General features: G+C 73.7%; 45 protein-coding genes and 1 pseudogene. 22 read left to right on the forward strand and 24 right to left on the reverse strand.

Features of this window, described 5'->3' with window-relative positions; translation table 11 throughout:
* Positions 1-307: 307 nt before the first annotated feature.
* Complete coding sequence (locus KBX63_RS32060; protein WP_210917812.1) at positions 308-1,333, reverse strand: adenosine deaminase; 1,026 nt, start codon at positions 1,331-1,333, stop codon at positions 308-310.
* Complete coding sequence (locus tag KBX63_RS32065) at positions 1,330-2,124, reverse strand: trans-aconitate 2-methyltransferase (RefSeq protein WP_210917814.1); 795 nt, start codon at positions 2,122-2,124, stop codon at positions 1,330-1,332. The genes KBX63_RS32060 and KBX63_RS32065 overlap by 4 nt, the downstream gene beginning before the upstream one ends.
* Before the next feature lie 83 nt (positions 2,125-2,207).
* Between KBX63_RS32065 and KBX63_RS32070 the strand changes: the two genes are divergently transcribed.
* Together KBX63_RS32070 and KBX63_RS32075 are read left to right on the forward strand one after the other, a co-directional pair.
* A complete protein-coding gene (locus tag KBX63_RS32070) occupies positions 2,208-3,191 on the forward strand; it encodes an aldo/keto reductase (protein ID WP_210917817.1) in 984 nt (327 codons plus the stop codon).
* A gap of 94 nt (positions 3,192-3,285) precedes the next feature.
* Complete coding sequence (locus KBX63_RS32075; RefSeq protein ID WP_210917819.1) at positions 3,286-3,480, forward strand: hypothetical protein; 195 nt, start codon at positions 3,286-3,288, stop codon at positions 3,478-3,480.
* Between the two features lie 150 nt (positions 3,481-3,630).
* Here the strand turns inward: KBX63_RS32075 and KBX63_RS32080 are convergent, their stop codons facing one another.
* The 7 genes and pseudogenes from KBX63_RS32080 to KBX63_RS32110 form a co-directional block, all read right to left on the reverse strand.
* A complete protein-coding gene (locus KBX63_RS32080; protein WP_007075740.1) occupies positions 3,631-3,834 on the reverse strand; it encodes a cold-shock protein in 204 nt (67 codons plus the stop codon).
* Between the two features lie 285 nt (positions 3,835-4,119).
* Complete coding sequence (locus tag KBX63_RS32085; RefSeq protein ID WP_210917821.1) at positions 4,120-4,392, reverse strand: DUF4235 domain-containing protein; 273 nt, start codon at positions 4,390-4,392, stop codon at positions 4,120-4,122.
* 245 nt (positions 4,393-4,637) lie between these two features.
* A pseudogene (locus KBX63_RS36940) lies at positions 4,638-4,829 on the reverse strand (DUF3618 domain-containing protein); the annotation flags it as partial.
* Positions 4,826-5,260 (reverse strand): phage holin family protein, encoded by a 435-nt coding sequence (locus tag KBX63_RS32095; RefSeq protein WP_210917826.1) that lies wholly within the window; start codon positions 5,258-5,260, stop codon positions 4,826-4,828. The gene KBX63_RS32095 and the pseudogene KBX63_RS36940, both read right to left, overlap by 4 nt.
* Before the next feature lie 366 nt (positions 5,261-5,626).
* Positions 5,627-6,823 carry a mechanosensitive ion channel family protein gene (locus KBX63_RS32100; RefSeq protein WP_210917827.1) on the reverse strand — a complete coding sequence of 399 codons (1,197 nt, stop codon included), beginning with the start codon at positions 6,821-6,823 and terminating at the stop codon, positions 5,627-5,629.
* An 82-nt stretch (positions 6,824-6,905) separates the two neighbouring features.
* Positions 6,906-7,727, reverse strand: coding sequence for a DUF1206 domain-containing protein (locus KBX63_RS32105; RefSeq protein ID WP_210917828.1), 822 nt, complete (start codon positions 7,725-7,727; stop codon positions 6,906-6,908).
* Positions 7,728-7,786: 59 nt separating this feature from the next.
* On the reverse strand, positions 7,787-8,146 hold the full coding sequence (locus KBX63_RS32110) for a hypothetical protein (protein WP_210917829.1): 360 nt from the start codon (positions 8,144-8,146) through the stop codon (positions 7,787-7,789).
* A gap of 107 nt (positions 8,147-8,253) precedes the next feature.
* Between KBX63_RS32110 and KBX63_RS32115 the strand changes: the two genes are divergently transcribed.
* Together KBX63_RS32115 and KBX63_RS32120 are read left to right on the forward strand one after the other, a co-directional pair.
* Entirely contained in the window at positions 8,254-9,480 is a 1,227-nt protein-coding gene (locus KBX63_RS32115; protein WP_210917830.1) for a cysteine desulfurase-like protein, read from the forward strand.
* A complete protein-coding gene (locus KBX63_RS32120; RefSeq protein ID WP_210917832.1) occupies positions 9,477-9,764 on the forward strand; it encodes a GNAT family N-acetyltransferase in 288 nt (95 codons plus the stop codon). Before KBX63_RS32115 ends, KBX63_RS32120 begins: the two co-directional genes overlap by 4 nt.
* A gap of 12 nt (positions 9,765-9,776) precedes the next feature.
* Here the strand turns inward: KBX63_RS32120 and KBX63_RS32125 are convergent, their stop codons facing one another.
* Positions 9,777-11,267 carry a glycoside hydrolase family 3 protein gene (locus KBX63_RS32125; protein ID WP_210917835.1) on the reverse strand — a complete coding sequence of 497 codons (1,491 nt, stop codon included), beginning with the start codon at positions 11,265-11,267 and terminating at the stop codon, positions 9,777-9,779.
* 217 nt (positions 11,268-11,484) lie between these two features.
* Between KBX63_RS32125 and KBX63_RS36150 the strand changes: the two genes are divergently transcribed.
* From KBX63_RS36150 to KBX63_RS32140, 4 genes are all read left to right on the forward strand, one after another.
* Positions 11,485-11,610 (forward strand): hypothetical protein, encoded by a 126-nt coding sequence (locus KBX63_RS36150; protein ID WP_255421242.1) that lies wholly within the window; start codon positions 11,485-11,487, stop codon positions 11,608-11,610.
* A gap of 93 nt (positions 11,611-11,703) precedes the next feature.
* Positions 11,704-12,654 carry a TIGR03557 family F420-dependent LLM class oxidoreductase gene (locus KBX63_RS32130; protein ID WP_210917837.1) on the forward strand — a complete coding sequence of 317 codons (951 nt, stop codon included), beginning with the start codon at positions 11,704-11,706 and terminating at the stop codon, positions 12,652-12,654.
* A 74-nt stretch (positions 12,655-12,728) separates the two neighbouring features.
* Positions 12,729-14,360, forward strand: a complete 1,632-nt coding sequence (locus tag KBX63_RS32135; protein WP_210917840.1) for an ATP-dependent DNA helicase RecQ — start codon at positions 12,729-12,731, stop codon at positions 14,358-14,360.
* Positions 14,361-14,427: 67 nt separating this feature from the next.
* Positions 14,428-14,931, forward strand: coding sequence for a hypothetical protein (locus KBX63_RS32140; protein ID WP_210917842.1), 504 nt, complete (start codon positions 14,428-14,430; stop codon positions 14,929-14,931).
* Here KBX63_RS32140 and KBX63_RS32145 read toward each other — a convergent pair.
* Positions 14,921-16,516 carry an MFS transporter gene (locus KBX63_RS32145; protein ID WP_210917845.1) on the reverse strand — a complete coding sequence of 532 codons (1,596 nt, stop codon included), beginning with the start codon at positions 16,514-16,516 and terminating at the stop codon, positions 14,921-14,923. The genes KBX63_RS32140 and KBX63_RS32145 overlap by 11 nt on opposite strands.
* Before the next feature lie 80 nt (positions 16,517-16,596).
* On the opposite strand from KBX63_RS32145, the gene KBX63_RS32150 reads away from it, so the two are divergent.
* Positions 16,597-17,358, forward strand: a complete 762-nt coding sequence (locus KBX63_RS32150; RefSeq protein ID WP_210917847.1) for a TetR/AcrR family transcriptional regulator — start codon at positions 16,597-16,599, stop codon at positions 17,356-17,358.
* A 9-nt stretch (positions 17,359-17,367) separates the two neighbouring features.
* Positions 17,368-18,402, forward strand: coding sequence for a helix-turn-helix domain-containing protein (locus KBX63_RS32155; protein ID WP_210917850.1), 1,035 nt, complete (start codon positions 17,368-17,370; stop codon positions 18,400-18,402).
* 173 nt (positions 18,403-18,575) lie between these two features.
* Here the strand turns inward: KBX63_RS32155 and KBX63_RS32160 are convergent, their stop codons facing one another.
* From KBX63_RS32160 to KBX63_RS32195, 8 genes are read right to left on the reverse strand one after another with little or no spacing between them, the layout of a single operon-like run.
* Positions 18,576-19,559 carry a DNA topoisomerase IB gene (locus tag KBX63_RS32160; protein ID WP_210917852.1) on the reverse strand — a complete coding sequence of 328 codons (984 nt, stop codon included), beginning with the start codon at positions 19,557-19,559 and terminating at the stop codon, positions 18,576-18,578.
* Complete coding sequence (locus KBX63_RS32165) at positions 19,543-20,496, reverse strand: glycosyltransferase family 9 protein (RefSeq protein WP_210917853.1); 954 nt, start codon at positions 20,494-20,496, stop codon at positions 19,543-19,545. Before KBX63_RS32165 ends, KBX63_RS32160 begins: the two co-directional genes overlap by 17 nt.
* A complete protein-coding gene (locus KBX63_RS32170) occupies positions 20,493-21,194 on the reverse strand; it encodes an SDR family oxidoreductase (protein WP_210917854.1) in 702 nt (233 codons plus the stop codon). Before KBX63_RS32170 ends, KBX63_RS32165 begins: the two co-directional genes overlap by 4 nt.
* Positions 21,191-22,759 (reverse strand): PfkB family carbohydrate kinase, encoded by a 1,569-nt coding sequence (locus tag KBX63_RS32175; RefSeq protein ID WP_210917855.1) that lies wholly within the window; start codon positions 22,757-22,759, stop codon positions 21,191-21,193. Before KBX63_RS32175 ends, KBX63_RS32170 begins: the two co-directional genes overlap by 4 nt.
* Before the next feature lie 16 nt (positions 22,760-22,775).
* Complete coding sequence (locus KBX63_RS32180) at positions 22,776-23,477, reverse strand: SIS domain-containing protein (RefSeq protein WP_210917894.1); 702 nt, start codon at positions 23,475-23,477, stop codon at positions 22,776-22,778.
* Positions 23,474-24,691: a glycosyltransferase gene (locus tag KBX63_RS32185; RefSeq protein WP_210917856.1), complete on the reverse strand. Its 1,218-nt coding sequence runs from the start codon at positions 24,689-24,691 to the stop codon at positions 23,474-23,476. Before KBX63_RS32185 ends, KBX63_RS32180 begins: the two co-directional genes overlap by 4 nt.
* Positions 24,676-25,650 carry a glycosyltransferase gene (locus KBX63_RS32190; protein ID WP_210917857.1) on the reverse strand — a complete coding sequence of 325 codons (975 nt, stop codon included), beginning with the start codon at positions 25,648-25,650 and terminating at the stop codon, positions 24,676-24,678. Before KBX63_RS32190 ends, KBX63_RS32185 begins: the two co-directional genes overlap by 16 nt.
* Positions 25,647-27,326, reverse strand: coding sequence for an HAD-IIIA family hydrolase (locus KBX63_RS32195; protein WP_374102290.1), 1,680 nt, complete (start codon positions 27,324-27,326; stop codon positions 25,647-25,649). Before KBX63_RS32195 ends, KBX63_RS32190 begins: the two co-directional genes overlap by 4 nt.
* A 173-nt stretch (positions 27,327-27,499) precedes the next feature.
* On the opposite strand from KBX63_RS32195, the gene KBX63_RS32200 reads away from it, so the two are divergent.
* From KBX63_RS32200 to KBX63_RS32210, 3 genes are all read left to right on the forward strand, one after another.
* Positions 27,500-27,928, forward strand: a complete 429-nt coding sequence (locus KBX63_RS32200; protein ID WP_307871917.1) for an SRPBCC family protein — start codon at positions 27,500-27,502, stop codon at positions 27,926-27,928.
* A complete protein-coding gene (locus KBX63_RS32205) occupies positions 27,925-28,926 on the forward strand; it encodes an SDR family oxidoreductase (protein ID WP_210917863.1) in 1,002 nt (333 codons plus the stop codon). Before KBX63_RS32200 ends, KBX63_RS32205 begins: the two co-directional genes overlap by 4 nt.
* Before the next feature lie 142 nt (positions 28,927-29,068).
* Positions 29,069-29,836: a polyprenol monophosphomannose synthase gene (locus tag KBX63_RS32210; protein ID WP_210917866.1), complete on the forward strand. Its 768-nt coding sequence runs from the start codon at positions 29,069-29,071 to the stop codon at positions 29,834-29,836.
* Positions 29,837-29,887: 51 nt separating this feature from the next.
* On the opposite strand, the gene KBX63_RS32215 is transcribed toward KBX63_RS32210, so the two are convergent.
* Entirely contained in the window at positions 29,888-31,495 is a 1,608-nt protein-coding gene (locus KBX63_RS32215) for an NAD(P)/FAD-dependent oxidoreductase (protein WP_210917867.1), read from the reverse strand.
* A gap of 72 nt (positions 31,496-31,567) precedes the next feature.
* Between KBX63_RS32215 and KBX63_RS32220 the strand changes: the two genes are divergently transcribed.
* On the forward strand, positions 31,568-33,001 hold the full coding sequence (locus KBX63_RS32220; RefSeq protein ID WP_210917868.1) for an aldehyde dehydrogenase: 1,434 nt from the start codon (positions 31,568-31,570) through the stop codon (positions 32,999-33,001).
* Between the two features lie 88 nt (positions 33,002-33,089).
* On the opposite strand, the gene KBX63_RS32225 is transcribed toward KBX63_RS32220, so the two are convergent.
* Positions 33,090-33,491, reverse strand: a complete 402-nt coding sequence (locus KBX63_RS32225; protein WP_121652734.1) for a ChaB family protein — start codon at positions 33,489-33,491, stop codon at positions 33,090-33,092.
* Between the two features lie 178 nt (positions 33,492-33,669).
* Between KBX63_RS32225 and KBX63_RS32230 the strand changes: the two genes are divergently transcribed.
* The 4 genes from KBX63_RS32230 (at position 33,670) to KBX63_RS32245 (ending at position 36,047) form a co-directional block, all read left to right on the forward strand.
* A complete protein-coding gene (locus tag KBX63_RS32230) occupies positions 33,670-34,650 on the forward strand; it encodes a YihY/virulence factor BrkB family protein (protein WP_210917869.1) in 981 nt (326 codons plus the stop codon).
* 101 nt (positions 34,651-34,751) lie between these two features.
* A complete protein-coding gene (locus tag KBX63_RS32235) occupies positions 34,752-35,168 on the forward strand; it encodes a DUF2795 domain-containing protein (RefSeq protein ID WP_210917870.1) in 417 nt (138 codons plus the stop codon).
* A 49-nt stretch (positions 35,169-35,217) separates the two neighbouring features.
* Positions 35,218-35,679: an SRPBCC family protein gene (locus KBX63_RS32240; RefSeq protein WP_210917872.1), complete on the forward strand. Its 462-nt coding sequence runs from the start codon at positions 35,218-35,220 to the stop codon at positions 35,677-35,679.
* Positions 35,680-35,786: 107 nt separating this feature from the next.
* Entirely contained in the window at positions 35,787-36,047 is a 261-nt protein-coding gene (locus tag KBX63_RS32245) for a hypothetical protein (RefSeq protein ID WP_210917874.1), read from the forward strand.
* Here KBX63_RS32245 and KBX63_RS32250 read toward each other — a convergent pair.
* On the reverse strand, positions 36,002-37,327 hold the full coding sequence (locus KBX63_RS32250) for a sugar MFS transporter (RefSeq protein ID WP_210917876.1): 1,326 nt from the start codon (positions 37,325-37,327) through the stop codon (positions 36,002-36,004). The genes KBX63_RS32245 and KBX63_RS32250 overlap by 46 nt on opposite strands.
* A gap of 158 nt (positions 37,328-37,485) precedes the next feature.
* On the opposite strand from KBX63_RS32250, the gene KBX63_RS32255 reads away from it, so the two are divergent.
* The gene (locus KBX63_RS32255) at positions 37,486-37,695 is read left to right on the forward strand and encodes a hypothetical protein (RefSeq protein ID WP_210917879.1); all 210 of its coding nucleotides are present in this window, start codon (positions 37,486-37,488) and stop codon (positions 37,693-37,695) included.
* Here KBX63_RS32255 and KBX63_RS32260 read toward each other — a convergent pair.
* Entirely contained in the window at positions 37,692-38,141 is a 450-nt protein-coding gene (locus KBX63_RS32260; protein ID WP_210917882.1) for a hypothetical protein, read from the reverse strand. The genes KBX63_RS32255 and KBX63_RS32260 overlap by 4 nt on opposite strands.
* Positions 38,142-38,302: 161 nt before the next feature.
* Here KBX63_RS32260 and KBX63_RS32265 point away from each other — a divergent pair, with 161 nt between their 5' ends.
* Entirely contained in the window at positions 38,303-38,656 is a 354-nt protein-coding gene (locus KBX63_RS32265; RefSeq protein WP_210917885.1) for a DUF6401 family natural product biosynthesis protein, read from the forward strand.
* Between the two features lie 116 nt (positions 38,657-38,772).
* Here the strand turns inward: KBX63_RS32265 and KBX63_RS32270 are convergent, their stop codons facing one another.
* A complete protein-coding gene (locus KBX63_RS32270) occupies positions 38,773-39,585 on the reverse strand; it encodes a hypothetical protein (RefSeq protein ID WP_210917888.1) in 813 nt (270 codons plus the stop codon).
* Between the two features lie 198 nt (positions 39,586-39,783).
* Here KBX63_RS32270 and KBX63_RS32275 point away from each other — a divergent pair, with 198 nt between their 5' ends.
* Positions 39,784-41,928: a SpoIIE family protein phosphatase gene (locus KBX63_RS32275; RefSeq protein ID WP_210917890.1), complete on the forward strand. Its 2,145-nt coding sequence runs from the start codon at positions 39,784-39,786 to the stop codon at positions 41,926-41,928.
* A gap of 63 nt (positions 41,929-41,991) precedes the next feature.
* Positions 41,992-42,669, forward strand: a complete 678-nt coding sequence (locus KBX63_RS32280; RefSeq protein ID WP_210917892.1) for an HAD family hydrolase — start codon at positions 41,992-41,994, stop codon at positions 42,667-42,669.
* The last annotated feature ends 160 nt before the right edge of the window (positions 42,670-42,829 follow it).

Consider the following 42,829-nt stretch of genomic DNA (forward strand, 5'->3'; position numbering starts at 1 on the left):
TCCGCGATGAAACGGAACGCCGCCCGCTTCCCCTCCGATGGATGCATCGCCATGGATCAGGCAAATCGTGCGAACAGTGCAGCAGACTAAACCGAAAAGTCGGGCACGACGTCATCGAATGCCCTCTTAGATCGCGGTTAACGACCGCGGCGAAGCGGCCACGGGCTGTCAGGATCAGGGCACGAACCCACCAGTTCCACCGGCCAGCGCACCACGCAGCCACGGCCGGTGGAGCCGCGCGCGCGGCGGGAGTCCAGGTCCCCCCACACCCACGCTCCCGCCGCGCGCCCTGCTCCACCGGAACGGCTCAGCCGGAGACGGTGGCGAGGTGGGCGTCGATCTCGGCGGTGATCCGCTGCTTGCCGGCCGTGTCGAGGAAGGACGCGGCCACCCCGTTGCGGGCCAGCCCGGCCAGCCCCTGCGGGCCCACCCCGAGCAGCCGGGCCGCCACCGCGTACTCGTCGTTGAGGGTGGTGCCGAACATCGGCGGGTCATCGGAGTTGATGGTGACCAGCAGCCCGGCCTCGACCAACCGGGGCAGCGGATGCTCGTCGAGGCTGGCCACCGCCCGGGTCCGCACGTTGGACGTCGGGCAGATCTCCATCCCGATCTGCCGCTCGGCCAGGTACGCGAGCAGCTCCGGGTCCTGTGCGGCGGAGATGCCGTGCCCGATCCGCTCGGCGCCCAGCTCGTTCAGCGCGTCCCAGATGGTCTGCGGGCCGGTGGTCTCCCCCGCGTGCGGCACCGACCGCAGCCCGGCCGCACGGGCCCGGTCGAAGTAGGGCCGGAACTGCGGCCGGGGTACGCCGATCTCCGGGCCGCCCAGGCCGAAGCTGATCAGCCCGTCCGGGCGTTCCTCCAGCGCGATGCGCAGCGTCTCCTCGGCCGCCGGCAGGCCCGCCTCGCCGGGGATGTCGAAGCACCAGCGCAGGTCGAGGCCGAAGTCGACCGAGGCGCGCTTGCGGGCGTCCTCGATCGCCTCGCAGAACGCCGGCGCGGGGATGCCCCGTCGCACGTGCGAGTACGGGGTGATGGTCAGCTCCGCGTACCGGACCTGCTGGCGGGCCAGCTCCCGGGCCACCTCGTGGGTGAGGATCCAGACGTCCTCGGGGTCGCGGATGAGGTCCACCACGCTCAGGTACACCTCGATGAAGTGCGCGAAGTCGCGGAACTCGAAGTAGTCGGCGAGCGCTTCCGGGTCGGCGGGCACCGGGGTGCGTCCCTCGTGCCGGGCGGCCAGCTCGGCGACGATGCGGGGCGAGGCGGAGCCGACGTGGTGCACGTGCAGCTCCACCTTGGGCAGTCCGGCGATGAAGGTGGGCAGGTCGGTCACAGGTTCTCCTCGGCACGGTCGCCGGTGCGGGCGACGACGAAGACGCGGCGGAACGGGAAGTACACCTGACCCTGCCGCACCGGGTACGCGGCGGCGAGTCGTACCCCCAGCTCGGCCCGGAAGGCGGACCAGCCGGCGGCGTCCAGGGCCGCCCGGACCGGGCGCAGCGCGGTGCCCTCCATCCAGGCCAGCACCGGGTGGTCGGCGGTGGGCCGGACCGGCAGCAGGTGCACGTAGGTAGTCTCCCAGGCGTCCACGGCGCAGCCCGCACCGGTCAGCAGCTCGGCGTAGTCGGCCGGGTCGGCGACCGGGTCGGCGCGCAGCAGCGGGACCAGCTCGGCATGCCAGGCGGGCCGGCCGGCGACCTCGCGCAGCGCCCGGTGTGAGGGGGCGGCGAAGTTGCCCGGGACCTGCATGGCGAGCCAGGCGCCGGTGGGCAGCTCGACGGCCCAGCGTCGCAGCAGCTCCTGGTGGCCCGGGACCCACTGGAGCGCGGCGTTGGTGATCACCACGTCCTCGTCGCCGGCCGGCCGCCAGTCACGCAGGTCGGCGACGGCGAAGTCGACCGGGGCGTCCAGCGCTGCGGCCCGGTCGATCATCTCCGGCGAGGAGTCGAGGCCGATCACCCGGCTCGCGGGCCAGCGCTCGGCGAGGGTGGCGGTGAGCTGGCCGGGGCCGCAGCCGAGGTCGACCACCGTGCGGGGCCGTTCGGCGGGGATCCGGGCGACCAGGTCGTGGAACGGCCGGGACCGCTCGTCGCCGTAGCGCAGGTACGTCGTCGGATCCCACATTGTCGCCTCCCAAACCGTACGTCCGTCTTGTTTACGGTACGGCTCGCGTGGCAGGCCGGCAACCCGATCACTAGGCTCGGGGCATGGAACAGCGCAGCTTCAACCGGCTCGGCCGGACCGTCGGAATGGTTGGCCTGGGCGCCTGGCAGCTCGGCGCGGACTGGGGCACCGTCAGCGAGGACGACGCGATGGCCGTGCTGGCCGCCGCCGTGGACGCCGGGGTCACCTTCCTGGACACCGCCGACGTGTACGGCGACGGCCGCAGCGAGCAGCTGATCGGCCGCTTCCTGCGCTCCCGGCCCGACGCCGGGCTGACCGTCGCCACCAAGATGGGTCGCCGGGTTGAGCAGCAGCCGGAGGCGTACACCCTGGCCAACTTCCGGCAGTGGACCGACCGGTCCCGGGCCAACCTGGGGATGGACACCCTGGACCTGGTCCAGCTGCACTGCCCGCCCACGGCCGTCTTCGCCGACGACGCGGTCTTCGACGCCCTGGACACCCTCGCCGCGGAGAAGGCCATCGCCGGGTACGGGGTCAGCGTGGAGACCTGCGACCAGGCGCTCACCACGATCGCCCGGCCCGGGGTGGCCAGCGTCCAGATCATCCTCAACGCGGTACGACACAAGCCGCTGGAGCAGGTGCTGCCCGCCGCGGCGGCGGCCGGGGTCGGCATCATCGCCCGGGTGCCGCTGGCCAGCGGTCTGCTCTCCGGCCGCTACGACGAGCACACCGAGTTCCCGGCCGACGACCACCGCAACTACAACCGGCACGGCGAGGCGTTCGACGTCGGCGAGACGTTCTCCGGCGTCGACTTCGAGCGGGGGTTGGCCGCCGTACGCCGGCTGGCGCCGCTGGTCGACGCGGACCGCACGATGGCGCAGTTCGCACTGCGGTGGGTGCTGGACCAGGCGGGCGTCACCGTCGTCATTCCCGGCGCCCGCGACGCCGATCAGGCCCGGCGCAACGCGGCCGCGGCCGACCTGCCGCCGCTTTCGCCCGGCCAGCTGGCCGGCGTGCGCGAGGTCTACGACGAGCTGATCCGCCCGCAGGTACACGACCGGTGGTGACCCGCGCGCCCTGGGTGCTCGCACCGCGTGCCCCGGCCGGCGATGCTGGGAGTGCGGGGCGGCGCGCCGCACGATCCGACGGAGAGGGGACGCGATGAGGGGTTGGCTTCCGCTCACCCTCGGCCTGCTGGCGGTCGTGATCGGTGCGGTGTGGACGGTGCAGGGCCTGGGCTACGTCAGCGGCAGTGTGATGACCGACCAACCGGTCTGGGCGGTGCTCGGCCCGGTCGTGGCCCTGGCCGGGCTGGTGCTGCTCTGGCTCGGCCTGCGCTCCCGCCGTCGACGCTGACCCGGAGGGTCGCCGGACTCCACAGTGGGGTCGGTGCGGACCGACCGCGCCCCGGGACGTGGAAAGCCCCGTATCCCGGACGGGATACGGGGCTGCACAACGACCCCTGGCCGGATCGTCCCACTGGCCGGCGGGGGCCGGCCGCATTACTCAGATGGGACGGACCTGCTCAGCCTGCGGGCCCTTCTGACCCTGAGCGATCTCGAACTCCACCCGCTGGTTCTCCTCCAGCGTGCGGTAGCCGCTGGTCTGGATGGCCGAGAAGTGGACGAACACGTCAGCACCCCCGCCGTCGACGGTGATGAAGCCGAAGCCCTTGTCAGCGTTGAACCACTTCACGGTTCCCTGCGCCATGTGTATCTCCTTCTAAAACTGGCGGCCGTGCACGCCGTGCGGCCGAATTGGCCGTTTTCGAGCAGCGGCGTTTGAGGCGGCCCCCACGAAGGAGACTTCTCTCAACCCACGCCATCTCGCAACAGCGGCAACAGCAAATCACGTACGCAAAAACTCCGCACGACCTCTCCGACGAATTTCTCCGACATGTGACCTGACGGATGCCCGAGATCGCTGGGCGGCGTGCGGTGCCATGCGAAAGGCCCCCCGCCCGTCGATGCGGGAAGGGGGCCGACGCTGCGCTGGTCAGTCCGGCCAGTGGCCGGTCATCCGGCGGACGCCGACCGCGCCGCCCCGGTCCACGGCGGCCCGGACCACCGCGAAGATGGCCCCCTGCAACGCCGCGGCGGCCAGGATCTCGCCCCAGCCGCGGTCCTCGTCGGTGGCGCTGGGCGCCTCGCCGTCGCCAGCGGTGACCTTCCAGACCTGCCGGAAGATCGCGCCAGCCACCGCACCGGCGGCGATACCCAGCAGCACGCCGGCCGGTCGGTACGCGGCCCTGCTGATGCCCTTGCTCACCTACGCCTCCCCCGCACGATCATCAGCACCACCACGGTGGCCACCGCACCGGCGGCGATGGCCGCCCATGGCACCGGGTTGCGCCGAACCAACTCGCCCTTGTCGTGGGCCTGCGTTCGCGCCACCTCGGCGCGGCGCACGGCCTGCCCGCGAACCCGGGCCACATTCTGCACGGTCTGCCCGCGAACGCGGGCCACATTCTGCACGGCCTGCCCGCGAACCCGGGCCACATTCTGCACGGCCTGCCCGCGAACCCGGGCCACCGTCTGCGCCGCCTGCTCGCGCACCCGCTCCCGCGCCTGCTCGGCGGACTCCTTCAGGCGCGCCTTGACGTCCGCCTTGGCGGCCAGCGCCTCCATCGTCTCGCCCAGCTCGACGCGGGTGCGACGGATCTCCTCGCGGAGCGCCTCCGTGTCGCCCGTCCCGTTTCCCGTCATGTCCGTCCCCTGTCCTTCACTGCGGCGGTGACGGTGTCCACGTCAGCGCGGAGGCTGCGGACCGCGGCCGCCGGAACGGGCGGGACCGCACGACTGACCTGCTTCTTGCCCACCAGGGCGAGGATGCCGGCCAGCAGGAAGAGGGCCACCGCCACGATCAACGCGGCGGCCCAGCCGGGCAGCACCAGGTCGAGCAGCAGGATCGCCGTGGCGACCAGGGCGCCCAGGCCGAAGAACGCGAGCGCGCCGCCGCCGCCGAACAAACCGATCCCGATGCCGGCGTGCTTGCCCTTCTGGGTCAACTCCGCCCGGGCCAGCGCCAGTTCGTCCCGCACCAAACGGGAGACCTGCTCGGTGGCCCGCTGCACCAACTCGGCGGTGGAGGGCTCGCTCCCGTTGTGGGATGTGCGGGCGTTCGCCACGTCAGCCATGCTGTCCTCCTTTCCTCATCACCGCGCTGTATGCCCGGAGTTGGCGCCGGTCAATCCTCAAGCGCGCCAACCCGGTCGCCGTTCCCCTCGTCCGGTTGCGCGCCTGCCGGCACGGCGTCCGGCCGCCCCGGTCACCGTAGAGACGTCCGGCAGCAGGTCCCCCGCCTAAGCCCGGTCAAACCTCCCGGAACGGACCGGACCTCACTCCCCCGCCCGACCAACGCCGCGCCCGCCCCCCTGGACACGCCCGGCCCCCCACCATCAACCCCGTTGATTATGAAGTTAGCGACGCGACACGCCGTCACGGGCGTCGCCAACTTCATGATCGACGGGGAAAGCGGCGGGCCCGGGGGGAGGGGAGGGGGGTCAGGGGCGGGGGGCTGGGGTTTCTTCGGGGCCGACGAAGGCTTCGCTGCGGGCGTCGCCGTCGTCGCTGCCGCCGAAGACGCGCGCGTCGTCGGGCACCTCGGTGTCGGTCAGCCGGCGCACCGGCCGCCGCGGCTGCACCCACTGCCAGGGCAGGTTGCTGCCGGCGTCGCCCAGCTCGGTGCGCAACCGGGGCATCGCGGTGGGGCGGTTGTCCCGGATCCAGGCCACCAGGTGCTCGCGAACCAGACAGCGCAGGTCCCACAGGCTGCCGGCGTCGGCGGCGCTGACCAGGGCGCGCACCCGGACCGTCCCGCCGGTCGCGTCGGTCACCTGCAGCACGCAGACCCGGCCGTCCCACAGCTCGGTGCCCTCCACCAGGCGGCGCAGCTCCTCCCGCATGGTCTGCACCGGCACCGCCCAGTCCACGTCGAACTCGGCCGTGCCGAGCACCGCCGCCTCGGTCCGCGTCCAGTTCTGGAACGGTTTGCTGGTGAAGTACGAGGTGGGCAGGATCAGTCGCCGGTCGTCCCAGATCTGCACCACCACGTAGCTGAGGGTCAACTCCTCGATCCGGCCCCACTCCCCCTCGACGACCACCACGTCGTCGAGCCGGACCGCATCGCTGAAGGCGAGCTGGAGGCCGGCGAACACGTTGCCAAGCAGGCTCTGCGCGGCCAGCGCGGCCACCACACCGACCACACCGGCGGAGGTCAGCACGCCGGCGCCGATGCCACGCACACTCGGGAACGTCATCAGCATCACGCCGACGGCCAGGATCACGATCACCGCGATGGTCAGCCGGCGCAGCATCACCACCTGGGTCCGTACCCGCCGGGCGTGCCGGTTGTCCGGCACGTCGACCCGGAACCGGGCCAGCGCGGTGTCCTCCACGACGACCAGCAGCGCCGCCACCAGCCAGGCCACGGTGGCGATGACGCCGAGGATGAGCAGGTGCAGCAGCATCCGGCGCCAGCCTTCGCCGACCGCGTACCCGGTGCTGAACCGGGCGGCGAACTGCACCGCGAGCACCGTCGCGGCGACCTGGAACGGGCGGTGGGCGTGGTCGGTCAGTTCGGTCATCAGCAGCGACCGGCGGCCGAAGCGCCGGGTGATCCGGTGGACGACCTGAACCAGGAACAGGGCGACCGCCGCGGCGGCGAGCGCGGCGACGGCCGTTTCGAGGTACCTCTGCACGTGCGTGGAACTCCCCTCCGGCCGGACGGCAGTGCTTCGGGCAAAAGCCCAACAATGCCCGACGTCTCCGGAATCGACCAGGTCAGACCTTGCGGTACCGGGACTGGAGGAAGCAGAAGAGGCCGAAGGCGGCGATGCCGAGGGCGACCAGGGTCAGCAGGAGCGTGCCGTACGACTGCTCGCGCAGCGTGTGCAGCGCGGCGTCCAACCCGCGGGCCTTCTCCGGGTCGTAGTTCACCGCCGCCACAATGATCAGCAGGCCGGCGATGCCGTACGCGACGCCCTTGGCGACGTACCCTGCGATGCCCAGCCGGCGGGCCAGCTTGCGGGTCCGGGGGCTCATCTCGCCGGTCTTCAGGTGCTTCTCGAACCGCTTGACCAAGCCGTAGATCACCAGGCCCACACCGATCGCGGCGAGCACCAGCCCGGCCAGGCCGACCAGCCAGCGACCACCGCTGGAGGTCATCAGCTTGCCGGTCAACGCCTCCTGCTGGTCGGCGCTGTTCGACGCGGCGTCCCTGAAGACCTTGAACGCGGTCCAGGCGAAGTAGAGGTAGACGATGGTCCGGCCGGCCGAGGCGAGCCGCTCCACGACCCGCTCCCTGCCCCGCTCGGAGCGGTGCCCCACCGCCGCCTCCAGCGCCTGCCAGATCGCCATGGCGAGCAGGCCCACCGCGGTGGCGATGACCAGGAACTTGCCCAGCGGCTGGGCGGCGAGGGTCCGCAGGGCGCCGGACTGGTCGCCGTCGTCGGACGACGTCCCGAACGCGATCTGCAACGCCAACCAGGCGAAGAGCAGGTGCACGATGCCGTAGCCGATGAAACCGGCCCGGGCGAGGAGTTCCAGCCACCGGCTGTCCGCCGTACGGGAGGCGGTGGCTTCGGCGCTACGGGTGAGTGACATGGCGCCACAATCTCCGATTCCGGAGATCCCCAAACGTCGGCCACCGCCGCCCGCCCAGGTCAGTTGCCCGGGTTGCGCGAAACGCGGATCTTGACCTGCTGGTCGGTGACGCTGTCCAGGGTGACCGCGAAGCCACCGGCCTCGGTGGCCTGCTGCCCGGTGGTGAGGGTGAGCTGCTCCCCAGCGACCTCGACGGTCACCTGGTCGCCCTCGGCGCCGACCAGCTTGGCCTCGACGCCCAGGATGCTGGCGCTGGCGTCGACACCCCGCTCGAAGGTGACCGTGCAGGCGTCCAGCCCACAGTCGGTGGAGGCGCCCTGCGAACTGCAACCGGCAAGTACGGCGAGGCCAAGCGCCAGACCGGCGAACAGGCCGGCGGCGCGGCGGACGGTGGGAATGGTGGCGGGTCGTTTCGTCACCTCGCCAAGAGTACGAGACGACCGCGAGAACGCCGCCGGCCGGTGACCATCGGCACGGGCCGCCCGGGCGCGCCGGCCCGGCACGGGCACCGGCTAGGGTCCGGGACATGCCCTTCGACATCGCCCGCACCCGGGCCGCCTACCCCGCCCTGACCGAGGGATTCGTCCACTTCGACGGGGCCGGCGGCACCCAGACCGCGGGCGGTGTTATCGACGCGGTCGCCGACGCCATGCGCAGCGCGGTCGGCAACCGCAGCGCCGCCTTCGTACCGGGTCGCCGGTCGTTGGAGCTGGTGGCCGCGGCCCGCTCGGCGGTGGCCGACCTGCTCGACGCCGACCCGGCCGGGGTGGTGCTGGGCCCGAGCGCCACCGCGCTGACGTACACCCTGGCCCGCACGCTCGGCGCGACCTGGCGTCCCGGCGACGAGGTGGTGGTGTCCCGGCTCGACCACGACGCCAACGTGCGGCCGTGGGTGCAGGCGGCCGAGGCGGCCGGCGCGACGGTGCGCTGGGCCGAGGTCGACCCGCAGACCGGCGAGCTGCCCGCCGGCCAGTACGCCGAACTGGTCGGCGAGCGCACCCGGATGGTCGCGGTGACCGCCGGCAGCAACGCCATCGGCACCGTGCCGGACGTGCCGGCGATCGCGAAGACCGCGCACGCCGTCGGCGCGCTGGTCTGCGTCGACGGGGTGCACTCGGTGCCGCACGGGCCGACCGACCTGGCCTCGCTCGGCGCCGACGTGCTGGTCACCAGCGCCTACAAGTGGTCCGGACCGCACCTGGCGGCGATGGTCGCCGACCCGTCCCGGTGGGCGGCGCTGCGCCCGGCGAAGCTGGTGCCCTCCTCCGACGCGGTGCCGGACCGGTTCGAGTACGGCACTCCCAGCTTCCCGCTGCTGGCCGGCGTTGCCGCCGCGGTGGACCACCTGGCCGGGCTGGACCCGGAGGCCGTGGGCGACCGGCGGGCGCGGCTGCGGGCCGGGCTGGCCGCCGCCCAGGCGCACGAGGAGGCACTGCTGGACCGGCTGCTCGCCGGGCTGGCCGAGCGGCCCGCGGTCACCGTCTACGGCTCCCCGGCCCGGCGCTGCCCGACGGTCTCCTTCCGGGTCGCCGGGATGTCGCCGACGGCCACCCAGGAGGCGCTGGGCGCTGCGGGATGCTGCCTCTCCGCCGGCGACTACTACGCCTACGAGTACTTCCAGATGATGGGCCTGCGGGACAGCGGCGGCGCGGTCCGGGCCAGCATCTACCACTACAACACGGCGGACGAGGTGGACCGGTTGCTCGCCGAACTGGATGTGCTGGTCGACGGCGCGGGGAGAATGGACCGGTGAGCAACCTGGTCGAGGACAACCCTGCCAAGCACCGTTTCGAGATCCTGGTCGACGACGCGCTGGCCGGCTTCACCGCGTACCTGCTCCGTGGCGACGTGCTGGTCTTCACCCACACCGAGGTGGACGCTCGCTTCCAGAACATGGGCGTGGGCGGGGCGCTGATCCGCGGCACCCTGGACCAGGTGCGGGCCCGTGGCGGCAGGGTGGTGCCGCAGTGCCCGTTCATGGCGGCCTACATCGACAAGCACCCCGAGTACGCCGACCTGGTCGCCGTGTACCCGTAACGCCCCGTCGGGTCAGCGGGCGCCGGTCAGCACCTCGGCGGCGGCCCGTCCGCTGGCCCGGGTGGCGCCGTGGGTGGCCAGGTGCACCTCGCCGGTGACCAGCTCGGGCACACCCAGCTCGACCACGACCGCGTCCGGCCGGGCGGCCAGCGCCCGCTGCACCGCGGCGCGCATCCAGTCGTGCCGGTGCAGGTCGCGGACCACCAGCACCAGGGGGCGGCCCTCTGCTCCGGCGCCCGGATCAGCCGGCACGTCGGGCTCGGCGTAGCGGACCGTGCTCGTGCCGGGCAGCAGCTCGCCCAGCGGCGCCCCGATCCCCCACGGCGTCTCCGCGCCGATGGCGATGTTGCGCGGCGGGTCGAACTCGACCACGTGCGCCGCGCGGGTCAGCGGCAGCGCGGTCCTGCCGGCATCCGCGGCGGTGACCCGGATGGCGCGGCGGGCGGCGACCAGCCCGACATCGGCGGCGTCGCGCGCCGCGGCCGAGCGGGCGGTGCGGGCGGCCACGGTCCAGGCGGCGAGCTGACCGACCCGCTTGGCCGCCTCGGCGAGGCGTTCCTCGGGCAGCTCACCGGAGACGACCGCGGCCACGATGGCGTCGCGCAGCTCCCGGGCCGCCTGCTCGTCGGCCCGTTCGCCGCCGATGCAGATCGCGTCGGCCCCGGCGGCGAGCGCGCGGACCGTCGCACCGGCGAAGCCGTACCGGTCGGCGACCGCGCGCATCTCCACCGCGTCGGTCACCACCACGCCGGAGAAGCCCAGCTCGTCGCGGAGCAGGCCGCCCAGGATGCGCGGGCTCAGCGTGGCCGGCAGCTGCGGGTCCAGGGCGGGCACCAGCAGGTGGCCGGTCATCACGGCCTGCACCCCGGCCGCCACGGCGGCCCGGAACGGGGCCAGCTCGCAGGCGTCCAGCCGGTCCCGGTCGGCGGTGATCCGCGGCAGGTCGTGGTGTGAGTCGATCCGGGTGTCGCCGTGCCCGGGGAAGTGCTTGGCGCAGGCGGCGACACCGCCGGCCTGGAGCCCGCGTACCCAGGCGGCGGTGTGCCGCGCGACCAGAGCCGGGTCGGCCCCGAACGAGCGGACTCCGATCACCGGGTTGGCCGGGTTGGAGTTGACGTCGGCGTCCGGTGCGTAGTCGAGGGTGATCCCGGCGGCCGCCAGCTCGACGCCGAGGTCCCGGGCGACCGCCTCGGTGAGCTCCGGATCGTCGACCGCGCCGAGGGCGTAGTTGCCGGGCCGGGAGCTGCCGTGGACCGACTCGATCCGGGTGACGTCGCCGGCCTCCTCGTCGATCGCCACGATGACGTCGGCCCGTTCGGCGCGCAGGGTCGCGGTGAGCGCCGCCACCTGGTCGGGGTCGACGACGTTGCGGGCGAAGAGCACCACCGAGCCGAGGCCCTCGCCGAGCCAGCGGCACACCCACGGTGGCGGGGTGGTGCCGACGAAGCCCGGTTGCAGGACGGCGGCGGCCAGCGCCGGGAGGTGCCCGGTGGGCGCGGTCACGCCGCCCCCTCGTGGCGGTCGGCGTCGGTCCCCGGTGCCGGCGCGCCCACGCCGACCCGCTGGTTGCGCTCGCTCATGCGGTCCCCGTACCCCATCTCTCGCGCGCCCTCGGCGCACCGCCACCGGCAGGCGGTGCTGCCATGGTCACACTGGGCGATTCAATAGTCAATAAACCTTACAGTTGCCGGACGGCACGGTCCCCGGGGAGAGTGCGGGGATGGACCCCGCCCTGCTGGCCGACGCGACGAGCCCGGCCGACATCCCCGGCGTACGCCTGCTCGGCCTGGTGGTCGGCGCCCTGCTGCTGCTCGCCGCGATCCGGGCGATGTTCGGCCGGCGCTGAGCGACCGCCCGGTCGAGCACCCGGCCCGGGTGTGGCCGGCCGTCACCGGGGTACGGCTTCCCCATCAGCGGGCACGCGCGCCGAGGGGGCACGATGAGGATCGGTTACTTTCTGTCCAGTGAGGAATTCACGCCGGCTGAGCTCCTGGAACAGGCGCGCGGTGCCGAGCGGGCCGGCTTCGAGGCGCTGTGGATCTCCGACCACTACCACCCGTGGACGGACGCGCAGGGGCAGAGCCCGTTCGTCTGGTCCATGATCGGCGCGCTCAGTCAGGTCTGTTCGCTGCCGGTGACCACCGCGGTGACCTGCCCAACCGTGCGGATCCACCCGGCCGTGATCGCCCAGGCGGCGGCGACCAGCGCGGTGCTGCACGGCGGCCGGTTCGTGCTCGGCGTCGGCAGCGGCGAGGCCCTCAACGAGCACATCTTCGGCGACGCCTGGCCGCAGACCGACGTCCGGCTGGAGATGCTGGAAGAGGCCGTCGAGGTGCTGCGGAAACTGTGGACGGGCGACTTCGTCAACCATCACGGGAAGCACTACACCGTCGAGCACGCCCGGATCTACACGCTGCCCGACACTCCCCCGCCGATCTACGTCTCCGGCTTCGGCCCGAAGTCCATCGACCTGGCCGCCCGGATCGGCGACGGCTACGTGAATACCAGTCCCGACGCCGAGGTGGTCCGGCGCTTCCGGGAGAACGGCGGCGGCGACAAGCCGTGCCAGGCCGGCTTCAAGGCGGCGTACGCGGCCAGCGAGGACGAGGGCATGCGGATCGCGTACGAGCGCTGGCCCAACGCCGGGGTGCCGGGTGAGCTGTCCCAGGTGCTTCCGTCGCCGCGTCACTTCGAGCAGGCCGCCGAGCTGGTCAAGCCGGAGATGATGAAGGAGGCGTTCGTCTGCGGCAACAGTGCCGGCGCGCACCTGGAGATGATCGACAAGTACGCCAAGGCCGGCTTCGACGAGCTGTACGTGGCGAACGTCGGCCCGCATCACCAGGGTCTGTTCGACCTCTACCAGCGCGAGGTCCTGCCCCGCCTGCGCTGAGCGGGCGGCGGTTGACGACCGCCACGGCCAGGGACGGTTTCGGCGGTGATCGGCTCGGGTACCTCCGGCCCTCGATGAAACTGTCCACGCACTCGATGACGTTGCGCCGCGCGGCGCGGAGCCTCTTCGGCTGGAGCGCGCTGCGGCCCAACCAGCTGGCCGCCATGCGCGCGGTGATGAAGCGACGGGACGCCCTGGTGGTGCTGCCCACCGGCGCCGGCAAGTCGGCCATCTACCAGATCCCGGCCAGCCTGATCCCCGGCCCGACCGTGGTGATCTCGCCGCTGCTGGCCCTCCAGCAGGACCAGATCGCGGCCCTCAACGAACGCCAACGCCCGGAGCTGCGGGCGGTGCGGATCAGCTCGAACGAGACGCCAACCCAGCAGGCCGAGGCGATCACCGAGATTCGCGAGGGTCGGGCGGAGTTCCTGTTCATCACGCCGGAGCAGCTGAGCAACCCCGACCGCATGGCCGAGGTCGCCTCGCTCAGGCCGGCGCTGGTGGCGATCGACGAGGCGCACTGCATCTCGGCCTGGGGGCACGACTTCCGTCCCGACTACCTGGCGCTCGGCCACCTGATCGAGGGCATCGGCCGGCCGCCGGTGGTCGCGCTGACCGCCACCGCGTCCCCGCCGGTACGCGACGACATCATCTCCCGGCTGCGGCTGCGCAAGCCGGAGGTGGTGGTCTCCGGGCTGGACCGGCCCAACCTGTTCCTGGAGGTGGCGCACTGCCCCACCGAGGACTACCGGTGGCGGCGCCTCGTCGCGCTGCTGCGCGACGACGAGCGGCCGGGAATCATCTACGTGCCGACCCGCCGCTCCGCCGAGGAGCTGTCCACCCGGTTGACCGACGCCGGTTTCCCGGCGCAGTGCTACCACGGCGGGATGTCGGCCGGTGCGCGTGCCGAGCTGCACGAGGCTTTCCTCGCCGACCAGGTGCCGATCATGGTGGCCACCTCGGCGTTCGGGATGGGCATCGACAAGCCGGACATCGCCTGGGTGGTGCACATGGCGCTGCCCGACTCGCCGGACAGCTACTTCCAGGAGATCGGTAGGGCCGGCCGCGACGGGCAACCGGCCCGGGTCCTGCTGCTCTGGCAGGCCGAGGATGTGGGCCTGCAACGGTTCTTCAGCGGTGGCCTGCCGGACGAGACCGAGCTGCGCGACCTGGCGGCGCTGCTGCGCCGCAGGCCGGCCACCAAGACCGAGCTGCGCGAGGCCACCGGCCTCGGGCCACGCAAGCTCGGCCAGTACCTCTCCCTGCTGGAGCAGGTCGGTGCCGCCGCGCCGCGCGCCCGGCAGCGCATCGGCGCTTCCCGCTACGCCCCGACGCCGGTGGACGCCGCCGCGGCGGCGCTGGCCGAGGCGGGACGCCAGCAGACCGTGACCCGGTCGCGGACCGACATGATGCGGGCCTTCGCCGAGACCACCGCCTGCCGTGGGCAGACCCTGCTGGCCTACTTCGGCGAGCAGATGACCGAGGTCTGCGGGCACTGCGACAACTGCCATTCCGGCACCAGCGTCGCCGACGACGGCGCGGTCGGGCCGTTCGCGGTGCACAGCCAGGTGCGCCATCCGGAGTGGGGGCACGGCCTGGTGCTCGGGTACGAGGAGGACAAGATGACGGTTCTGTTCGACGAGGTGGGGTACAAGACGCTGTCCGTGCGCGTGGTGTCCGAACAGGGCCTGCTGACGCTGGACTAGCCTGAGCCGGGCACCGGCGCGGGGCCCACCGATTGACCAAGCAGAGCAGGGCGGAAGGGGCGTTGCCGTGATCGAGCAGCCGGCGTACACCGGTTTCGGTTTCTCCGACGAGGAGTGGGGGCTGCTGGTCGGCCTGCCACAGTCGGTATTGACCGCCGCGAGCGCCGCCGAGTCCGACGGCACCCGCCGGACCATGGCGGAGAACGCGGCCGGGTTGGAGACCATCGCCGCCGGCCGGGAGTCGGCCAGCCCGCTGGTCGCCGCCGTGGCCGGCGAGGTCGTGACCCGGGTCGGCGACCCGGAGACCGGCGAGGAGCTGCCGGTCATCGCGCCGGCCGACCCCCGGGCGATGATCGACGACGTGCTGGTGCGGGCCGCCGAGGCCGCCGCGCTGCTGGCCGCCCGGGCCGACGAGGGTGCGGCCGGCGCGTACAAGCACTGGCTGGTGAAGATCGCCGAGCAGGTGGTCGGCGCCGCCTCCAGCGGCGGGCTGCTGGGGGTGGGCGGTGAGTCGGTCAGTGACTCCGAGCGGCGCTTCCGTGACCGCCTCGCACACGTGCTCAACGACTGACCGACGAGTCGTCGGACGACGACGCGTTAAGAAGGGCCCCCTGCTCTGCCTCAGGCGTTAACAGGGGGCCCTTCCTTGCGGTGCCGCGCAGCGTGGCCAGCGCGACCAGCGCGCCCAGCAGCATCGCCACCGTGGCGGCGATCGCGGCGAGGTGCAGTCCGTCAGCGAACGCGAGCCGGGCGGCGTGCAGCACGGCGTCGCCCAGATCGGCCGGCAGCCCCTCGGCCACCGCCAGCGCACCGCCCAACGTCTCCCGGGCCGCGTCGCGGGCGTCCGCCGGCAACCCGGGGGGCAGGCCGTCGAGGACCTCGCGGCGGTAGACCGCCGCGCCCACGCTGCCCAGGATCGCCATCCCCAGCGCGCCGCCCAGCTCACTGCTGGACTCGGTCAGCGCCGAGGCGACACCGGCCTGCTCCGGCGGCGCCGCACCGAGGACCAGCTCGGTGACCAACGACATCACCATCACCAACCCGGCGGCGTAGATGCTGGCGCCGAGCAGCAGCAGCCAGAGCGGCGACTCCGGCGTGACCCGGGTCAGCACCACGAATCCGAGCACGGCGATCCCGAAACCCGTCCCGATCAGGTACGCCCGCTCGACGCGCTGGGCGAGCGCGGCGGCGGCCGGGGCGATCCCGCCCACCGCCAGTGACGGCACCAGGCTCCACAGTGCCGCCCGCAGCGGGCTCAGGCCGAGCACCGACTGGAGGTGCTGGGTGGTGAAGATGGCGAAGCCGACCAGGGCGAACATCGCCAGCAGGTTGACCGCGAGCGACCCCGCGAAGCCACGGCGGCGAAACAACCCCAGGTCGATCATCGGGTACGCCCGGGTCCGCTGCCGGTGCAGGAACAGCGCCCCGACCAGCAGGCCGGCCACGATGGCCAGCACCCGCGCCGGGCTGACGCCGTCACGGGCCATCTCCTTGATGCCGTAGATCACCGGCAGCAGCGCGCCGAGCGACAGCAGCGCGCTGACCAGGTCGAACCGGCCGGCGCCCGGGTTGCGGAACTCGGGCACCAGGATCGGGACGAGCAGGAGCAGCAGCACCATCGCCGGAATGTTGATCAGGAAGATCGAGCCCCACCAGAAGTGCTCCAGCAGGACGCCGCTGAGCACCGGGCCGATCGCGATGCCACCGGTGAGCGTGGCGGTCCAGATGCCGATCGCGGTGCCACGCTGCTTGGCGTCGTGGAACATGTTGCGCACCAGGGCGAGCGTGGAGGGCATCAGGGTGGCCCCGCCGACGCCGAGCACGGCACGCGCGGCGATCAGCGTCTCGGCGCTGTCGGCGTACGCGGCCAGCAGGGACGCCGCGCCGAACGCGGCCGCGCCGAACAGCAGCAGCCGGCGTCGGCCGATCCGGTCACCCAGGGCGCCCATGGTGATCAGCAGCCCGGCCAGCACGAAACCGTAGATGTCGAAGATCCAGAGCTGCTGGGTGCCGGTGGGGCGCAACTCCTCGCTGATGAACGGGACGGCGAAGTAGAGCACCGACACGTCCATCGAGACCAGGAGCAGCGGCAGCATCAGCACCGTGAACCCGATCCACTCCCGCCGGCCAGCGCGGGGTGTGGTCGTCGCTGTCATGGAGGACTCCTTCTGCGTATGTCGTACGCTGTAATGCGTAGACCATACGCAGAACTAGGATGGCGAGGCAAGGAGGACATGTGGCGGCGAAGACAGACGACAGCGACCCGGCGATCCCGCCGGCCATCGAGAGCGCCTGGGGGTTGCGTGAGCGGCCACCCAAGGGGCCCCGGCCGGGGCTCACCGTGAGCGGCATCGTGGACGCCGCCGTGCGGGTGGCCGACGCCGACGGGCTGGCCGCCGTCTCGATGAGCCGGGTGGCCAAGGAGTTGGGCGCCGCCACCATGGCCCTCTACCGGTACGTCGGCTCGAAGGACGAGCTGCTCATGCTGATGGTGGACGCCGGGTACGGCCCGCCGCCCGGCCCCGCCGCACCCGACGCCGACTGGCGCACCAGCCTCACCCGCTGGGCCTGGGCCGAGCACGACGTGCTGCGGCAGCGGCCCTGGCTGCTGCACGTGCCGATCACCGGCCCGCCGATCACCCCCCAGCAGCTCGGCTGGCTGGAGGACGGGCTGCGCTGCCTCGACGGCACCACGCTGGCCGAGGGCGAGAGGATGTCGGCCCTCCTGCTGATCACCGGTTACGTCCGCAACGACGCCACGCTCACCACACAGATCACCGAGGGCAGCCGGGCCGCCGGCATCGAGCCGGGCGAGTTGATGCCGGCGTACGCCCGGATGGTGGGCCGGCTCATCGACCCGGCCCGTTTCCCGTCGCTGAGCCGGGTGCTCGCCTCCGGTGTGCTGAACCAGGACGACGACCCGGACGAGGAGTTCACCTTCGGCCTCGACCGGATCCTCGACGGCATCGAAGCCCTGATCCGGCGCCGAGCGGTCTGAGGGGGCGCGATGTTGCACAGGGACACCGTCGACACCACCGTCCTTCCGCCCGGTGAGCGGTTCGGGATGTGGCTGGACCTGGTGGCGCGCACCTCGGCGCCGATGCGGATCCAGTCCGCGCACGCCGACGACTTCGCCGCCCGGGCCGACTTCATCGATCTCGGCCCGATCCAGCTGATCAATTACCGCTATCCGTCGCTGGACGCCACCCGGACCCGCAAGCTCGTCCGCCAGTCGGATCCGGAGCTCTACATGCTCGCCCTCACGACCGGCGGTGTCGGCACCTCCAGCCAGGACGGTCGCCGCAGCGAGATCCTGGCCGGGGAGTTCACCTTCTACGACGCCTCCCGCCCGCACGACGTCGGCCACCACGCCACCGAGCCGGAGCGGGACCAGGCCAGCTCAGTCATCGTGATGGTCCCGCACGCGGCGCTGCCGCTCCCGCCGCAGCGGATGGCCGCGCTGTACGGCGGCCGGATGTCCGGCAGCGAGGGCGTCGGGGCGCTGCTGGCACAGTTCCTGCTCCAGGTCACCGGTCATCCGGAGCAGTACCATGCCGCCGACGCCGCCCGGCTCGGCGCGGTGGGGCTGGACCTGGCCACCACCATGCTCGGGCGGCACCTGGTCGCCGAGGACGCGGTGCCGACCGAGGTCCGCCGCCGCGCGCTGGTCACCCAGGTGCAGGCGTACGTCCACCGCCACCTCGGCGACGCGACGCTCAGCCCGCAGACCGTCGCGGACGCCCACCACATCTCGTTGCGCTCGCTGCACCGGTTGTTCGAGGCAGAGGAGGCCACCGTGGCGTCCTACATCCGGGACCTGCGGCTGGCCCGGTGCCGGCGCGACCTGACCGATCCCGTGCTGCGCACCCAGCCCGTGCAGATGATCGCCGCCCGCTGGGGGTTCGCCGACAAGGCGCACTTCAGCCGGGCGTTCCGGGCGGCGTACGGCATGAGCCCGCAGGCGTACCGGGAGAGCCATTCGGATCCGGCGCGGATCGTCAACCGCGCGGCGTCCATGGTCAACTCGTCGCAGGCAGACTGACGATCAACGCGGCCGACCCGCTGCCCGCCCGGCGGGCAGCGGGTCGTCGCCAACGGGGGCCGTGGCGAGGCGCCCGCCGCCAGACGCGGCGGGCGGCCGCCCGGTGCATTCCCGACCGCGTGCCGAGGATCCGGTCCCGTCACTCTCCCCCCCAGGACCGTCGGCGGGGCCGGTCAGGCCTTCTCCAGCAGCTTCAACACGACGCGTTCAGCCTCCTCACGCGGCGCCTCCGGGTCCACCGGCACCACCACCCCGTCGTGGTAGAGGTCCACCACGCGAGGGTCCACATAGGACGTCCGGGCCACGGTGGGGGTGTTGCCCAGCAGTTCGGCGACCTCACGCATCACCGCGACCACCGCCTTGCGCCGGGCGGTCATCGAGCGCCCCGGGCCGACGGTGGCCAACTCGGTCGCGGCGAGCACCGTGGCGTGCCAGGTGCGGAAGTCCTTGGCGGTCATCTCCCCGCCGCTGGCGTCGCGCAGGTACCCGTTGACCTCGTCGCTGCGCACGTCACGCCACTCCCGGCCGTCCCAGTAGCCGAACAGCCGCTCCGCCCGCCGCCGGCGGCGGCGCAGGTCGGTCAGCACCTGGCACAGCTCCGGGTCCTCGATCCGGCGCACCTGCTCGATGCCGCCCTTCGCCGGAAACTCGAAGACCACGCAGCCGCGCCGGGACCGGGCGTGCTCGGGGCGCAGGGTGGACACCCCGAACGTCGGCTCGTCGCCGGCCGCGTACTGGTCGCTGCCGACCCGGAACATCCCCATGTCCAGCAACCGGGCCACCGTGGCCAGCACCCGGTCCCGGCCCAGGCCCCGGCCGCCCAGGTCGCGCCCCACCCGCTCCCGCAGCGCCGGCAGCCGCCGGGCCACCTCCAGCATGTGGTCGAACTTCGCCTCGTCCTGCTTCTCCCGCCACAGCGGGTGGTAGAGGTACTGCTTGCGCCCGGCCGCGTCGATGCCGGTCGCCTGGATGTGCCCGTTCGGGTACGGCGAGATCCACACGTCCTGCCACGCCGGCGGGATGACCAGCTCCCGCAGCCGGGCCTGCTGATCGGGATCGCGGACCGGAGCGCCGGTCGGATCGAGGAAGAGCCAGCCCCTGCCACGCCGGCGACGGCCGTATCCCGGCCGACCCGGATCACTACGCCGCAACCGCACCGGAGACCCGCACCACCCGTTCCACCTCGTCCACGGCGGCCAGCACCTCGTCCAGGTGCAGGGCCGCCAATGTCGGATGGCTTCCTACCCCGTCCCACCTGGGCCAATCCACCTGTCCGGCCCAGAGCACCCGGTGCCGGGGGCGGTCCGGCGGCGGCCCCCAGTGGGCCGGCGGCACCGGCCCGAAGAGCACCACCGAGGCTGTGTCGTAGGCGGTGGCCAGGTGCGCCACGCCGGTGTCCCCGCTGACCACCAGCCGGGCGTTGGCGACCAGCGCGGCGAGCGCCCCGAGGTCGGTCCGGCCGGCCAGCACGGCGGTGGGTGGTAGGCCGGCCGCGTCGGCCACCCGGGCGGCCAGCGCCCGTTCGTCGGCCGAGCCGGTGAGCAGCACCCGGTGACCCCGTTCGGTGAGCGCCCGGGCCAGCGCGGCGAACCGCTCGGCGGGCCAGCGCTTGGCGGGGATGTTGCTGCCAGGATGCAGCACGGTGGCACCGGTGGGCAGCCCGGCCGGCGCGGGCCGGCGCAACGCGAGATCCCTACGGTCGGCGGGGATGCCGTACCAGGACAGCAGCCGGCACCACCGGTCCACCTCGTGCTCGTCGGCGGCCCACGGCGGGCCGTCGGCGAAACCGGCGTCGGTGTTGGCGAAGGCGAGCAGGCGTCCGGGGCGGGCGGCGGCGAGCAGCCGGTGCGACTGGGGGCCGCGCCCGTGCAGGTTGACCGCGACCTCCGGGGCCGGGCCGGGCCAGGCCGGGCGATCCAGTCCGGCGGTGTCCATCAGCCGGTCGACGCCGCCGACCAGGTCGACCAGCGGGGCCAGCCAGGCGGGCGCGGCGAGCGCCAGCTCCCGACCGGGGTACGCGGCCCGCAGCGCCCGCAGCGCGGGCACCGCGGTGACCAGGTCGCCGACGCCGAGGGCGCGCAGGACGAGGATCACGGGTACGAGGTCTCCTGCTCGGCGCAGACCACCATCTCGCGCACGGCGCAGCCGGGCGGCTGGTTGAGCGCGTACATGATCGCGGCGGCGGTGTCGGCGGGATCGTTGAGGTTGGCGTCCGGCCCCGGTTTGTACTGCGGGTCGCGCTCGTCGAAGAACGCGGTGCGCATCCCGCCGGGGATGAGCAGGGTGACGCCGACCTGGCCGGCGAGTTCGGCTGCGAGGGCGCGGGTGAAGCCGACCACGCCGAACTTCGCGGCGCAGTACGCGGTGGCGTCGCTGACCGCCTTGACGCCCAGGGTGGAGGCGACGGTGACGATGCGACCCCGGGACTCCTGAAGGAACGGCAGGGCGGCCCGGATCACCGCGGCGGTGGCCAGCAGGTCGACGGCGACGATCCGGTCCCAGGTCTCGCCGGGCACGTCGGTGAGTCGACCCGGCACGTCCATGCCGGCGGCGGTGACCACCGCGTCCAGGCCGCCCGCCTGCTCGGCGAGGTGGTTGGTGGCCACCTCCGCGGCCCGGGTGTCGGCCAGGTCGCACTCGGTCCACGACACCCCGTCGGCCGGCGGCTGCCGGTCCAGCACGAGCGGCCGGCCACCGGAGGCCGCCACCGCGGCCACCACCGCCGCTCCGAGGCCGCTGGAACCGCCGGTGACCAGCACGGTGGGCCCGGCACCGGGCGACGCGGCGCTCACCGGGTCCGCTCCCCGCCCGGCGTCACCGACGACGGCGCGCCGGCCCGGGCCGGCTCCGCCAGATGACCGGTCGTGCAGCACGCACCGGTGGCGTGCCCGCCGCCGGAGCGGGCGATCATGTCGGTGGTGGACCGGCCGTCCAGGTAGGGCACCACCACCGTGTGCCCGCCCCAGCGGCGCAGGACCTCCGCCTCGGGCAGCGTCCCGGCGTCGCCGCCGCCGGTGGCGTAGTCCCCACCCTTGACCCAGATGTCCGGGCGCAGCCAGGACAGCGCCGCGTCCGGGGTCGGCTCGTCGAAGATCATGACCGCGTCCACGCAGCTCAGCGCGGCCAGCAACCGGCTGCGGTCACCCTCGGACATCACCGGCCGGTCCGGCCCCTTCAGCCCGGCCACGCTGGCGTCGGAGTTGAGGCAGACGATCAGGCAGTCGCCGAGCTGCCGGGCGGCCTGGAGGGTGGCCACGTGCCCGGCGTGCAGAAGGTCGAAGCAACCTCCGGTGGCCACCACAGTGCCGCCGGCGGCGCGTACGTCGGCCAGCAGCGCGGCCACCGCCGCCACGCCCACCCGGTCACCGCCCGGACCGATCAGGCCGGTGGGCGCCGGACCACCTCTCGTTCGCGACTGCGGGGCTCGCAGGACCTGCTCACTCCTCGCGTGCACCGGGCGAACCGGCGGCGGCAGGGCTGCGGCCACTCCGCCGCCCGCCACGTACGCGGACGCCTCGGCGACCGCCGCCTGCACCGCCTCGGAGACCAGCGCGCCCCGGGCCAGCGCGAGACTGGCGGCGGCCGCGAACCGGTCGCCGGCGCCGCAGGTGTCCCCCTCGGCGCTGCCCGGGGTGGGCACCACCAGCGGCGTCGACCCGGCGTGGCAGAGCAGCGCGCCGTCCCCGCCCAGCGTCACCGCGACGGCGCCGGCCCGCCAGCGCCGGCGCAGGCCCTGCGCTCCCCGGGAGGCGGTCGCCAGGCGGGACGCCCCGGGCAGCGCGGGGACCAGCTCGCGCACCTCCGACTCGTTCGGGGTGGCCAGGTGCACGCCGGGCACCGCCGCCGGTCCGCGCGGATGCGGGTCCCACACCACGGGTGCGCGGGTGGCGGCCAGCGCGGCGCGCAGCGCGGGCTGACGGGCCACCCCCCGGCCGTAGTCGCTGACCAGCACCGCCGACGCCGCCCCGATCACCCGCAGCACCTCGTCGGAGGGCTGGCCCGGCTCACCGGACGCGCCGCCGCGGTCGTGGCGCAGCAGCACCCGGCCGCGGGCGCGCAGCCGGATCTTCTCCGGGGTCGCGCCGGACAGGGTCAACGGGTACACCTGCACGCCGGCGGCGGCGAGCAACGCGCTGAGCCGGGCGCCACCGGCGTCGTCGGCGAGCGCCGTCACCAGCACCACCTCGGCGCCCTGCGCGGCGGCGAAGACCGCCGCCAGGCCGGCGCCACCGGGCCGGTCGGTGGCCGCCGTCTCGTCGAGCACGGGCACCGGGGAGTCCGGGCAGAGCCGGTTCACGGCCCCTTCCACGTCCCGGTCGAGCAGGGTGTCCCCGACCACCACCACGGGTCCCCTCACGCTTTCCTCCTCATCCTCACGCGTCGACCTGCTGTCCGGTCCCGCCGTCGAGCACCACCTCGACCCCGGTACGCACCGACCCGGACGGAAGCCGACCGGCCGGTGCGGGCTCGGCCGGCGCGTGCTGGACGGAAGCGGCCAGCGCGGCGGGCAACTCCTGCTCGAGGTACTCGCAGAGCAGGTGGCTGGTGACGAGGTGCAGTTCCTGGACGACCTGGGAGTCCGCGGACGCGACGGCGAGGGCGTCGGCGCAGGCGTCGGCGAGGGGGTTCGGGGCGGGCCCGGTGAGCGCCCAGGTGGTGAGGCCGCCGTCCCGGGCGGCGTCCGCGGCGGTGAGCAGGTTGGCGCTGGTGCCGCTGGTGCTGAGCAGCAGCAGGATGTCGCCGGGCCGGCCATGGGCGCGGACCTGGCGGGCGAAGACGTCGGCGTAGCCGTAGTCGTTGGCGATGGCGGTCACTGCACTGGTCTCGGCGTGCAGGGCGATGGCGGACAGCGGCTGACGGTCGTGGTGGAGCTTGCCGACGAGTTCGGCGGTGAGATGTTGGGCTTCGGCCGCGCTGCCGCCGTTGCCGGCGACCAGCAACCGTGCGCCGGCCGCCAGCCGGTGCGCCAGCTCCGCACCCCAGCGAGCCAGCTGCGACTCGCACCGCCGGTACGGCACCAGAGCGGCGGCGAGGTTCGTCAGGTGGGTGTCGAGCGGGCTGCCCGCCGGCATCAGGCCACCACCCGGGTCGGCCGGCGCACGGCGGCCACCTCGCCGTAGAGCTCCGCCAGCCGCTCGGCCGTGGCCGCCCAGGAGTACCGCGACCGGGCCCGCTCGCGCGCGGCGGTGGCGTACCGGAAGCGCCGGATCCGGTCGTCGAGCAGCCGCTGGATCGCGGTGGCCAGAGCACGCGGGTCGCGGGCCGGCACCAGGTCACCGGTCGTCCCGTCGACCACGGTGTCCCGGATGCCGCCCACGGCGGTGCCGACCACCGGCACCCCGCACGCCATCGCCTCCAGCGGGGTCAACCCGAACGGCTCGTACCAGGGGGCGGCGACCAGCAGGTCCGCCGAGCGGTACCAGCGGCCCATCTCCTCCCGGGGCACCGCGCCGACCAGCCGTACCCGGTCGGCCACCCCGCACGACTCGGCCAGCGCCCGCAGCCGCCGGGCGTACGGGTCGGTCTCCAGCAGCCCCTCGGGCGGCCCGCCCACCACCACGCACTCGGCGTCCGGCACCAGCGCCATCGCGCGGACCACCGTCTGGAAGCCCTTGCGCTCGACCAACCGGCCCACGGTCAGGATCCGGGGCCGGCCCGGCTCGCGGTCCGCGGCCGGCCCGAGCGGGGCGAACGAGGCGAGGTTGACCCCGGAGGGAACGACGGTCATCCGGGACCGGGGCACCCCCATCCGCACCAGCTCGCCAACCTCGTCGCGGCACTGCGCGACCACCCGGTCCACCGAACGGCCCAGCTCCCGCTCGTAGGAGATCCGGCGGGCCGGGCTGGTGTCCTGCACGCCCTGGTAGCGGCGCTTCACGGTGCCCAGCGCGTGGTACGTCTGCACCACCGGCACGCCGGTCTGCCGGCCGGCGTTCAGCGCGGCCAGGCCACTCATCCAGAAGTGCGCGTGGATCACCTCGGGCATCCAGTCCCCGCCACGCCACCGCTCCACCAGCCACCGGCCGAACTCCCGCATGTGCGGCAGCAGCGCGTCCTTGGCCACCGGCTCGGCCGGACCGGCCGGCACGTGCACCACGTCGTACCCGTCCGGGCTGCGGACGGTCACCGGCAGGTCGAGCGCGTCCCGGCGGGTGTAGACCCGCACCTCGTGCCCGGCGTCGACGAGCGCGGCGGACAGCTCCGCGACGTGCGTGTTCTGGCCGCCGGCGTCCTCCCCTCCGAGGATGGCGAGCGGGCTGGCGTGCTCCGAGATCATCGCGATCCGCATACTTCCTCCTCCAGCAGCCGGTCCCAGTCAGCGAGGAAACGGTCGAGGCCGTACCTGTCACGCGCGGCCGACCGTGCCGCCGCGCCGGCCTGACGCGCGGCCGCCGGCTCTGCGATGAAATGACGGGCGGCGTCGAGCAGGGTGTCCATCCGGGTGGCGAGGGCCCCCGCCTCCGGCGGCACCGCCGTCACCGCCTCGGTGGTGGCGAGCGCGACGACCGGCATGCCGATCGCCATCGCCTCGATGAGGCTGAGCCCGAGCGAGGTCCACCGGCACAGGTGCAGGTACGCGCGCCGCCTGGCCAGTTCGGCGTGCATCCGCTCCTGGGGCACGTCGTCGTGGCTGGTGAGCCGGTCGGCGGGCAGGTCGAGGTGGTCGGCCAGGCCGGCGACGCCCATGCCGAACACGTCCAGCGGTGCGATCTCGGCGAATCGGGGCAGCAGGTCCGTGCCGGTGACCCGGCCCCGCCGGACCGGCTCGTTGATCACCACGGCGAGCCGGTCCAGCTCACCGGTGTACGACACGACGGGCGCGACGATCCCGTGGTCGACCACCGTGGTGCGGGTGGCGCCGGTGTCCCAGAAGATCTGGTTGAACCCGGTGACGTGGGCGATGAGCAGGTCCTCGCGTCCGGCCATCGGGTGCCGGGTGTTGGGCACGTCGCCCTTGGGCGTGTTGTGTTCGACGTAGATGGCCGGCACGTCGCGGCCGGGGCGGCGGCCCAGCCACTCCTCGGTGAGGTCGACCTCCTCGGGGCGTTGCATGATCACCAGGTCGACGTCGGCGCCGGGCAGGTCGGCGGGGGCGACCTCGACCGCGCTGTCCGGCCAGGGGTAGGTGCGGGCACGGCCGAGGCCGTAGGGGCCGCGGTCGGGCGTGGTGGGGATCAGGTAGCGGTGGCTGCCGTGCACGAACGACGTGGTCCAGGAGCCGTGCACGTGCCAGAGCAGGACGTTCATCGGCCGCCACCGCCGCCGCCGGCCAGCACTCGCACCGCCTCGACCACCTCGGCCGGGTCGATGCCGCTCAGGCAGGGATGACCGGGCACCGGGCAACTGGCCGCCCGGGTGTCCCGGCAGGGCGCACCGGCGTCGCCGAGCCGGACGGTGGGCACCCGGTAGGGCCCCCACTGTCCGAATGGGACGGTCGGCGCGAAGAGACTCACCACCGGCACCCCGGCCGCGGCGGCCAGGTGCGCCGGCCCGGTGTTGCCGACCACCACCGCGCCGGCGTCGGCGACGATCGCTGCCAACCCGGGCAGGTCGGTCCGGCCACCCAGGTCGGTGCCGCCGGCCGCCGCGACCCGGGCGGTGACGTCACGCTCGTCGGGGCCGCCGGTGATCAGCACCCGATGGCCGGCAGCGGTCAGCGAGCCGGCGATCCGGGCCGCCAGCTCGGGCGGGCAGGCCCGGCTCGACGCGTCGGAGCCGGGATGCAGCACCACGTAGCCGGGGTCACCGAGGTCGGCCGGGCGGGACGGCAGGGCGTCCTGCCGCAGCCGGAGCACGGGTTCGTCGTTGACGGGCAGCCGATGGCCGGCGGCGGCGGCGAGGGAGAGGGCACGTTCGGGTTCGGGGACGCCGACGGGTACCCGGTGGCGGACGTCCAGCAGGGCACCCGGGTAGTCGTCGCTGATCGCGGCGATCCGGCGGATCCCCGCCATCCGCAGCAGCAGCGCCAGTGGCAGGGCGGACTGGTGGAACGAGGTGAACACCACCGCCTCGTCCGCGCCGACCGCGGCGAGGCGCGCGGTCAGGGTCCGCATGGCGTCCGGGTCGACCGGCGCCGGAGCGGGGTCGATCCACGGCAGCGGATGCTCGATGATCTCGTCGACGCCGGGCAGCAGGTCGGCGGCGGCGCGTCCGCGTGGCCCGCAGAGCAGCACCACCCGTTGCGCGCCGGCCGCGACGGCACGGATCGCCGGCCCGGTGACCAGCACGTCCCCGGCCGAGTCCGACCGCACCACCAGCGTTGTCCCCACCCGTTCGCCGGCCGGAACCGACACGGCGTGCACCGCCTGCTGGCGGCGCAGGATCTCATCCACCGCCGCCGGAAGATCGTTGGCCAGCCACCCGGCGGCGGCGATCTCCTCCGGTCGGGTCACCGGGGTGGGCACCAGCACCCCCGCCGCCCCCGCCGCCATCGCGGCGGCCACGTCCCGGCCGATGTCGCCCACCAGCACGCAGCGCGACGCGCTCGTATCGAGCTCCCGCGCGGCGGCGTGCACCAGGCCGGGAGCGGGCTTGCGGCAGTCACAGCCGTCGGCGTCGTCGTGCGGGCAGACCAACCACGCGTCGAAGCGACCCAGCAACTCCTCGATCCGGGCGTGCACCGCCCGCATCTGCTCCTCGCTGAAGTAGCCCCGGGCCAGGCCGGACTGGTTCGTCACCACCGCCAGCCGCAGCCCCGCGGCCCGCAGCCGGTCCAGCGCCGCTCGCGCCCCCGGCACCGGCCGCACCTTCTCCGGATCACCGTTGTACGGCACGTCCTCGATCAGGGTGCCGTCCCGGTCCAGCAGCACCGCGTCGTACAGGACGGGGCGGGTGCCCTCGACAGGCCCGGAACCGGCCCGGCCAGCACCGGCGTACACCGGGGCTGACCTGCGCTGATCCGGATCCTCCTGGTCCTGTCGCACAGGCGGCGGGTTCCCTGCGCCCCGAGGAGTAAACGTGGTCGCCGGCGCGGTGGGCCAGCGCCACCGGCGGCGCCCCGCGTCGGCCTTACCCGCCGCCCCGGAGAAGCTAACCCGCCAGTCCGTTAGCCTCCGTGCCGACGGGGTATGGGAGCCCAGTGGCGATTGTGGAGAAAGTGATCGACGCTTCCCCCCAGCAGGTGTTCGACGTGCTGGCCGACGGGTGGACGTACAGCGACTGGGTGGTCGGCACCGCGCACGTCCGGGACGTGGACGACGCCTGGCCCCGGGTGGGCAGTCAGGTGCACCACCGGGCCGGGCCGTGGCCGTTCTCGTTGCAGGACGCCTCCACCGTGCTGGTCTGTGAGCCACCGCACCGGCTCGTGCTCCGGGCCGGTCTCTGGCCGGCCGGAGAGGCGATCGTGGCCTTCACCCTGGAACCGGTCGGCGAGGGCGCCACCCGGGTCCGCATCGGGGAGGACTTCGCCGCCGGTCCGCTGCGCTGGATCCGTAACAAGATCAATGATCTCGTGCTGCACCTGCGTAACCGGGAGACGCTGGATCGGCTCGCCGACATCGCCACCCGGCAGAAGGGTGCGCCGTGACGCAGACCGTGGTGGTGACCGGCGCGAGCGCCGGCGTCGGTCGGGCCGTCGCACACTCGTACGCGGCCCGGGGCGCCCGGCTGGCGCTGCTGGCCCGGGGCGAGGCGGGCCTGGCCGCCGCCGAGCGGGAGTGCCGGCGGCGCGGCGCCACCGACGTACGCGTGTACCGGGTCGACGTCGCCGACGCGGGTGCGGTGCAGCAGTCCGCCGACGACGTGGTGCACCGGTGGGGCCGCATCGATGTGTGGATCAACAACGCGATGGTGTCGGTGTTCGCGCCGGCATGGGAGATCCCGGCGCGCGAGTTCCGCCGGGTCACCGAGGTCACCTACCTGGGCACGGTGCACGGCACCTTGGCGGCGCTGCGGCACATGCGCGCGCACGGCCGCGGCGCGATCGTGCAGGTGGGCTCGGCGCTGGCCTACCGGGGGATCCCGCTGCAGTCGGCGTACTGCGCGAGCAAGCACGCCGTCCAGGGGTTCAACGACTCGCTGCGGGCCGAGCTGCTGCACGACTGCCCGGGAGTGAAGCTGTCGATGGTGCAGCTGCCCGCGGTGAACACGCCACAGTTCTCGTGGGTCCGCACCCGGCTGCCCCGGCATCCGCAGCCGGTGCCGCCGATCTTCGCGCCGGAGCTGGCCGCGCGGGCGATCGTCTGGGCCGCCGACCACGGCACCCGGGAGCTGAACGTGGGCGGCCCGACCTGGCGGGCCCGGCTGGGCGACATCCTGATCCCCGGCCTGCTGGACCGCAAGCTGGCCCGGGACGGGTACGAGAGCCAGCAGACCGGCGGGGAGATCGACCGGGCCACCTGGCGGGACAATCTCGACCACCCCGGCGACGAGGACCGGGACCGGGGCGCGGCGGGCGTCTTCACCGACCGGGCGCGCAGTCGCTCGGCGGCGCTCTGGGTCGGCACCCACAAGCCGGCGCTGTCCGGTGTCGCGCTCGCCGGCGCGGCGCTGGCCCTCGTCGCCGCCGCCCGGCGCCCGCGCTGACCTGGATCCGCAGCGGCGAGCAGGGCTCGCACGCTGCGGATGGACACCGTCCGCAACGCCCGGAAGGGGAGCCTTTTCAACCCGGATGTGGCAACTGGCTACCCTCTCAGGTAGCCCTGTCCGCAAACCGAGGATGTCCGACATGATCGAGCCCGTGCAGCTGCCGTCGCCGTGGCGGGACGCGCGCCTGACCGTCGTGGTGCCCACCTACAACGAGGCGGGCAACCTCCCGGCGCTGGTCGAGCGGCTGCTCGCACTGCCGCTGCCGGGTCTGCGCATCCTCGTTGCCGACGACAACTCTCCCGACGGCACGGGGGAGGTGGCCGACAAGTTGGCCATCGAGCACCCGGACCGGATCGAGGTGGTGCACCGGGCTGGCAAGGAGGGCCTGGGCCGGGCCTACGTGGACGGGATGAGCCGGGCGCTCGACGGCGGCGCCGAGTACGTGGCGCAGATGGACGCGGACCTGTCCCACCCGCCGGAGGCGCTGCCGGGGATGCTCGGCGCGCTGCTCTCCACCCAGGCCGGCGTGGTGATCGGTTCCCGGTACGTGCCCGGTGGCGAGCTGGACGAGAACTGGCCGCTGTACCGCCGGGCGCTCAGCGGTTGGGCGAACCTCTACGTGCACACGCTGCTGCGGGTGCGGATCCGGGACCTGACCGCCGGCTTCAAGATCTGGCGCGCCGACGCGCTGCGGGACATCGGCCTGGAGCGGGTGCAGTCCAACGGCTACAGCTTCCAGGTGGAGATGCATTACCTGGCCACCAAGCTGGGGCACACCATCCTGGAGGTGCCGATCCGCTTCGAGGAGCGGCGCGACGGTGAATCCAAGATGACCACCGCGACCAAGATCGAGAGTGCGCTGATGCCGTTCCGGCTGCGCAGCAAGCACCGCAACATCACCAGCTGACCCGTCCCCGACCCGCGCCCCGGCCGCCTGGGCCGGCCAGGGCGCGGCAGGTCAGTCGGGGTAGACGGCGCGGTGCGCGGCGGCGATGGCGGCGGCGTAGGCGCGGCCGGTGAGCGCGCGGTCGCGCGCGAGCGCCGCACGGGCCGCGTTCGCGCCGGGTGCGCCGTGCACCCCGGGACCGGGATGCGCTGACGCGCTGGCCAGGAAGAGTCGGTCCACCGGGGTGTCCGCGCGGCCCAGGCCGGGGATCGGGCGCAGGAACAGCTGCTGGTACGCGGCGGCGGTGCCACCGCCGAGCGCGCCGCCGACCAGGCTCGGGTCGCCCTTCTCCAGGTCGGCCGGACCGGCCACGTGCCGGCCGACGATGAGCTGCCGGAAACCGGGGGCCGCCGCCTCCAGCACGTCCTCCATCCGCTGGACGTGCCCGGCGATGTCCTCGGTCCGCCAGTCCCGACGGAACGGCAGGTGGGTGTACGACCAGAGCGACTCGGTGCCCGGCGGGGAGTGGCTCGGATCGGCCACCGACATCTGCCCGAGCAGCAGGAACGGGTCGCGCGGCAGCTCACCGCGGGCCAGCTCACCGGCATAGCGGGTCAGCCCGTTCAGGTCCGCGCCGAGGTGCACGGTGCCGGCGCCGGCCACCTCCCGGGTCGTCCAGGGCAGCGGCGCGGAGAGCGCCCAGTCGACCTTCAGCGTCGAGCCGTCCCAGCGGAAGTGCGCCAGATCCTCCACCAGGCGCGACGGCAGCGCCGCCGCGCCGACGAGGTCGAGGTAGAGCGCCGGCGCCGGCACGTCGGCGAGCACGGCCCGCCGGGCCCGCCAGAGCGCGCCGCCCACGGTGCGCACCCCCATCGCCCGGCCCCGGGCGGTGAGGACCCGGTCGACCCGGGCGCCGTAGAGGATCCGGCCGCCGCGTTCCTCCAGCCGGGCCACCAGCGCGTTGGTGATCTGCTGCGCGCCACCGTCGGGCACCGGCCAGCCGACCTGCTGGCCGAGCATGGCCAGCAGCCAGCCGTACACCCCGGAGCCGGCCTCCTCCGGGGACAGGTCGGTGTGCAGGGCGCAGCCGGCCAGCAGCGCCGGCCCGCCGTCGCCGTCGAAGAGTTCGTCGCCGAGCTTGCGGACCGGCACCACCAGCCGCCGGGCCAACCGCAGCGCTCCGGCGATCCGCATCCGCCGCAGCAGGGCCAGCCCGCCCCGCACGGGCGGGAAGGGCCTGGTGATGGTTTCCAGCATCGGCTCGGCCACCTCGAGCCAGTCGGTGTACGCGTTCAGCCAGCGCTTGCCGTCGCCGGGGGCGAACCGCTCCAGCGAGGCGGCGGTGACGTCCGGGTCCCGGTTGATCACCGCGGCGCGGCCGTCCGGCAGCAGGTGCGCCAGCACGTCCGGTGAGTGCCGCCAGGACAGCCCGTACCGGTCCAGGTCGAGCCCCGCCAGCACGGGCGAGGCGTACCCGAGGGGGTAGAAGGAGCTGTAGAGGTCGCTGAGGTAGCCGGGCGCGGTCACCTCGGCGGAGCGGACCGCGCCGCCGGGCACGGCGGTCGCCTCCAGCACGACCACGTCCCATCCGGCGTCCGCCAGCAGGTTGGCCGCCACCAGGCCGTTGTGGCCGGCCCCGACGACGACGGCGTCAGCGCTCTCCGCGCCGGTGGTAGTCATCCGATCCGCCTACCCGGCGCGCAACCGGGCGAAACGCGTTTGCCTCGCCGGGGCCGGGGCATCCAGCGTCGCATGTACACGGTTGCGCAGTTGATAGGCGGGGTGTGGGGCGCGGGCGGCGGGGGCGGCGAGCTGGTCGTCCATGACCCGGCGGACGGTTCGCCGGTCAGTTCGGTGCCGGTGGCCACGGCCGACGAGGTCGGCAAGGCGGTGGAGGCGGCACGTGAATCGGCGGCGGAGTGGGCGGCGACCGCGCCGGCCGCGCGGGCGGCGGCGGTGCACCGGGCCGCGGACGCGGTGGCGGCGGTGACCGAGGAGCTGGCCGCGGCGGTCACCGCGGAGATGGGCAAGCCGCTGGCGGATGCGCGCGGCGGTGTCGAGGCGGGCATTGGCACCCTGCGACAGTACGCTGAGCTGGCCCCGCTGCGCGGCGGGCGGACGCTGCACGGCGAACCGGACGCGCTGGACTTCATGACCCCGCAGCCGCGTGGCGTGGTCGCCGCGATCACCCCGTGGAACGACCCGGTGGCGGTCTCCTGCGGGTTGCTGGGCGCGGCACTGGTCACCGGCAACGTGGTGCTCTACAAGCCCAGTGAACGGACCCCGGCGACGGGCTGGTTGCTGGCCCGCGCGCTGGACCAGGCGTTGCCGGCCGGCGTGCTGTCGCTGCTCACCGGCGGGCCGGAGGTCGGTGCGGCGCTGGCCGGCCAGGAGGTGGACGTCGTCGCGCACGTCGGCTCCACCGCGACCGGACGCGCGATCGCCGCCGCCGCGGCCCGCACCGGCGCGAAGGTGCTGCTGGAGAACGGCGGCAGCGATCCCCTGATCGTCGACGCGGGTGTCGACGCCAGCTGGGCGGCCGGTCAGGCCGCGCTCGGCGCGTTCGCCAACGCCGGGCAGATCTGTGTCGCGGTGGAGCGGATCTACGTGCACCGGGAGGTGGCCGAGGACTTCGTGGCGGCGCTCGTGCAACGGGCCGGCGCGCTGCGGGCCGGCCCGGGCCGCGACCCGGGCGCCGAGCTGGGCCCACTGGTCGACCGGCGGCACCGCGACCACGTGCACGGGCAGGTGACGGCGGCGGTGGCGGACGGCGCGCGGGTGCGTACCGGCGGGGAGCTGCCGGACGGGCCTGGGGCGTTCTACCCGGCCACGGTGGTCACCGACTGCCGGCACGACATGCCACTGGTGCGGGAGGAGACGTTCGGGCCGGTCGCGCCCGTGGTGGTGGTCGACTCGTTCGACGAGGCCCTGCGCTGCGCGGCCGACTCCCCGTACGGGCTGGCCGCGACGGTGCTGACCGCGTCGATGAGCCACGCGCAGCGGGCCTGGCGGGAGCTGCCGGTGGGCACCGTGAAGATCAACTCAGTGTTCGGCGGCGCACCGGGCGGCGCCGCGCACCCGCGCCGGGCCAGTGGGCAGGGCTTCGGGTACGGCCCGGAGCTGCTGGACGAGTTCACCGCCACGAAGGCCGTGCACATCGAGGCACCGGGCGGCGGGCAGTGGTGAACGGTACGGGCGGGCGCGGGGTCGCCGCGTCCGCCCGTACCGCAATCCGTGTGCCTCCGGTGCGGGCTGCGCACCGGAGTCGCGACCGTCAGTCGCCGCGGGCCTTGCGGGTGGCCCGATCGTTGGCCTTCTCGATCGCCTTGACCAGCTCCGGCTTGGTCATGCTGGACCGGCCGGCCACGTCCAGCTCACGGGCCACCGACATCAGGTGGTCCTTGCTGGCGTTGGCGTCCACCCCACCCGCGGTGGGGGCCCGCCGTTCCGGCCCACCGCCGGCTGCCTGACGATCGCTCGGGCCCTTGCGGCCCTTCGGCTCCCAGTGGTCGCCCACCTTCTCGAACTGGTGCTTCACCGCAGCGAAGGCGGTGCGGTGCGACCGCTCCCCCTCGCCGTAGGTCTCCACCGCCGAATCGTGCGTCTTCTCCCAGGTGCGCTGCGCCTTGTCCGGGGAGCGTCGCAGCGTGCTGGGCAGGTCCTCGCGCCCGGGCATCTCGTCCTCCTCCGTGTCGACAGGATCACCGTGACCGTTCCCCGGTTACGGGGCGGCAAACCCTACGCGGGGGTCGCCGGACGGCGGGCGGGTTTGTCGATTTCCCGGCGCGGGTACCGGCCGGGCCAGGCCCGACCGGATGACCGGTCATCCGGCGGCCGGGGCACAGGGAGCGTGCATGACGACCACGGAGCCCGGTACGACGCTCGGCGGCACACTCGGCACCCGGGTACCCCGGCGAATGCGGCAGCTGAGCTGGCGGACCTGGCGTGGGGTGGTGGTCCGCAGCGCACGCAACTTCGTCACCGACAACTGCTCCGACTGGGCCGCCGCGCTGACCTACTACGGTGTGCTCGCGCTCTTTCCGTCCGCCATCGTGGTGGTGGCCCTGGTCGGCCTGGTCTCCAACGGCGAACAGACCGTGGCAACGGTGGTCGACCTGGCCAGGCAGATGGGCGCCGGGTCGGTGGTGGCCGACGACGGCATCATCAAGGTGATCGGTGAGGTGGTGGACCAGGAGAGCTCCGCGAAGGTGCTGCTCAGCTTCGGTCTGCTCGGAGCGCTCTGGTCGGCGTCGGGCTTCATCGGGGCGTTCACCCGCGCCTCCAACGCCATCTACGGCGTGACCGAGGGCCGGCCGGTGTGGAAGCTGCGCCCGTTGCAGATCGGTCTGGCCGCGATCACGCTGGTGCTGCTCGCGGTCGTCGCCCTCGGGCTGATCGTCAGCGGTCCGGTCACCGACGCGGTCGGCGACCTGATCAACGCCGGTGGCCTGGCACGCACGGTGTGGAGCGTGGCGAAGTGGCCGATGCTCGCCCTGATCATGATGGTGCTGCTGTCACTGCTGTTCTGGATCGCCCCGAACGTGCGGCAGCCACGGTTCCGCTGGCTCACCCCGGGCGGTGCGGTGGCCCTGTCCGCCTGGGCAGTGGCCTCCTTCGGCTTCGGCCTCTACGTCGCCAACTTCGGCTCGTACGACGCCACCTACGGCAGCCTGGGGGCGGCCATCGCGTTCCTGGTCTGGCTCTACCTCTCCAATTCGGCGCTGATGCTGGGGGTGCAGATCAACGCCGAGGTGCAGCGCGGTCGGCGGTTGCAGGCCGGCGACCCGGACCCGGACGAGCCGGTGCTGCCGCCGCGGAAGCCGGCCGAGTCCTGAACGCCGGTACCGGGCCGTGTGTCCGATCCGGGGCCGGCCCGAGGGCCGGTTCGTGACCCGGTGCCGGTTTACCGGCCGGGGTGCCGGGTAGCGGAGAAGGCATGGAGCGTGGCAACAGCAAGCACGGACCGAGGATCGATGAGCAGATGAGCCAGGAGGTCAGCGGCCTCGTCCAGGGGCCGGGGACCGGCGGCTCCCGGGTCGACGAGTCCCGCGTGCCGGAACCGGCCGGTGAGGACCAGCCCGAGGCGACCACCGCCCCGGCCGGTGAACTGCGCACCGGGGCACCCAAGGGAATGAGCTCGCAGGACGTCGAGCAGCGCAGCCGGCTGGGCCGGTTCATCACGATGAGCGCCCTGCCCGGCGACCGGGAAACGCTGATCGCCAACGCGCGCGACAACGACGCGCCGGACGACATCGTCAGGGCGCTGGAGCGGCTGCCCGACGGCACCCGCTACCAGACGGTCTCCGAGGTCTGGGCCGCGCTCGGCAACAAGAACGAGACAACCCGCTGGTGACCGGATCGTCCCCCGATCCGGACGACCGGCGACCAAAGGAGGTTTCCTGATGAGTGGCGTTACCGAACACGTCGAGGTGTCCGTCCCCATTCGCACCGCCTACGACCAGTGGACGCAGTTCGAGGAGTTCCCCGAGTTCATGGAGGGCGTGCAGGAGGTTCGGCAGCTCTCCGACACGATGACCCACTGGACGGTGAACATCGCCGGGGTGAAGCGCGAGTTCGACGCGGAGATCACCGAGCAGCTCCCCGACGAGCGGGTCGCTTGGCGTTCCACCGGCGGCACCCAGCAGGCCGGCGTGGTGACCTTCCACCGGCTGGACGAGGACAAGACCCGCGTCACCCTCCAGCTCGAGTTCGAGCCGCACGGGGTGGTCGAGCAGGCCGGTGACAAGCTCGGCATCGTCGACCGGCGGGCCAAGGGCGACCTGGAGCGGTTCAAGACCTACATCGAGCGGCGCGGTCAGGAGACCGGCGCCTGGCGCGGCAAGGTGGACCGCCCGCAGCCGTGATGTGAGCATCGATGTCCGATGGCCGCCGGAGTCCCCGGCGGCCATCGCCGTGTCTCGGGCCGGCCACCACCCGTTTGCGATCATCGCGCCCGGGTACCGCTGTAGGCATGACCGACGACAACAGGGTGTGGCGCGACGAGGAACGGATTCCGCTGGAGGAACTGGAACGCGCCGTGGCGGGCTCAAGCATCGACGGGCAGGCCGACGACGTAACCGGCAACGACGCCGGCGAGGAGGCCGCCTTCGGGCACGGACCGGCGGCAGCGGACCGCGGCGGTCAGGCCCGGGGCGCCGGCCGGGAGCCGACCGACCCGGATCGCGCCTACCGCCCGTCCACGACCGGCAGGACCGGACCGGACACCGGCTGAGCCGCCGTGCCGGCCTGACCGGTCCCGGCCGGAACGGGCGACGTGGGCTGATCCGGCCCGGCCTCGGCGGGCAGCGGCCGCTCCGGGCCGGGCCGGCGGGCGCCCAGCTCGTACAGCACGACCAGCGCCAGCGCGAGCACCACCAGGGCCGGGCCGAGCGCCTGTACCGACGTGGTGCCGATCAGCACGCCGAGCCCGGCCGGAACGAGCGCCGCCCCCACGCCGGCGGCGCCGATCTGGAGCCCGATGGCCCGGTCCGCGTGCGCCGCACCGACCCGGTCGGCGGTGGTGAGGGTGAGCAGCGGGAACACCGGCGCGGCGGCGAACCCGACCACGACCAGACCGAGCACGGCCACGGCGGCCGACCCGGGTACGGCGATCAGCACCGCGCCGAAGGCCATCCCGGCCAGGCTGCCGCGCAGCACCAGCCGGGCCCCCAGCCGCTCGGCCACCACGCCCTGCACCACCCGGCCGACGAAGAGGCTGCCCCAGTAGGCGGAGACGCAGCCACCGGCCACCGCGGCGCTCAGCCCGCGTCCCTCGGTCAGCAGCAGGAACGCCCACAGCCCGGCGGACACCTCGATGGCCACGTACAGCGCGAAGGCGAGCGCCCCCGACCAGACCGCGGGCAGCCGCAGCGTGGCCCGGATCGAAACCTGTGCCGCCGGCGGGGCGGGCGACGTCGCGACGGCGGCGCCCGACTCGGCGGGGTCACGGCGCCGCCAGGCCCGTACGGTGAGCGCGAACGCGGTGGCGAGGGCGAGCTGGGCGGCGGCCACGATGCCGTACCCCCACCGCCAGGCCAGCCCAGCGCTCAGCGCCGCGGTCATGATCAGCGGGCCGATCGCCACACCCAGCCCGAAGAAGGCGTGCATCCAGTTCATGTGCCGCGGACCGAAGGCCCCCGCGGCGTACGCGTTGAGCCCGGAGTCGATCGCGCCGGAGCCCAGCCCGAGCAGCAGCGCGCAGCCCACCAGCACGACCAGCCCGGGGCTGGCGGCGTACCCGGTCAGCGCCAGGCTGGCCAGCAGGGTGCTGCCGGCGAGCAGCGCGCCCACCCCGACCCGGGCCAGGGTGAACCCGGCCAGCACGCTGGAGGTGAGGTAGCCGACCGTGCCCGCGGTGAGCAGCAGCCCGACGGCCTCGGTCGGTACGCCGAAGTCGGCACTGATCGAGGGCCAGCCGACACCGAGCAGGCCGTCGGGCAGGCCGAGACTCACGAAGGCGAGATAGGCCAGCAGGAGCAGCGAGGCGCGGGGCGGCGCGGGCGTGGTGGGCACGGAACACCATCCTGCCGCAGCGGCACCCTACCGCCAGCTCCGGGCGGTCGCTCGCGGCGGCAAGAAGTGCTGTCCGGACGGTCGAGAAAACGGACAGCTCATCCAGAATCGACCGATCGGAGGACGGCAGACCGACCAGTTCGCGTAAGAATTTCGGGATGCATCAAGGCTCCGGAATCCTCTCCCCGCGACAGCGCCGGCTCGCCTGGCTCGGCTTCCTGCTCGCCGCGCTGCAGGCGCCCGTCTCCGCCTGGCTCGTCTCGGACGAGTCCTGGCTGTTCAGCCTCTGCGTCGCGCTGATGGTGGCCACCGTGATCATGGCCGACGACGCGGCCCGGCGACGGCCGGCGGACGCGGCCCGCGACTAGCCTTCGCCGCCCGGCCGGGCCTCGTGCCCCGGCTGGCCCCGGCTGCGGCGTCGCTCCTTCATCTCCGCCTCGTAGAGGTGGCGCCGCCCGCCCACCAGCTCCTCGCGGGCCTGCCGGTCCAGCTCCCGGAACAGCGCGTGGTAGCCGTCGTCGAAGTCCTCGACGATCTGGAACGTCCACCGTCCGGCGATGACGTTACGGCCCAGCAGTTCGGTGTCGATCCGGTCGGCGAGCTGCGGATGCCCGGCGGCGCGGAACTGCTTCACCGCGTCGTCGAGCATCAGGTCGGCGTGCCCGATCAGCTGGTGCAGCGAGTACAGGTGCCCCCGGGCGCGCTCGACGCACTCCAGCGCCTCGCTGAGCTTGCCGAGCGCGGCGACCGTCGCGTCGCTCACCCCGGCCGGGCGGCGGTGCTGCTCGTCCGGTCCATCCGCCTGCTGTCCCATCCGTTCCTCCGTGCTCTGTGCCGCCCTGTGCCGTGATTCTCCTGCTGCCCCGTCTGTGCCGGATCAACCCTCGCGGTCAGCCCGGCTCGGCCGGTGGCGCAGCCGACACCCGCCGAGCGGCCGAGGTCGACCCGGTCACCGGTCGGTTAGCCTCGGTCACCATGCGTGTGCCGTTCAACCGGGTCGCCCCCCGTACCGCCGTCGACTCGGCGCGGTCCACCCTGGCCGCTCTCACCGTCTCCGTGGGCACCGCCGGGCTCGCCGCCGCCGCGGCGCGACCCGGCCTGCTGGCCCTGGTCGACCAGCACGCGGCCGCCGTGCGCGACAGCCTCGACGGGGACCGCCGCCCGCTGACCGCCGCGACGCTCGCCGGCTACGCCGAGGGGGTCCGCGCGGCCGCCGTCGAGCACGGGTGGGTGCCGCCGAGCGGCCCGGTGGACTGGAGCGAGCCGGATTGGCTGCTCACCCGGCTGGTCGCGGTCTGCGCGCTGGCTCGCGCGCTGGACCGGACCTGACCATCTGCCGAACGGTCGGACCGCCGCGGCCGGCCAGCGACCGGTAGCGCGCGGGGAGGGCGTCCGCGCCACACGCGGAACACCCTCCCCCACCGACTGTTCGCCGTTCCGCCCCGCTACGGGCGGTACTGCGTCGCCTGCTCCTCGACCTGCGGCATGGCCTGGGTGCGGTCGCCCCCACGGTCGGCCATCTGCCGCTCCACGTCGCCGCGACCGGCCGTGGTCGCCCGCCGGTTCTCCTGCACCGCCCGGGCTTCCTCGGCCGCCCGGTCCAGCCAGCGGTCCCACCGGTTCTGCATGGGCTTCACCAGACCGCCACCGACACCGATGATCAGGATGCCGGCCACCGTGGCGAGCACCGCGATCAGCACCGGCGTGGTCACCGTGGTGGCGATACCCACCTGGTTCAGCGCTGCGATCACGCCGAGCGCGATGATGAAGATCGCCGTCAGGTCGGCCAGGACCTTGCCGTACGAGAGACCGCCCAGCGCCCCGGAGACCAGATCCCGGACGGCGTTCGCGATCGCGGCCGCCACCACCACGATGATGATCGCCACGAACGCGCGCGGCAGCCAGGCCACCACGCCGCTGATCAGGTCACTGATCGCGTTGGGCCCCCAGATGCCGAACGCGAACTGCAGCGTGAACAGCAGTACCGCGTAGTACGCGAGTCTGGCCAGGATCCCGCTGGCGTCGTACTTAGTTCTCTCCAACGCACGTTTGATGCCTCCGCGTTCGACCGCCTGGTCGAAGTGCACCCGTTCGAGTGCCGCGTCCACGATCTTCAGGACCGCTCTGGCGATGAGCCAGCCGACCACGAGGATCACGATGAAGGCCACGGCCTTCGGGATGAAGAGCAGCACCGACCTCCAGGTGTCGGCGATGGCGTCACCGATGTCGGCCTGCCGGACCGCGAGGGTTTTCAGCATGATGTCCCTCCTGTCGCATGGACTGCGCCGGGCGCATACCCGGCCACCGCTGCGACAGTCCGCGCGGCTCGCCACGTTTTTTCCGACAAGTCGCCGAACAGGGGCCCTGAACTGCCCGAACAGCCACCGCGGCGGGGCTCGCGACGACCCGCGGCCATGATCGGATGCGGCTGTCCGGCGGCCGGCTAGGCTGCGAACATGCCAGGAACGGTCGGGCGAGTCCCCACGCCAGCAACCCCGCTCCCGGGCGCATCCAGCGCATCCACCGGACCGGGCGCTGGCGCCGTGCTCGCCCATGACTGGGCCGGCACCTCGCTCGGTCCGCCCGAGGGGTGGGACCCCGCGATCCGGGCCGTGGTCGATCTGATCCTCGCCTCCCCGATGCCGATGGCGCTGGCGTACGGCGACGACCTCGTCCTGCTCTACAACGACGGCTACGCCGACCTGCTGGGCAGCAAGCACCCGACGGCCCTCGGCCGCCCGTCCGCCGAGGTGTACGCCGAGATCTGGACCCTGCCCGCCGTCGGCGAGGTGATCGAGCGCGCCTACCGGCAGGGCGTGCCGTTCCTGGAGACGGAGAGCACGCTCCCGATGGTGCGCGGCCGCTCCGGCGTCGCCGAGCAGGCCGTCTTCACCCGGAGCCACTCCCCGGTCCGGGACAGCGCCGGGCAGATCGTCGGGATGCTGACGGTCGCCGCCGAAACCACCCACGTCACCGAGCAGTTGCAGAGCCTCAGCGAGGTCGCCGCCGCGCTCGCCGGCACCCTCACGCTCGACGACGTGGCCCGGGTGGCGCTGCGGTACGCGATCACCACCTTCGACGCCGACCAGGTCGCGTTCGCGGTCGACGAGGGCGGTGGCGGATGGCGGATGGTGCGCCGGGTGCGCGGTGAGTTGATGGACGAGGCCGACGAGCGCCTGCCGCCGCTCTGGCGGCGCGTCCCGGCGGACTGGTCGGCCCCGGTGGTGGACGCGGCCCGCTCCGGCGGGCCGTCGTTCATGCGGGACGGGCAGCCGCTGCGGGAGACCGCGGTGGACCGCCACGACCAGAAGATCCGCTCGCTGGCCGCGCTGCCGCTGGGCACCTCGGTGGTCCGCGGCGGGCTGGCCGTCGGCTACCAGGTTCCGCACACCTGGTCGGCCGCCGAGCGGGCGCTGCTGGCCGCCTCGGCCGAGCTGATCGGGCAGGCGGCGGAGCGGGCCCGCCGGTTCGAGACCCAGCACGGCACCGCCCAGCTGCTGCAACGCAGCATGCTGCCGGAGAACCTGCCGGACCTGCCCCGGCTGCGGATCGCGGCCCGCTACGACCCGGGGGTGGACGGCAACGCGGCCGGCGGGGATTTCTACGACGCGTTCCTGCTGCCCACCGGCGGGCTCGGCGTCGTGCTGGGCGACGTCGCCGGACACGACGTACAGGCCGCCGCACGGATGGGACAGGTCCGCGCGGCGCTGCGCGCGCTGGCCCTGGCCGACCCGGCCCCGGACGCGGTGCTGGCCGGGCTGGACCGGCTGGTGACCAGCCTGGGCGCGGAGGCCGGCACGCACGAACTGTTCGTCACCGTGGTGTTCGGGGTCATCGACGCCGACCGGCGCGAGTTCATCCTGGCCAGCGCCGGGCACCCGGCGCCGTTGATCCGCCGCTGCGCCCCGGACGGTCGCTCACACTCCGAGTACCTGACGATGCCGGTCGGCCCCCCGCTGGGGCTCGGTGGCCGGCCGGCCACCACCACCGTCGCGTTCCGCCCCGGCGACACCCTGCTGCTGTTCAGCGACGGCGTGGTGGAGCGCCGCAGGCAGAGCCTCACCGTCGGGCTGGACGCGCTCGGCGACGCGGTCGCCAAGGCCGGCAGCAGTGACCCCCGGGCGCTCTGCGCGGTGGCCACCGCCGCGGTGCCCGGCGGCACCGAGGACGACGTGGCCGTGCTGGCGGTCGAGCACGCGCTCATGCCGAGCCGCTCGGCGAGCATGGAGGTGCCGGCGGAGCCGACCGCCCCCGGCCGGGTCCGGCACTGGATGAGCGGCCAGCTCACCGAGTGGCAGGTGCCCGAGGCGGTGATCGGCGCGGCGGTGCTGTGCACCAGCGAGCTGACCACCAACGCGTTGCTGCACGCCGGCACCGCCGCCCGGGTGGAGATCGACCTCAGCCCCGAACGGTTACTGGTCTCGGTCGCCGATTCGGGCACCCGGGGGACCGTGACCCGGGCCCGCACCGACACGTTGAGCAGTCGCGGTCGGGGGCTCGGCCTGATCGAGCAGCTCAGTGACGCCTGGGGCACCGACCCGACGGTCCGCGGCTCCACGGTCTGGTTCGAGATCCTCATTCCGTCGGCCGAGCGCCGCTGAAACCGGCCGTGCACGCCGGGCCTGGATGGGTCAGCCGGCCACTGATCGGGTAGGAGGGACCCCATGCGCACCGACCGACCCGCCGGGGTCCTCTTCGACGTCGACGGCACCCTCGTCGACACCACGTACCTGCACACCGTGAGCTGGTGGGAGGCGCTGCGCCAGTCCGACCAGCCGGTGCCGATGGCGACCGTGCACCGGTCGATCGGGATGGGCTCGGACAAGCTCCTGGAACACCTGCTCGGCCCGGAACGGGACCGTGACGCGGACGCGAAGCTGCGCGACGCGCACGACACCCTGTACGCCGAGTACTGGGAACGGCTCACGCCGCTGCCCGGGGCGGCGGCCCTGTTGCGCGCCTGCGCCGAGCGGGGGCTGCGGGTGGTGCTCGCCACCTCCGCCTCCGAACACGAGGTCGGCGCACTGCGCCACGCGCTGGACGCCGACGACGTGGTCGACACGGTCACCTCGTCGGCGGACGCCCAGCAGAGCAAGCCGGCCCCGGACATCCTGGTCGCCGCGCTCGATCAGTCCGGGTTGGCCGCCGAGCGGGTGGTCTTCGTCGGCGACTCCGTCTGGGACGTCGCGGCGGCCGGCAAGCTGGACATCCCGTGCGTCGGGCTGACCTGCGGCGGCACCAGCCGGGGTGAGCTGGCCGGCGCCGGCGCGGTGGCGGTGTACGACGACCCGGCCGCGCTGCTGGCCACACTGGACGATTCGCCGGTCACCCGTCCACGCTGAGGCATCCTCCCCATCGCCGTGGCGCCGAGGCTTAGAGGGCGCGCAAATAGGTCAGCGGGGATGAGCCGGGTAGGAGGCGGGCACAGGCATCAGTGATCATGAAGGTTCCTACGCCTAGTGATCACTGGAACGCCTGTGCCCGCTGTCCCATCATGGCTGA

This window comes from Micromonospora sp. U21 (genome assembly GCF_018070045.1).
Classification (GTDB): domain Bacteria; phylum Actinomycetota; class Actinomycetes; order Mycobacteriales; family Micromonosporaceae; genus Micromonospora.

Excerpts from the sequence above, each read along its gene's own strand:
- KBX63_RS32065 (WP_210917814.1), bottom strand. The coding sequence starts at position 2,124 with ATGTGGGATCCGACGACGTACCTGCGCTACGGCGACGAGCGGTCCCGG.
- KBX63_RS32070 (WP_210917817.1), top strand. The coding sequence starts at position 2,208 with ATGGAACAGCGCAGCTTCAACCGGCTCGGCCGGACCGTCGGAATGGTT.
- KBX63_RS32075 (WP_210917819.1), top strand. The coding sequence starts at position 3,286 with ATGAGGGGTTGGCTTCCGCTCACCCTCGGCCTGCTGGCGGTCGTGATC.
- KBX63_RS32080 (WP_007075740.1), bottom strand. The coding sequence starts at position 3,834 with ATGGCGCAGGGAACCGTGAAGTGGTTCAACGCTGACAAGGGCTTCGGC.
- KBX63_RS32095 (WP_210917826.1), bottom strand. The coding sequence starts at position 5,260 with ATGGCTGACGTGGCGAACGCCCGCACATCCCACAACGGGAGCGAGCCC.
- KBX63_RS32105 (WP_210917828.1), bottom strand. The coding sequence starts at position 7,727 with ATGTCACTCACCCGTAGCGCCGAAGCCACCGCCTCCCGTACGGCGGAC.
- KBX63_RS32115 (WP_210917830.1), top strand. The coding sequence starts at position 8,254 with ATGCCCTTCGACATCGCCCGCACCCGGGCCGCCTACCCCGCCCTGACC.
- KBX63_RS36150 (WP_255421242.1), top strand. The coding sequence starts at position 11,485 with ATGGACCCCGCCCTGCTGGCCGACGCGACGAGCCCGGCCGACATCCCC.
- KBX63_RS32130 (WP_210917837.1), top strand. The coding sequence starts at position 11,704 with ATGAGGATCGGTTACTTTCTGTCCAGTGAGGAATTCACGCCGGCTGAG.
- KBX63_RS32135 (WP_210917840.1), top strand. The coding sequence starts at position 12,729 with ATGAAACTGTCCACGCACTCGATGACGTTGCGCCGCGCGGCGCGGAGC.
- KBX63_RS32145 (WP_210917845.1), bottom strand. The coding sequence starts at position 16,516 with ATGACAGCGACGACCACACCCCGCGCTGGCCGGCGGGAGTGGATCGGG.
- KBX63_RS32155 (WP_210917850.1), top strand. The coding sequence starts at position 17,368 with ATGTTGCACAGGGACACCGTCGACACCACCGTCCTTCCGCCCGGTGAG.
- KBX63_RS32185 (WP_210917856.1), bottom strand. The coding sequence starts at position 24,691 with ATGCGGATCGCGATGATCTCGGAGCACGCCAGCCCGCTCGCCATCCTC.
- KBX63_RS32190 (WP_210917857.1), bottom strand. The coding sequence starts at position 25,650 with ATGAACGTCCTGCTCTGGCACGTGCACGGCTCCTGGACCACGTCGTTC.
- KBX63_RS32210 (WP_210917866.1), top strand. The coding sequence starts at position 29,069 with ATGATCGAGCCCGTGCAGCTGCCGTCGCCGTGGCGGGACGCGCGCCTG.
- KBX63_RS32215 (WP_210917867.1), bottom strand. The coding sequence starts at position 31,495 with ATGACTACCACCGGCGCGGAGAGCGCTGACGCCGTCGTCGTCGGGGCC.
- KBX63_RS32220 (WP_210917868.1), top strand. The coding sequence starts at position 31,568 with ATGTACACGGTTGCGCAGTTGATAGGCGGGGTGTGGGGCGCGGGCGGC.
- KBX63_RS32225 (WP_121652734.1), bottom strand. The coding sequence starts at position 33,491 with ATGCCCGGGCGCGAGGACCTGCCCAGCACGCTGCGACGCTCCCCGGAC.
- KBX63_RS32230 (WP_210917869.1), top strand. The coding sequence starts at position 33,670 with ATGACGACCACGGAGCCCGGTACGACGCTCGGCGGCACACTCGGCACC.
- KBX63_RS32235 (WP_210917870.1), top strand. The coding sequence starts at position 34,752 with ATGGAGCGTGGCAACAGCAAGCACGGACCGAGGATCGATGAGCAGATG.
- KBX63_RS32240 (WP_210917872.1), top strand. The coding sequence starts at position 35,218 with ATGAGTGGCGTTACCGAACACGTCGAGGTGTCCGTCCCCATTCGCACC.
- KBX63_RS32245 (WP_210917874.1), top strand. The coding sequence starts at position 35,787 with ATGACCGACGACAACAGGGTGTGGCGCGACGAGGAACGGATTCCGCTG.
- KBX63_RS32255 (WP_210917879.1), top strand. The coding sequence starts at position 37,486 with ATGCATCAAGGCTCCGGAATCCTCTCCCCGCGACAGCGCCGGCTCGCC.
- KBX63_RS32260 (WP_210917882.1), bottom strand. The coding sequence starts at position 38,141 with ATGGGACAGCAGGCGGATGGACCGGACGAGCAGCACCGCCGCCCGGCC.
- KBX63_RS32265 (WP_210917885.1), top strand. The coding sequence starts at position 38,303 with ATGCGTGTGCCGTTCAACCGGGTCGCCCCCCGTACCGCCGTCGACTCG.
- KBX63_RS32270 (WP_210917888.1), bottom strand. The coding sequence starts at position 39,585 with ATGCTGAAAACCCTCGCGGTCCGGCAGGCCGACATCGGTGACGCCATC.
- KBX63_RS32275 (WP_210917890.1), top strand. The coding sequence starts at position 39,784 with ATGCCAGGAACGGTCGGGCGAGTCCCCACGCCAGCAACCCCGCTCCCG.
- KBX63_RS32280 (WP_210917892.1), top strand. The coding sequence starts at position 41,992 with ATGCGCACCGACCGACCCGCCGGGGTCCTCTTCGACGTCGACGGCACC.